Below are 57671 nucleotides of genomic sequence, written 5' to 3' on the forward strand. Positions count from 1 at the left end.
GGAATGGAATGGCTTGGCATAATAGATCGTTTCGCCTTTCACTAACGTACGGTGGACCAGCGGGTAACCATGGTGCAGCTTCACGAATACGAGATCCGCCAATTTACCTTTCTCGATGGAGCCTACTTGATCACTGATGCCCAGCTTAGCTGCCGGATTAGCGGTAACCATGGCCACTGCTTGATGGAGCGGCATATGCTCCTTCTCATGCAGCATGAATACGGCCGGGAGCATGGAAGAAGGCAAATAGTCGGAACAGATCGCATCGGAATATCCGGCTTTAATCGCATCTATGGCTTTCATGTTATTGCTATGAGAAACACCTCTTACCAAATTAGGTGACCCCACAACGACCAGGAGATTTTGCTCATGGCTGTATTCTGCAGCTGTCAGGTTTATTGGAAATTCACTGATCGTCACGCCATAGTCAATCATTTGATCTACCTTGGCGATCGTGTCATCATCGTGAGAAGCAACAACAATTTGATGTTGTATCGCATGCTGCACCATTTCGCGAATTTGCTCCCATTGGATTAATTTCGAGTTGCTTTTCAGCGTCTCAACCATCAATCTGAGCTCCTCGTCACGCACACCGTACGTTTTAAGCAAATAGTTCTCGTAGGTATCTTTTTCTGTGAATTGACCTTGACCCGGGGTATGATCCATGATCGACAATAAATCAATTTGGTGGGTGTCAATCAAGTTTTTTACAATACTCATGCCAATAAGGTTCGTTACTTCATAACGTAAATGGACACGGTGATGAATCATTGCTCTTTCTTCGCGCAGCTTAACGATATGTTCAATCACATCTACGACCATAGCGTCATCTCGGACACCAACACCATCCGCTAACGATAACGAATGATAAATCGTCGTTACGCCACAGCCTGCAAGCTTTTTCTCTAATTCAAAGAACGACATGTGCAGCGGGAAAAATGTATTCGGCCGAGGTTGAATTTCCTTCTCCAAAGCGTCACTATGCATATCGATCAAGCCTGGCATGACATAGCAGCCTTCTGCATCCATACTTTCATGGGAAGAAGCTATTTCGAGAGAGCTGCCTGGAAGGATGTCAACAATTTTACCATCTTCAATAATTAGGCTGCCTTCTTGCACTCCGGATAAAGTTACGATGCGAGCGTTATAAATGTGCAAACGATTTGAAATCATCCTGATCAACCCCTCCAATGCATGTTTTGTTCTTGTTGGATAGCCCTCTCATAGCGCAGGCGAAGCCCAGACCATTCACTTTCATATCTTTCGCGCACCTCGTGAATCAGATAACCATTAAATTCTGCGGGCAGCTCTTTAAAAATATCTCCCAGAGGAATCTCTCCATCCCCGATAGGCATATGCATGTCTCCGCGGCCAATCGGCGCCAGCTCATATTGATTTTTTTCAGAGGAAAAGCAAGCTTTGCCGTAATTATCATGCATATGCAGATGAATAACGTGAGGCATCATCCGTCTAAGCTCTGTTATCAAATCTAGCCCAAACATTTTATGTGATAAATAAAGATGTCCGATATCAAGTGTAATGCCAATAAAGGGATGATTAATGGCTTCAACTTGCTCCACCAAGGATCCGGGAATGACTGCGTAGCAATAGTATGGACAATCCAAGTAAGGGCGCATGTTCTCCAAGGCAATCCGCACATTTAATTGCTGACCTAGCTGCCCCAGTTTTCGCATAATGCTCTGCTCTTCCACTAGAAGCTCTTGCTTATTCTCTTGCGTATAATCAAGCCAGGTATGTGGATATAAGAACTCTTCTTCACCGATATATCTGCCAACATGATAAACCATCGTTTCAGCACCAACTGCTCCGCTTACCTCCAAAGAGGCAGTTAATGAAGCTTGCTCTATGCTGGTATCCCCTTGCCGAAATAAGTTGATGGAATAGGGAGCATGTGTGGTGTAGCGAAGGTTAAAGCTGCTAAGCAAGCTTCGATACTTCTCCAAACGCTGATGATCAATCACACCATTGCGGATCACATCCATGCCGTGCAGCGATAATTCTACGGCTTCAAAACCCAGCTCTTCAATTTTGATCAGCTTGTTCTTTAGCTTTTCCAAATTGCCCATGGTGTCATTAGGCGGCAAGCTAACTCCCATACCCCTTGTGTTCATATGCCTATTCACTCCTTTCTCCGAACCTGCCCCTTACACACGTTCCAAAACAAAGGCTTGAAGATCAAGAATATGATCCGCAATCCGTTCCATCACGTCCCAATCATGAAATACACCAATCATCGTCGTGCCTTGAGCTTTCATTTCACTGAGCAGCTCCAATACGCTTTGTTTCGTTTCCTTATCCAGGGAAGCCGTTGGTTCATCCAGTATGAGCAAACGCGGCCGTACGATAAAAGCACGAGCCAGATTAATGCGTTGCTGTTCTCCCCCGCTAAAGGTAGCCGGAAAAGCTTGGATCAGCTTGCGTGGAATCTGCAGCCGTTCTAACATGGCTTCCGCTTGTAGTCGTGCAGTTTGAATAGGAATACCAGAAGGCAGCAGCTTCTCTGCCACAATATCAACGGCTGATACCCGCGGGATGACCTTAAGGAATTGCGAGACATAACTAATTTCACTCTTCCGCAAATGTGCAACTTCCCGTTCAGTTGCCTTAGCTAAATCGATAGGACCATACCGCGCCGAGTCATATTTAATTTCCCCCAGGGTTGGGAGATACGTACGATAAATACATTTGAGAATCGAGGATTTCCCCATACCACTAGGTCCGGAAATTCCCATGAATTTCCCTTTGGCAATTTCAAAGGACAGGTTTTGAAACGGATTTACTTGCATATCATGGCTGAGCGACAGCTGAAACTGCTTAGAAAGTCCGGTTACTTTTAGCATAGAAATTCCTTCTTTCTGCTTTCACTTATAACAAGGAATGAACAAGAAGCTGGGTATAAGGATGCTGAGGATCCTCTAGGATCTGATCCGTTAGGCCATGCTCAACAATTTGCCCTTGCCTTAATACCATAGTGCGATCAGATAACATCCGTATCACACCCAGATCATGGGAAACTACAATCATGGCAACGCCTAATTCCCGCTGAATGCTGCGGATTAAATCCAGCACCTTGGCTTGTACAGATAAGTCCAAGCCGGTCGTTACTTCATCCAACAGCAGCAATGGCGGGTTATTCGCTAAGGCTTTGGATATTTGAACCCGCTGCTGCATGCCTCCGCTGAAATTTTTCGGCGGCTCATCCATCCGTTGCAAGGGAATTTCTACTTTTTCCAGCAGCTCTGAAGCGCGACTGCGGATGTTGCCCACATGATAATGATCGGCCGCGATTAGCTTTTCTGCAATATTGCCGGAGCTAGAGAAGCCCATACGCAGACCTAAATAAGGATTCTGATACACCATACCCATAAGGTGGTTCCGGATGTATCTCTTTTGCTGGGAGGATTCTTCAAACAGATTGGATATACCATCTTTATAGGTGGCAATCGACATATATCCAGATGTAATTTCCTCATCATAATAAAGACATTTCACCATCGTGCTTTTACCAGATCCACTCTCACCCACTACACCTAAAATTTCCCCTGGATACAGATCAAAGCTCAGATCACGGCACGCCCATACAGTTCCACAATCCGGGCATCGTCCGCCTTTCGTGGAATTTACTCCCTCTAGACATGAGGAACAGCCTTTGCCATATTTTTTAGTCAGGTTGCGGACTGTCAGTAAGGGAAGGTCTGGTTTGCTTTCATTTGTTATAACCATTAGAACATCCCCTTTTCTTGCTGCTCACATCTTCGATTGCAATAGTCGGTATCTGAGCATTGGTAAATAATTTGACCTAACTTGCTATCAATCACTTCATCTAAAAATGTTTCTCCGCTTCCACATAGACGACAGGCTGCTCCTGGAAAGGACTCCACTTCAAACGGATAATCCTCAAACTGCAGGGAGACTGCATTCGTAAAAGGCGGCACTGCATATAGCTTCTTTTCTCTCCCTGCACCCAATAAGGTCAAATGATCCGCTTGATGCAATTTGGGATTATCCCAACGCGGAATCGGGCTTGGTGCCATAATGTAACGGTTATGTACAATAACCGGATAATCCGCACCTTGCGTAACTGCCCCCCATTTAACGATGCTTTCATACAGCGTCAACCAAATGCCGCTATAGTCCATCTCACCATGCTGAATCTTCGTTACTTCCTCGCTTGGCTCCACATGCCGCAACGGCTCTGGTTCAGGGACCTGGAGGACTAGAATTTGATCAGCACGCAACCGGTCCTCCGGAATCCTGTGACGGGATTGGATAATCGTCGCTTGTGTTGTATCCTCTGTAGATGCAATGTGGCTGGTTTCTTCAATCAGCCGACGAATGCTTACCGCATTCACACTATCATCACTGCCCTGATCGATCACCTTAACGATATCGGATTGCCCAATCAGCGATAATGTTAGCTGTAATCCGCCTGTCCCCCAGCCCCTGCCAATCGGCAATTCTCTGGAGCCAAAGGGAACCTGGTAGCCTGGAATAGCGACAGCCTTCAGAGTCTTGCGGCGTATTTCCCGCTTCGAGCCTTCATCGAGAAAGGCAAAGTTATACTCTGCTGTATGGAACCTCATCTTTTCCAGCTTTTGCATGGTTGGTCTCCTCCTCTGAGGCTGACTTGTTCTTACGTACTTGCGTTTTACGTATTTGATCCAGATAGGTTTGAAAGGTCACATAATGCGGCATTTTCAAGTGGGAAACGAACCCGCCTGATTCAACACTATCAATATGGGTCAAAACGAATTCTTCATTTTGTGCGGGTGCATTTCCCTTGGTTTCCAAGCTTCGCTCAAGAATCGACATCGAAATTGCCTTTAGCTCATTCTGCCCAAAAACAAGCCCATAACCGAGTAAGAACTGCACGTTGCCTGATTCCTTATCCTGTGTAAATGAGTTGATTGATTCCACCTCAGTCATCAAAACCTCGCCAATGTATATGCCTTCTCCATCCTCATCACTATCAAACGGATGTGGGATATGGACAGGCGTATACCCGACACGCAGCTCGCCAATTGTAGGATGAACCGCACCATATCCGCGCATAGAGCTGTAAGCTAATGCTGTCATAGCCCCGGTCTCGCCTCTCGAGAGGGTCTGCAATCTGGCAGATCTGCTGCACGGAAAGGTTAGTTTTTGCCGTGTGATATCATAAGGTTCCTCATCATCCGAGCTTTCCACATCCGCCATTAAATGCTGCTCTCTCAGCAGATCAGCAATCTTTGTGAATTTCATACTGCTCTCGTCCCAGGGTGTATCGCTTAAATAAGTCTCAACAAAAGCCTGGAGATCCTCTGTTGTTTCATTTCTTAAAGAGAAGTTCAGCATACGATGCGTATAATCGTTCGTAGGACCTAGCACTTGTCCCCCCGGCATATCGCGGAATGAGGATGAAATGCGGCGAAGCACACGCATATTCGCTGGCTCGGACACAAGAGAATAGTGATTACGCGGCAGCGTAGAACGATAAGCGCGAATCAAGAAGGCCGCTTCTGCAGGATCACCTTCCGCTTGCTTCAGGGCAAGGGCTGCATACTCCGGCGCATACATCCCGCCTTCCCCCATAATACGATCCACTAGCAAGCGAAGCTGTTTTTCGATCATGGAAATGTTCAGAACCGCTTCAGAATCCTTTGAGCGATAATATTTCACAAGCTGCTCTGCTTGCTGAATGGCTTCTTGTCCCCCTGTTACGGCTACATATGCCATGCTCCAGCCACCCCTTCCACAACTGTAGTTCTTGGAATTGCGATTAATTCACCATTCTCTGTATAGAGAATGAGATCCACTCCTAACGGATATTCTTCAACCAAACGAGCCCTGCTCTCGATCCATGCAAACGAAAGCCCAGTTACATAACACATTGTCTCCGTTTGAATCCCAGGCCCTGTAAGTTTCAAAGAGCAGCCTTGATGCCCTGATAACAATTCGTTATTTACAAAATGCTTCACGCGAATGAAAACAGTTGCTGACTTTTCCGGGGAAGAAAGTGTGCCCTTTCTAAGCTGTGATTGCAATTGGTTGATAAATCTCAACTCTTCATTACCCTCTACAAATACATAATCCGCATCTGCAAAATCAACTAACTTGCAATATGTCAAACGCCGGATTGTTTCTGTCCATCCTTCCTGTCCATACATTTGGACTGCAAAAGTTACCTCTCCATCCAGCAAAGTAAACGCAATGGCGGCGGCAGCCTTAGAGGTTCCTACAGGAAGATCGACTCCATCCATGCTAACTCCCAACTCGCATATCAGACCAGGTCTCGACATCGCATGCAGCAGAACACGGTAGATCTCTTGTGTATCATGAATCCGATCAAAGCTTGGCTCTTTAAGATTAGGATTAGGATTAGGATTTGACATTTTGATCCCCCATCGTGTCGAAATTCACCTTGGACATCATAAGCCGTGAGTGCTCCAAACGTTTCTTATCATCGATTTGCAGCTCTTCCGCTATTAATAATGTTTCCCATTCTAACGTTTCTGGCAATTTGGCATTGTAGGCACAATCGACAACCGCGAGCTGATAGGCACGCTCGGGCTCTTCACCCATTATCGCCCCAAACCCATACACAGACCCCACTAACTCCACAGATTCCACAGATTCCACAGAAACCGTGCATTCCGTAATCAGAATCTCGCCCATATAAAATGGATTACCTGAAACAGAATCTCGGGCTTTATTCATAACCAGGCTTCTTTCCGGCTCTCTTACAAGGGTTACCTGGTACTTTTGCTCCACCTGTAAAGCAAGTTTTTCTAACAAATCCGGAGCACCTTCCACTAAAATATGCGTTAAGCGTGATTTTTTCATTTAACTTCTCCTTATTCGAACTGAATCGATACACGGCAGAGATCGCCGCGGTATTTGGCTGAGGTATATTCTAGTAAACGCTGGTTCTGATCTCTCATCACACTCTCAATGTGAAGCAACGTGGTGCTCGGTGATATTGTTAAAAGAGCCGCTTCTGCTGAGTTAGGGTAAATGGCTTCAAATGTAGACCAGATACGAGCCAGTTCCACTAGATAGCCCTCTCGCAACAAAGCATAAAGTGATGTAAAAGCAGTCATTTGCTCTGGAAAATGCGGGAAGTACTTTTCAGGCAGCCAAGTTTCATTCCAAGCAAGCGGAATCCCATCTGCATAACGAAGAATTTCGAGACGAATCCCCTTTTCATCAGGTGCCATTTGTAAAAGCCCAGCAATTCGCTCAGGAGGAAGCTTCACTTCACTCTTTAAAACCTTGGCACTTGGTTTGCAGCCCAACTGCGTCATCACATCCGTAAAACACATGGCTTGTGTAATCGTATATTGAATATCCATCGGCTTCTCACACACATAATGCCCTTTGCCCTGCTGCGAGCGTATAATTCCTTTTTTGTTCATAAAATCAAGCGAATGCCGAATCGTATACCGATTCACTTTAAATCTGCGGCTTAAATCCGCCTCGGACGGCAGTGGACCGCCAATCACATACTGGCCGCTTTCAATTTCCTTTTGGAGAATATCTGCAATAGCTAAGTAAGGAGAAACGGCTAGGGTTGGTTTATCGATTGAATTCAATTGGACCACCTCCACTCTTTAGCTGCATTAACTGATTTAACTGCATAACTGCCTTCTTAACTGCATCAACTGCATAACTACCTAAACTAAATTAACTACATAACTACCCTAACTAATTAACTACAATAAATATAATTAACTACATTAACTGTATTTTCGCATAAAAACTTCCATATTTTTCATATCTTCTAAGCCATCTATAATCGCTTCTCTGGGCCAATCCCACCAGGCAATCTCCTCTAACTTACGAACCAAGTCTTTTTCGAACCGATAACGGATTAGTTTGGCAGGTACTCCTGCCCATATGGAATACGCTTCTACGTCCTTGGTCACAACCGAGCCTGATCCAATCACAGCGCCATTGCCAATCGTAATACCCGGCATGATCGTAGCTCCATGTCCAATCCATACATCATTGCCAATTTGGGCTCGCTTCCATTTGCGCCAGTTGAAAATTTCCTCATCCAGCTCAGACCCCGTATCTATGTCATAAGAACCGCTTCTATAAGTAATATGATGCTGCGTAACCCGCCACATGGGGTGGTTCCCCGGATTGATGCAAGCATGGGAGGCAATTGAGCAAAACTTGCCTATCTCCGCATAATGAACATTTACCTCATCCATTAAATAGGTGTAATCACCTATAACCGAATCTACAAGCAACACTCTAGGTCCAATCTCCGTCCAAGCACCCAGGCTGCTGTTGTATATATTCGCTGTCTCATGAAGGGTAGGCTGCTCCGACAGCCTTTTGCTTTCTTGAGTGTGGTTCAAATAATACATCACCCTGCCCCTTTCTCTCTTCCGCTACTTCATATTCGAAGCTTAACTTGGCGACAACATGGCTGTATTAACTGGATGTGAATGTATTGTAAATATAAACGACTTGCGGCGTCCTTTGAGGTGCGTGTTCGTAATGTTGGTAGTTCGGGGAGGTGAGGGAATGGAATGGATGTGGGCTCCAGCTGCTGTTAAAGATTAGTTCCTTTGAATGGTATAGCTGAGGAGGCAGAACAAATCATTAAAGATAGACACTACCGCTCTTCCTCACCACAGCCATTCCCGATGAAAAACATCACTAACGTGACGGATTGATCTGAAACACTTGCTTTAACGATGAAAAACATCGTTAAGTCAAGCACATGCTCAATTCGAGGAGGCTGGCTGCTTACCAGATAATTACTTCATACTACCTACTACTTCTACTTCTTCTTACCATTTACCCCTACTTATTCCTACTTAGCCCCACTTCTTCCTATTACTCCAACCAATCCGCACTACTACTTCTTACTACCCCTAACTACTTATTACCATTAATTACTAATAATTATCACTAATTATTACTGTTGATTACTATCACTCCTACTCCCATATCCCTTCTTTCTCAGTCACGCTCAAACCGATAACGGACTGCCAGCAAAAGTTGCTTTTCTGAGGGAAAGGGATAGTGGCCATATGGAAAAACTGCGCTTCCTTTCTGACTTCCTTGGAGAATAAATGTAATTGAAAGTTGTTCGTTGGGGATTGCTTGCTTGGGGGAGAGCGCAGCTCTGACATGCTCTGGTTTGACGGTTAGCTCGTCCTCAAAACTTGCACTTTCTTATAAGCTCACAAGAAACCCGCCAGCAGGTGCTGACGGGTTTCTTTTTTGTCTTTCAGGCCGACACAAGTGGCATTAACATGTAAACGGACTGTTTTTATTATCTTATCTGTTTAATTATCAAACTCTTCATTACCCTGACTGAAGGGGATAGTGATCACAAAAAAAACTCAGAGCCGGACACACTTTGATACGATAAAGCACTTCATTAGCTATTGGGAGATGAAATGAGATGAAGCGGAGTGAGTGCTTCTAAATCGAATAAGTAAGCGGCTTCGAAAGATTTGTAGAGCTCTCCTTCCGATCAAGAATATGATCGAGAATCAGCTTCTCGAAATGGCTGAAGCCGCTGTCCTTTTCCCGTGGCCGATCGAGTGTTATCGCGATGTCGAGCGCTATTTTCCCGTTCTCGATCAGCACAACGCGGTCGGCGAGGGCAACAGCCTCACTTACGTCATGGGTGACGAGCACCGCTGTAAACCCTTGCTCCTGCCACAGCTGCTCGATTAACTGCTGCATCTCGATTCGGGTCAGGGCATCGAGCGCACCAAGCGGCTCATCGAGCAGCAGCAGCCGGGGAGCTCCGGCTAGTGCACGGGCCAAGGCAATACGCTGCCGCTGGCCTCCGGAGAGTACTCCCGGCCACTCCCCGGCGCGCAGCTCCAGACCAACCTGGCGCAGCGCCTCCAGCGCTTTGCCCTTGTCACCCGATTTCACGCCGACCTGCACATTGGCGAGTGCTTTCTTCCAGGGCAGCAGGCGTGCGTCCTGGAACAGCATCCTCGTATCTTCCCTGATGCCTTCGACGACTGTACCATCAGACAGGATGCTCCCTTCCGTCGGTGCATCCAGCCCTGCGATCAGCCGCAGCAGGGTGCTTTTGCCACAGCCGCTTCGACCGACGATGGCCAGGAATTGGCCAGCCGGAATATTCAGCTTGATGTCCTGGAGCACATCGGTTTTCTCAAATTTCTTGGCTACGCTTTTTATACTTAATTGTGCCCCTGTTCCTACTCCTACTCTCGCAGCTGATACTCCTGCACTTGCACTTGCAACTGCTCCTACTCCTATTCCTCCTCCCGCACTTGCACTTGCTCCTGCACTTGCTCCTGCACCTACACCTGCAACTATTCCCGCACCTGCCTGTCCATGCTTCATCCCTTTCATCCATCTCCCCCCTATCTTTTATAGTAACTAGGATGCCACTGCAGCAGCAGACGTTCAAGCAGCTTGGCTGCAAGATCGGACAGCTTGCCGAGCAAGGCATACACGATAATTGACAATACCACAACATCCATGCGCATAAACTCCCGGGCATTCATGGCCATATAGCCAATGCCTGAGTCAGCCGAAATCGTTTCTGATACGATCAGCGTCAGCCACATAAAACCAAGAGCATAGCGAACGCCAACCAGAATGGAGGACAAAGCTCCAGGAAGAATAACGTGCCAGTAAAGAGCTGCTCCTCTCAAACCGTATACTTTTGCCATTTCAATCAAGCCTGGATCAATGGAACGGATGCCATGCAGCGTATTCAGATAAATCGGGAAGAAAACACCAAGCACAACCAGAAAAATTTTCGCCTCTTCACCGATTCCGAACCAAAGAATAACTAACGGAATAAGCGCCAGGTGGGGAATATTCCGGATCATTTGAATCGAGCTGTCCAGCAGGCTGTCTGCAATGCGGAATACACCATTCAGGATGCCCAGCACAAATCCAATCCCCCCGCCAATCGCAAATCCGATAAACGCCCGCTGTGCACTGCTGCCAATATAGCGAAACAAATCCCCCGATTTCGTCAAGGAAATAGCTGCTTTCAATACCTGCAGGGGGGTAGGCAAAATGCGGGTTGAAAGAACCCCATACTGGCCTAGTAACTGCCAAGATACAATAAACAGCACCGGTATGATCCATGGTGTCACGCCGGACTGACTCAATTTTCTAAAAAAAACACGCATAATTGACTCCTTCCGCTTAACCGCCATTGTCCGTTTTGGTGCGCAAGCTGTAAGCGACTATTTCGCCAGATGGAGCTGCCGCTTGCTTAAAGCCTGCTGGTATCACCCGCTCCGGCAGGTGTGGAAACAGCAGCTCAGCTGCCCGGTAAACTTCCTCCAGATGCGGATAACCGGATAAAATAAACGTTTCAATTCCCAGCTCCGCGTATTCTTGCATTCGTGCTGCGACAGATTGGGGGGCCCCCACCAAAGCGGTCCCCGCCCCTCCACGCACCAGCCCGATTCCTGCCCACAGGTTCGGACTGATGATCAGAGAGGATCTATCTCCCTGATGCAGCTGGGCCATTCTTTTCTGTCCTTCGGAATCATAGCCGGCCAGTATTTGTTGAGCTGCAGCAATCGTCGCATCATCCACATAACGGATCAGGTCATCGGCGGCCTTCCAAGCCTCCTCTTCGGTTTCACGGACAATGACATGCAGCCTTATTCCGAATTTGACCGTTCTTCCCCGCTCTGCGGCGAGTTTTCTGATGCCCTCGATTTTACGGGCAACATCGCCGGGAGGCTCTCCCCAGGTTAAGTATACGTCGATATGATCGGCGGCAATTTGCTGGGCTGCCGGTGAAGAGCCTCCGAAATACAAGGGCGGGTAAGGCTTCTGCAAAGCCGGGAACAGAACCTCTCCAGCCTTCGTCTGCAAATAGCGGCCTTCATAGGTAACTTCTTCCCCGCTCATAAGCCTGCGCCATATGTGCAGAAACTCATCCGTCTGCTCATATCTCTCATCATGGGCGAGAAACATGCCGTCGCCAGCAAGCTCATGCGGATCGCCGCCTGTCACCACATTGACCAGCAGCCTGCCCTCTGACAACCGGTCGAAGGTTGAAGCCATTCTGGCTGCTGCTGTCGGCGACATAAGCCCTGGCCGGATAGCGACCAGAAACTTCAGCCTCTTCGTGGCTGGGATTAAGGAGGAAGCCGTAACCCAGGCATCCTCACAAGCTTTACCGGTAGGAACGAGCACTCCATTGTAGCCCAGTTGATCTGCGGCTTGGGCGATTTGGCGGATGTAGCTGTAATCGACGGTTCTTGCTCCTGTGGACGTTCCCAAATATCGGCCATCGCCATGTGAAGGAATAAACCAGAATAATTCCATTGTAATCTCCTCAATCCTGTTGTAGGGTATTAGGTCTATTTTTTAATAACAGCGTCACTTACCTGGATTGCGTTTGGAATCAGGCCAAGTTTCAGGAAGGCATCAGCAATTTTTTGCTGCTCGGCAATAGTGGCATCACTAATCCGTTCAATCCCAAATCCGCGGTGCGATAAGGCTTTTTCTAAAGAAGGAACATCAATTCCGAGCGCCGGGGACAGCAGCTTAGCTACTTCTGGTAAATTGTCCTTTGCCCACTTATCTGTTTCCCCTAATTGATCTAATATCCCGTCTATGGCATCAGCATGCTTTTCGGCAAAGGTGCGGGATGCCAAGTAAAATTCATAATTTTTCACCAGACCTTCACCGTCTGCCAACACGCGCGCTTTAGTAGCTGTTTGTGCTGCTGAATAGAATGGCTCCCAGATTACCCATCCATCTACATTTCCACTCTCGAACGCGGCTCTGGCATCAGCAGGTGGAAGGAAGGTTACCTTTACATCCTCATAAGCCACTCCTTCCTTCTCCAAAAGCTTCACTAACAAATAATGCACATTGGACCCTTTATTCAAGGCAATTTTCTTCCCCTTCAAATCTGCAATCTTCTGAATGGAGGAGTTTTCTGGTACAAGCAAGCTTTCAGCTTTCGGACTTTGCGGTGAGTGTCCCAAGTATACAAGTGGCGTTCCCGCAGCCTGGGCAAAAATAGGAGGCGCCTCGCCGGTATGGCCAACATCAATACTGCCCACATTCATCGCTTCCAGCAGCTGCGGCCCGCCCGGGAACTCCGTCCATTCCACACGGTAACCGATTTTCTCCAATCTTTCTTCCAGTCCACCGTGCTCTTTCATAATGTTAACCGAAGCGTATTTCTGGTATCCGATGCGTACTACCCCTTGGTCTTTTTTCCCCTTCGTATCTGCAGTCGCCGTATTCGCTGGCTTGGAATCAGAGGAGCTGCAAGCTGATAACGTCAGCATCGCCACAGCCAATAACACCAACAATGCTCCATGCAAAAAGCCCTTCTTTTTAAACGCCTCATTCCTTCTACTCATCTCTTTCACTACCCCTTCAGTATAATCAGATTTTATAAAGCCAATAATTCCTAGTTATTTACTGAGCTTTAATATTATCGAAATTATCACCTCCTCCACTTAATGTCAATCATTTGAATAAATTTGAGTGGCTATGAGCAGGAATGAGGAGTTTACCCATCTATATCCATTTTTTATTTCAATTCCTAATTGAACTCTGCAGCTATTTCGTATAAAATATGAATATATATAAATCCAATGTGATTAATCGGAATTATAACGGAACGGCAGGTGATTTTGGTGCAAAATCAGCGGTTAGATTTGTTAACCTTACAAGAAGCAATGGATATGCTGGGTGTTAGCCGGGCGACCATCGACCGTTGGCGCAAGGATAAGCAGCTGCCCTTTATTAAAATAGGAAAAGAAATTTTGCTGGAAAAACAGAAGCTGAATGCCTGGATCCAGCTCCACTCCCATGCCGGCCCACATCCCAAGCAGCCTAAGGAAATGTCCGATTCTGATCGTATTGTTTCAGTCGGGTATCAAAGCGGCGCTGCCTTACTATGGAGTCCCTTAATTATAAAAAAGCTGGGTCTTTTCGAAGAGGAATTACAACGCATGTGCCCTTCAGCCCAATACCAGGTACGCTGGGTGAATTCACCTAACGGCATTGAACTCGTGGAGGGGCTTATTGCCGGGCGTGTGCATATTGCGTCTTTAGGCGACTACCCGATGATCGCCTGCCAGACACTCAGCCAGATTTTGCCCAATTTCAAACCGACCTTTTTGGCTTTTGACGGAAAAACAAGCCATGGTGGCGGCATCTCATTAGTAGTCCCCTCAAGCAGTCCGTTTCAGCGTATAGAGGATCTGGCGGAGAGCACGATTTCCATCGTTGCAAATTCTAGTGCATCCTGCAGACTCGGTGAAATGATGAGTTCCTTCGGGCTGGATCAGGAGCCTGTCATTCATAGAAGAATGGGTGAATGTCTGAACGGTATTGTTGAGGGCAGCATCGGGGCCAGTGTTTTGTGGGAGCCGTATTTAAGCTGGGTACAATGGCTGGGCAAAGGTATTCCGATAGGCAGCGAAGCTGCGGGAGGAGATTATTTAACCGGACTTATGGCCGATGAACAATGGCTGCTAAGAAATGAAGTCGTCATGATTGCCTATATGAAGGCCCATTTGAGGGCGCATGACCTGATTCGCCGCGCTCCCCTCAGGGCTGCTGAAATGATTCACGAGGCCAGCGGCTTTCCGATGCAGGTCGTTACCTCCGTGCTGTCGCAAATTCGCTGGGATGCCTCCCTGTACAGCCGGGATTTGCAAACGCTCGCCAACATGAAATTCCAGGGGGCCGAGCGCCTTCCTGGACATCAACGCAAATATGATGGCTTCGCTGTTCAGGAGCAATATTTGCTTCATGCCGTGGAGGCACTCAAGCTCCCCGTCCTTCCCGACTCGCCGCTGCCAGGTGAGTGGTCCCCCGAAATGATTTATTGACAAAATCAAACTTTACCCGTATCTTAATACTTAATTGAATAAGAAACCCACTAGGGGAGCCTAAATAGGCTGAGACGAGGAAAGTGATCCTTGGACCCTTGAACCTGATCTGGATCATACCAGCGTAGGAAAGTGGAGACGGACTCTTTCGTATATTCGGCGTTCACCGATAGATGATAAAGCCGCTCCATTGTGGAGCGGCTTTTTTTTGCGCACACTTATTCAAACACATACAAGGAGGAATTTTGTTATGAGTTTGAGTTTGAATTCGAGCTTTAGCCGGCAGCTGCGTCAAGAGGCAGACCCTATTTTCAATGCAATATACGAACACCCGTTTGTACAAGGAATTGCCAAGGGTACTTTGGGCAGGGAGCAGCTGATTCATTATGTCAAACAAGATTTTGAATATTTGAATGCCTATATGCGGGTTTACGGCTTGGGCATTTCCAAATGTACTGACCGCCAGGATATCGCCATGTTCAACGATAAAATCGGCTTTATTTTAAACAGCGAGGTGCATCCACACCACAATTTTTGCCGGGTCGCCGGTGTCAGCTATGAAGAGCTTCAAGGCTACCCGCTCGCTCCCACAGCCCAGCATTACACCAAACATATGCTATCCGTTGCCGCACAAGGTACATTAGGAGAAATCTTCGCTGTCCTGCTGCCTTGCCCCTGGACCTACATGGAATCGGCAGCAAGAATCATCCGCGATGTGCAGCCAGGTTTAGATCATCCTTTCTATGAGTGGATCCGGTTTTATGGCGATACTTTGATTCAACCGCGGATGCAATTGCTTTGCGATCGGCTCGATGAATGGGCAGTAACGGCTTCCCCACAGGAAAAGGAGCGTATGAGGGAGCATTTTCTTATTAGCAGCCAATTGGAATATAAGTTTTTTGATATGGCCTATACGCTTCAGGACTGGCCTGTGCAAGTGCTTGGAGGGGAACCTGTTGAGCACTAAGAAAAAAGCTCTAAACCTGCGGGAAATTGTAGTAATGGCTTCCATCTCCGTTGGATTCGGTGTCTTGTACTTACTTTGGATTTTTTTCGGGCAATTTATAAAAGGAGTTTTGGGGCCGGTCGCTTGGGGCGGGATAGCAGGATTATGGGTTATGGCTCCTATCGTTTGTGCTTATATTATTCGCAAGCCTGGCGTAGCCTTGATCGCGGAATTAGTCGCAGCCGGAACAGAAATTATGGTCGGTTCGGTCAGTGCCGGAACGGTGTTGATCCTCGGCTTCACCCAGGGCCTGGGTGTTGAAATTGCATTAGCGCTTTTCCTCTGGCGCAGCTATCGTCTGCCTGTGTTGATGCTGGCGGGAATACTCGGCATGGTCGCCAACTTCCTGACGATTTATGTTTTGTATGGCTACAGCCAGTACAACCTCGCCATTACCCTGCTGATGCTGGCAGCTATGCTGGTCAGCGGTGCGCTGCTGGGCGGCTGGGGCAGCAAAAGCATCGCTGATGCGCTTGGCCGCACGGGTGTATTAAACAATTTCGCCCTGGGCAGGCTGCTTCGTGAAAAGCAGCATGGACAGTCCGTTGATCCAAGCTAGGCAGCTGACGGTACGCTACCCATTCCAGCAACGGGACTCGCTCAAGGACGTGGATCTTCATATTGCGAGCGGAGAAAGAGTGCTCATACTCGGGCCCAGCGGCGGTGGAAAAAGCACCCTGGCGCTCGCCATCAACGGTATTATTCCGCGCTCTATAGAAGCTGAAGTGTCTGGAGAAATGACAGTCGACGGAGTCCCCTCCCGGGATGCAGGTCCCGCCCAAATGTGCCGCAAGATCGGCATTTTGTTTCAGGATACAGAGACACAGTTTTGCATGACGACGGTGGAGGACGAGATTGCATTTGGGTTGGAAAATATGGCTCTGCCGGCTGCTGAAATGGAAAGCCGAATCGTGGAAAGCCTGAGGCTGACTGGTCTTGCTGACCGTCGTTATGCCCGGCAGCAGGAGCTGTCTGGAGGCCTGAAGCAAAAGCTGGGGCTCGCCTGCTTGCTCGCCATGGACCCGGAGGTGCTCATCCTGGACGAACCAACAGCCAATCTGGACCCGGCGACTACAGATGACATGTTTGCTTTGTTAGCCAGGATTGCTGAGCAGTCGGGTAAAACGCTTATTTTTATCGAGCATAAGCTGGATGATCTGCTCGTGTATATTGACCGGGTCATCGTGCTGGGCGATGCGGGCAGTGTTATCGCGGATGGGCAGACGCGGCATATTTTTCAGCATGAGATCGACAAGCTGCTGGAGCAGGGCATTTGGGTGCCGCGTTTGTGCTTGGCCGCAAATCAGTTGGAGCAGCAGGGAATGGTGTGGGAGAAGTTCCCTCTGAGCTTGGCTGAGTGGGAGGAAGGGCTGCTGCATGGATTGGAAAAACTTGGGCAGCATGCCGAAGCAGCCTCTGTTGTTATTGCAGTCCCTGCTGTTTGTGCAGCCCTTGCGGGTATCAGCAGCAGCGCTGTAAAAACAGCCGCCAGCACCAAGCCACCCTTGCTTGAAATAAGGGAAGTCAGCTTTTCCTACGGGCGGAACCATTTGAAGGACTCGGTTAACGTCCTCCATTCTACGAGCTTCAGCATCACTCAAGGCGAATTCACAGCACTGCTTGGCCCGAATGGAACAGGCAAAAGCACACTGGCTCAGCTGATGATTAAGCTGCTCTCGCCAAAAACAGGACAAATTTTACTGCACGGAACACCCATTGAGAAGCTGAAAGTGCAGCAGCTTATGCGGAAAATCGGGTTTGTTTTTCAGAATCCTGAGCATCAATTTATCCGCGATACAGTGGAAGAGGAATTGTCCTACGGGCTGCTGCTTTCCGGGTATACCAGACACAGCTTGCGCCCCCGCCTCGATGAGCTGCTGCAGCGCTTCCGGTTAACAGAGCAGAGAAAGCAAAATCCGTTCAGCCTCAGTCAAGGTCAAAAAAGGCGCTTATCGGTTGCCGCCATGCTCACCAGTGAACAGGAGCTGCTTATTTTGGATGAACCTACATTCGGCCAGGATTACGCAAATACAATCGCACTGATGGAACTGCTGCGGGATTTACATCAGGAAGGCAAATCCATTGTGATGGTCACTCATGACATGGAGCTCGTTAAGCAGTACGCTTCAAGGGTTCTGCTGCTGCACGAGGGACATCTGATTTATGATGGACTTCCGCAGTCTTTATTCAATGATGAGCACATGATGCGGCGAGCGTCCATCAAGCGTCCGCTGACGGATGAACTGGAGCAAGGATCACGGATCTTTATGGAGGCGATGCAGCATGCTCGAACATTGGCAGAAGCATGATGCTTTTCTGCAGCGAATCAACCCTACCTTAAAGCTGGCCAGCTTGCTGCTCGTGATTTTCGGAATGGTCCTCGTATTCGATCCGTGGACACCGCTGATTATCGCCGTATCGACGGTATGCGCGTTAAAGCTGCTAGGAGGCATCCCCTGGAAAACGATCGGCTTGTTGATCCTGCCATTCTCCTTCTTTGCCCTGAGCTTTGTCTGGATGAGTGTGCTGTTCCCGGGTGAACGCGGTCAAGATGTGCTGTTTCACCTGGGACCAGTTCCCGTCGCCATGGAAAATGTGATCACAGGTACAGCGCTCGGCTTACGCTCACTAGTTTTCGGTTTATGGTCGCTGCTGTTCGTGCTTACTACCGAGCCTACCAAGCTCATGCTTGGTCTCGTGCAGCACTGCAAGCTGCCTCCCCGCTTTGGCTACGGGATTATGGCCGCTTACCGGATGCTCCCGCTCTTCCGCCAGGATTTGAACCAGATCCGTGCAGCACACCGGATTCGCGGATTGGGAGAAGCCCGGGGCCTTCGCGGACGCTGGGAACAGATAAAGCGCTATGCCATTCCGCTCTTGGCCGGAGCTGTCCGTAAAGCCGAGCGGGCTGCCGTTGCTATGGAATCCAAAGGCTTCGACGGAAGCAGAGAACGCAGCTTTTACCGGACGATTGCCTGGACGCGCCAGGATATCCTATTTGGGATGGGGCTTATTATTTTAGCGGCAGGTTTATTTGGGATCAGGCAGTTGTGGGTGTAGGTGCAGCGGAGTTTAATGGAGTGTAATCAAGTGCAATGTAGTCCAATTGAGTGCAATAGAGTGCAATAGAGTTTAATGGATACAGCACAGGAAACGGCCGAAGAAGCCTGAAATGGAGGAACTGAAATTGGCGCTGAACGATGAACGGCAGGACAAACAGATGGAACGGTATTCAAGGCAGATGCTGTTTGCGCCAATTGGTGAAGCAGGACAGCGCAAGCTGATGGGCAAAGCTGTACTGATCGTAGGCATGGGGGCTTTGGGCACGGTGCTGGCCAATCACTTGGTGAGAGCCGGTGTCGGGCGGGTACGCTTCGTGGACAGGGACTATGTGGAAAAAAGTAATCTGCAGCGGCAAATGCTTTACGATGAAGAGGATGTCCGGCATGCTTATCCAAAAGTCATCGCTGCCGAAAAGAAGCTCAGCAAAATCAATTCCGGCGTCAGGCTGGAGCCGATTGTTGCCGATGTAACGGCTCATAATGTAGATGCCCTGCTGCAGGACATGGATCTTGTCTTGGACGGCACGGATAACTTCCAGACGAGATTTCTGCTGAATGATGCCTGCTGGAAGCTGGGCATTCCCTTTACCTATGGAGGAGCGGTCAGCTCCCGTGGAATGAGTGCGATCTTCGTTCCTGGTGCGACTCCTTGCCTGCGCTGCTTCATTCAAACGGCAGATGGCAGCGGGCAAACCTGTGACACGATTGGCGTAATTTCGCCTGTTGTCGATATCGTCGCCTCCTACCAAGCTGTTGAAGCGCTGAAATATTTAGTGGAAGCTCATGGGCAGCGAAGAAATAGTCTGGTCACTTTTGATCTTTGGCACAATCAATTTTTTGAGATGAAGCTGGGCGAGCCCCGCTCCGATTGCCCCTGCTGTCAGCTAAAGCAATACCCTGCACTTCAAGTAGATGAACAAGATGCTTTCCTCTCCTTGTGCGGGCGGGAAACGATACAAATAACAGGAAACAACCAGCTAGATCTGGAGCTTTGGCGCGTACGGCTGGGGCAAGCCGCCAAGGTAGACGCCAACCCTTTCTTACTTAGAGCTGAGCTGCCTGAGGGCGAACGGCTTGTGCTTTTCCCGGATGGACGTGTGCTGGTGCAGGGCACGAACGATATAGTCCGGGCTAAAACACTGTATGCACGTTATATCGGTGTATGAGTTTACAGCTGGAACTATAAGGAGGGACCTTTTTTGCAAACATTTCGGTTATATGCCATAACAGGAGAACAATTTCATCCGGGCCGGGATTTAATTGAGGTTATGGAAGAAGCGATTTTGGGCGGAGTAGATATCATACAATTGAGGGATAAATCGGGCAATAAGCAGGAAATCCTGCGCAAAGCGCATGCACTGCGGGAGCTGACGCGCAAGCACGGTGTCACCTTTATCGTCAACGATCATATCGATATTGCGCTCGAGGCAGATGCCGACGGGATTCATCTCGGGCAGGACGATTTGCCATTAGCTGAAGCCAGGAAATTAGTAGGCAATAAAATCATCGGCATTTCCACACATGCGATTCATGAAGCACTTCAGGCAGAGAAAGATGGCGCAGACTACATCGGTGTTGGCCCGGTCTATGCCACGAAAAGCAAAGTAGATGTGGTCGATCCAGTAGGCGTCGGCTATGTACGCGAGGTTGCTGCGCAGGTTCGCCTTCCCTTCGTGGCAATTGGCGGCATTAAGCTGCACAATGTGGAAGAAGTGCTTGAAGCCGGGGCCACATGGATATGCGCAATCAGCGAAATTGTGGGCAGTGATGATGTTCGGGGAACCTGTGAGACATTTATAAGCAAATTGGAGAAAAGAGGCTGATCCAGTGGAGCTTGTTATAAACGGTGAGCGTAAAGAGCTTGAAGTCTCTACGCTTCAGGATGTCATTGATCATTACGGACTACAAGGAAAACCTATTGTTGCGGAAGTAGGTGGCGTCGTGCTTGTAAACAGTCAATGGGCGAAGTGTCCCGTACTGCCGGGCATGAGAATCGAGCTGGTTCATTTTGTTGGAGGAGGCTGAATAATGCCGCAAGCGGATGAATTCGAAACAGATGGGTTCAAAATCGGTGGAAAGCTGCTGTCTTCGCGTTTTTTTATCGGCACTGGTCTTTTTCCAAATCCATTTATTCAAAAGGAAGCGATCAAAGCCTCATGTGCCGAGGTGCTTACCTTTGCAATTCGTCGGGTTAATCTGGAGTCAACGGAGGATGATTCCATTCTTCAGCATTTGCAAGACAGAGAGTATGTGTACCTTCCTAATACTTCCGGTGCGCAAACAGCGGATGAAGCTGTACGCATCGCCCGCTTGGCGCGTGCCTCCGGCCTGAGCGACTGGATTAAGGTGGAGATCAGTGCTAATGAGCGCACGCTGCTGCCAGACCCGATTGAAACTTTAAAAGCTACAGAAATTCTGGTCAAAGAAGGCTTTGTCGTCCTTCCGTATACTTCGGATGATCCGATCCTCTGCAAGCATCTCGAAGAGGCGGGCGCAGCAGCTGTCATGCCGGGTGGCGCACCCATAGGTACGGGTCTCGGTATCCTTAACCCCTATAATTTAGGGCTGATCATTGAGGAAGCCGGGGTTCCCATCATTATCGATGCCGGCCTCGGCTCTGCAGGTGATGTCGTTCAGGCAATGGAGCTTGGCGCTGCTGGCGTGCTGATGAATACACCGGTGGCTAAAGCGAAGGACCCGGTTATGATGGCTCAGGCGATGCGGCTTGCTATCGAAGCCGGACGACTTTCCTATTTGTCCGGACGTATGGCCAAGAAGCGGTATGCTTCGGCAAGCAGCGGACTTGAAGCGTACGTATCCAAACTATAGCAGCCTGGGAGAATGCGGAGTTATGTGAGGTGCGTGTTCGTGACTTGGGAGCTCTACGTAGGAAAGGGATGTGGGCTCCAGCCGCTGTTAAAGAATCTTTAAATGCGGACGCTATCACTCTTCCACCCACCTCCCTTCCTCTCTCAGCTACAGTCGTACGAACACCAAATCTCTCAAACAGACAGCCAGCAAGGGTTGTTCTCTTAAGCTGGGGATGAAGAGCTGATACTTTAACGATGTTTTTCATCGTTAAAAGCATCAGAGCGTCTCCATAACCTTACTTTAACAATGAAAAACATCGTTAAAATTTCTATTATCCACTCACAGGTGCCATCCATACTCTTTTAGCGATGAAAAACATCGTTAAGTGGCTGATTGTCCTGGAAAACCTTACTTTAACGATCAAAAACATCGTTAAGTGAAGCATAAATTCATGGTAGGCGATTCACTCAAAGTTTCCACCAAAAACTTATACTTTTTAATAAGATAGGGGAATTAGTATGGGAGAAAGCATCGTGATCATGGGAGGCGGCGTGATTGGGCTATCCTGCGCCTTTGAGCTGCAGAGCCGTGGTTCTAAAGTAACCGTTCTGGAGCCAAATAACTGCGGCGGCCAGGCGTCTGGTGCTGCAGCTGGCATGCTGGCGCCGTATTCCGAAAATGTGGAGGGACCCGATGATTTTTTCCGGCTTTGTCTGGATAGTCTGCGCCTTTATCCCAAGTGGCAGGAAACCATCAAGCAGGTGTCCGGGCAAACTTTTGAATATACGAACTCAGGCAGTCTTTACACCGCTTTCCATCAGGCAGATCTACTGGCGTTAGAAGGAAGGCTCTTGTGGCAGCGTCAGTTTGGCTCCTCTGGTAGCATCTTGTCTGGAGATGAGCTGCTGCGCCTAGAGCCCTTGCTCTCAAAAAATGTGCAGGCAGCCTTGTACACACCAGAGGAAAGCCATGTGTATGCCCCTCATTATGTCAGTGCTTTGGAGCAGGCATGCCGGGTCATTGGTGTCAATATCCAGGAAAATTTAGAGCGAGTAGAGATTGTGCAGTGGCAGCAGGAAGTGCTTGTCAGGTCGGCAGACCATCGTTTATTCAGCGGAGATAAGCTGCTGGTTTGTTCCGGAGCTTGGGCTGGAGAGCTGGCGTCCACGTTTGGCCTATACATTCCCGTCCATCCGATTCGCGGGCAAATTTGCGCTTATGAATGTGAACCAGCCGTGCATCCGGTTAACCATATGGTGTTCAGCAGCCAGGGTTATTTGGTTGCCAAAGAAAATGGCACCTTGGTTTGCGGTGCATCCGAGGATATCGCCGGCTTCGATACTTCAGTGACGGCTAAAGGCATCGAGCGTCTGCAAAGGTGGAACAAAGGCGTATTCCCTTTCCTGAACGAGCTTGTACCATTTCATCGTTGGGCTGGCTTGCGTCCCTCTACACAGGACGGACTTCCCCTCATCGGACCTGTGGGCGGATCCAATGAATCACTTGGATCAAACCGATCAAACCGATCAAGCCAATCAAGCCGCGTCATGCTCGCCGTTGGACATTATCGAAATGGCATTCTGCTCAGTCCCGTGACTGCCAAGCTTGCCGCAGATTGGGTCTACGGAAACAGCTCTATTAGCCCTACTAGCGGTATTAGCACTACTAGCAGCTCTACACGCTCATCTATACGCTCATCTACACCATCATCTACACGCTCAATTGAAGCATTTTCGCCAGAAAGGTTTGGAAGGGGTTTACGGGTATGATCACCTATAAAGCTTTAACGATTGCAGGTTCGGATTCAGGCGGCGGCGCTGGGATTCAAGCCGATATTAAAACATTCCAGGAATTAGACGTATTTGGCATGAGTGTGATTACCGTGCTCACAGCTCAAAATACACTAGGCGTGCAGGGCGTTTTCCCACAAGCCTTGGAGGCCGTGGAAGCTCAAATGGATTCCGTTTTGTCAGATATTGGGGCCGATGCGGTTAAAACCGGCATGCTGTTCACTGCCGATATTATTAGGCTCGTTGCGCGGAAGCTGCAGCAGCATAAGGCGCAGAACTTGGTCGTGGACCCCGTTATGTATGCCAAAGGCGGCGCACAGCTGCTGCAGCAAGAAGCAATGGACGCCTTGAAACAAACCCTGCTTCCGCTTGCCAAAGTAATCACGCCGAATATTCCGGAAGCCTGCGCGATTCTAGGCATTCCGGATATTCATAACGCTACAGATATGCGCGCAGTTGCTGAGAAGCTGCTTGAATTGGGCCCCCAATATGTACTGTTAAAAGGTGGTCATCTATCCGGAACCCAAGCCATTGACCTGCTGGTAGCCGCAGACGGCTCAGAAGCAGTCTCTTTTATATCGGATCGGATCGAAACTCCACACACTCATGGTACAGGTTGCACCCTTGCATCAGCCATAACCGCGGAGCTTGCCAAAGGCCGCCCTGTCAACGAAGCCGTACAAACGGCCAAACAATTTATTACTGCCGCCATCAGCCACTCCTTGAACATCGGAGGCGGCATTGGGCCTACGGACCATGGAGCCTATCGGCGGGCTCGGCTGCATGTCCTAAGTTAAGGAGCTTGCCTTGCGCGGTTCCTTTTTCTTTTGTTACACTAGCGATAGTTCGTAGGCGGATATTGTTGGTTCTGTTGGTTCTGATACTGTTGATACTGTTGATACTGTTGATTTAAAGTTTGATTGGCTGTATGGTCCGCTTCTCTGCTGCAGTTTGCATATGGACCTATATACGTCGTTGGTCTGACTGGCGCGATTGCTTGCTTCCATTGATTTTCATTGAGACAATAAGTATGTGCCATGATATTGGAAGGTGTGAATTTTAAAATGTCAGAACCTAAAATCACTTCTGGAGTTGGCGCATTAAAAATGGCCAGCAGATGGGTGTCATCAACGGTAGCTACTTCATAATGCCACCAGCCTTGCGGGATATTGGTTACTTGCCCGGGTGTAATAGCGAAGCTGAGAATTTGTTTTGTAAATGGATTCAGCATGGATACAGTAGCAGCACCAGAAATACAATAGACTAGCTCGGCTGCATTTTGGTGATAGTGGGGTTCAACGACATTACTTGCACTTAGAAAAATATCCAGCAGAGATACATTATCCAGTGTATTTAACTGTTGAATCCCTAATACGTTAATAAAATTCCGATGATCCTTCCTGAACAATGGACTTTTATTAACATCAAAAGCGTATTGAGTCGATGGAGACGTATAATCTATATACATCGTCATAAATTGCATTCACCTCTTCATAATAGTTATGAAAATTTTATCTTTATGGGCATGTTATGCATTTACAATTTGTTAGGTGCCTATATAATGACTGGGGGAAGCCTATGCATGCAGCCTACAAGCCGTTTACAGACGGGATTATTTTAATCGGGGATCTGAAAATAGACATAGAAAACTTTTTAAACTACCATCATGAGTATGAAACCTTTGAACATACAATCTCAGTTGCAAAGAAAGCCGCTCAAATAGCGCATTTATTCTGTATAGATCCCGAACTCGCTGCACAGGCAGGTTTACTCCATGATGTTAGCAACGTAATTCCGGTAAACATGATGATGAGTATTGCCAAAAATGTATCTGTCGAAATATTAGAAGAAGAGTTTAGCTTCCATCGCATCATTCATCAGAAGCTTTCAAGAAGCATGGCAAATCATGTATTTGGTTGCGCAAATATAGCCGTATTGAATGCAATCGAGTGTCACACGACCTTAAAAGCAGGAGCAAGTCAATTAGCCAAGGTACTATTTGTTGCTGACAAGATTTCTTGGGTTCTCCCAGGTGAACATCCGTATCAAGAGAAAATGAGAGAACACATTCAATTGCTAGATCTGAACGGAGCTGTACTGGTTTACTTAGATCATGTTTGGGAGCAAAGAAATCAAATGAAGTTAGTGCATCCATGGCTTATTGAAGCCAGAGAAGAATTACTTGCAGCTAAGCGTGGTAATAATAGGGGATAGGTAGAGTAAAGGAGCAAAGTAGCAAAGGGGTAAAGGGGTAAAGAACATTTAGAGGAAGGATGTCAAAAATGGATCTGCGAAAAATACATTACTTTATTGCAGTAGCGGAAGAACTTCATTTCAACCGGGCTGCGGAGAAATTGAATATGACGCAGCCTCCTCTAAGCCAGCAAATTCAAGCACTTGAAGAAGAGCTCGGCGTGAAACTGTTTGAACGCAACAAAAGAACGGTTCGTCTTACCGCTGCAGGATCGGTTTTTTGGGAGGAAGCCCAGCTTATTTTATCTCAATTGGAGCGTTCCATTAAAATAACGCAGATGGCTGGCCAAGGAATAGTCGGACATATCATCATTGGTTTTGTAGATTCGGCTGCCGATGGTATCATGGTCGACATGTTGAGCCTATTTCGTGAACGTTTCCCCAACATTCAGCTTACCTTGCGTGAGATGACGTCCGCCCAGCAATGGCAGGCCTTGCATGACGGAACCATTCATATTGGATTTCTACGTTTTATTGAGCCTGCCAAACATATCGATTTTCGTGCCTTAGCGAAAGAATCCCTTGTTGCCGTGCTGCCCAAGCATCATCCGTTAGCCGAGTTGCCTGCGTTGTCTGTCTGCTCTTTGAAAGACGAACCTTTCATCTTGTTTCCGCGTCATTTTGGCGCTCCCTTTCATGACCTCATTATCGGCTTTTGTGCACAGCACGGCTTTTATCCGAATGTCATGCAGGAAGCTGTTCAGATGTACACCATTGTCAATTTGGTCGCTGCGAATCTGGGCGTTTCGATCGTCCCCTCTTCAGTTTCCGTGTTTCAACGCAGCGGGGTCGTGTTTCGCCCCTTTGAGGAAAGTACGCCGCCAGTCCCTCTCTATGCCGCTTGGAGAACCGATTTGAATGAAAACGTCTTGTCCAAGTTTCTTGATACTGTGAACGAAGTGGCTAATTCTAAACATCATCCATCTTAATGGGCGAGCGCTGAAACGATGTTATTACTCCTTAAGATGTTGTCATCCAGATGCTGTCGTCCAGATGCTATCATCCGAATTGTCATCCGGATACTGTCGTAATGTTAACCCGTTAACCGGTTTTGCCAGGGTCGCGTTCCACAAGTCCATTTAATATATGATCTATTTGTTTCATCACTTCAGGGTCGAGACTAACCCCCGCAGCCTTAACATTTTCATGAATTTGCTCCGGTTTGGAAGCCCCGATGATCGCGGATGACACCTGTGGGTTTTGCAGCACCCATGCGATTGCAAGCTGTGGCAGCGTCAATCCGATTTCGCTTGCGAGCGGGATAAGCCTTTCAACCGCCAGCAGCACTTCACTGCGCAGCCATTGGCCAGCCAATCGTTCGAAAAATGGAGCACCCGCTGTCGTTGAAGCCCGGGAGCCCTGCGGCATTGGTTTGTCCGGCGCATATTTACCGGAAAGAATACCTTGGGCCAGCGGCGACCACACCATTTGACCTATTCCTTCCCGCTTGCAAACAGGGAGAACTTCCTGCTCCACCACACGCCACAGCATCGAATATTGAGGTTGACTCGCAATTAGAGGAACCCTCAGTTCCCGTGCCAACGCCACCCCTCTCTCAATCTGTTCGGCTGTCCACTCACTTATCCCGACATACAGCACTTTCCCTTGGCGAACAAGGTCCGAGAAAGCCAAAAATGTTTCTTCAAGCGATACCGTCGGATCAAAGCGATGGGCAAAATAAACATCGATATAATCCGTCTGCAGTCTCCGCAAGGAACGATCACATGCTTCCATTATATGTTTGCGGGAAAGACCTCTATCATTGTGCCCTGTTCCTGTCGGATGAAAAACCTTGGTGCACAACTCTATGCCTTCCCGGCGAACTTCTTTCAAAGCTTGACCTAACACCACTTCCGCCTTCGTTTCTGAATACACATCTGCTGTATCAAAAGTCGTAATTCCCACATCCAACGCAGCCTGAACACAAGCACGGGCCCTATCATTATCCACTTGAGCACCATGCGTAATCCAATTTCCCAAAGCAATCTCACTAACGGTTAAACCGCTCAAGCCTAGTTTTCGATAGTTCATTTTTTGTACCTCCCTCGTAGGTTTATTCAATTGTAACAATCATCTATATATAGTTGAAATATTCTTTTATGGTAGTTTTGATTCAAAAAAAGTATTACTGAAAATTTGCATCATTTCCATATTCCAATTCTCGTACGAAGGCGCTGGGCACGATGCACTGAATGGATCTGTTACTTTAGTGATGTTTTTCATCGCTAAATGCACCCGGTCGGCTCCACATACTTACTTTAACGATGAAAAACATCGTTTAAGTGGGACACACGCTAATACGGACTGCCAGCAAAGGTTCCTCCTGAGGGAAAGGGATAGTGGAGATAGGAATAAACGGCGCTTCCTTTCTGGTTACTTGGAGTATTAATGGTACTACCGCTTACTTTATCACTACAAAGTTACAAAGCTGCAAAGCACAATAGGATATCATTCACTCCAAGCTTCACCAAAAAACTTATAATAAAACAAAAAGGAAACCACTTAAACAAGTGATTTCCTACAGAATGTCGGAATTTTATTTGCGGTATTAATTTGGCTCAACACCACAATCAGTGCTTGACAAATTAATAGATAGCTGAAACAGGAAAAATCTGCCAAACCTGTACGATTGAAAGTCCTACCCAACAACAAAAGAGGAATAGACCGATGCAGAATCCGTATATCACAACGACGGAAGATATCTTCCTGATCCGGAAGGGACCTGTCTCTAACGGTCACCGCTGACCTTTAGAGGCTGATTTTTCCATATTCACGATGCTAATGGACATCCGCGACCATTAGCAGGCGGTTTTCCCCACAATCGCCCCCTTTTCAGCCTGTAAGGGACATCCGTGACCGTTACAATCTCTTTTCGCTGCATTTCCGCTTCTAACGGACATTTTTGCCCTGCGGTGACCATTAGCGTACGTGTTACCCTCGCCGATATGAAAATAGCTTTGACAAGTACCGGGCCGCTATAAAACTGGTATTTTCGTAGCATTTAACCGCCATCGAATGTTAGCTTGACTGTCAAGCACTGATGATTAGGTTGATCCCTTTTTTCTCTTATCTTTTTCTCTTATCTTTTTCTGGCTCAATTAGTTTTACGGCATTAAATAGTATGTTCAGAAAAACGCAGTACCAAAGGCTGCAAGGTTGAACAAGCATGAGCGATGCTAAGGGCATATTTATTTTCTTCCTTCTGCTCCCATACCCTCTCATGGATCAGAACCCACGTACCGTCATCATTTAAGCGATATACATAATTTTTCTTCCATGCAGCATCGACCATTAGTGTCACCTGCGGCATAGGGTCCAGACTCATATTAAAAATCGCAACCATCTTGTCGCCCGACTCTTTGTGCTCCTGGGCACTGACAAAAACATTCGGATGCTTGGCCGCCGCATAAACGGGCAGATTCGTTCCACCAAGCCACTCGATAATCCCTCTAAACTGCTCCTTACGTTTGTAATTATACACGGATGCGGAATCATTAACCTGCAGGTTATAGGCGTTAATCGCCACGCGGCCCCCCAGCCGGTTCGTAAAGAGAACGGTCGATGGCGCAACCACCTGATCAAATTCATCTACAAACTCGGACAATACCTGCGTCGATTCGTTCAGGCCTCCAATCTGAAATACATTGGACTCCTGATGAACCGTAACCGTTAAGTTCGTATAATACATCCTTTCCCCAGCCGTATGCTCCCTCCATGGGGTAAGCTCTGTAAGCCGCTCATAGCCAATGCTGTCGCTAAGCGTGCTTTCCAGATTCGTCACCTCGGCCCCGATCAAATCACCATATCCGTTTTTGCAAAGATAGAAGGCCGCCAGACCGTCAAGGAAGACCCCTCCTTTGAATAGCTCCATCAGTTCATCTTTGGATAGATCCAGAATTTCCTCTCCACAGACCATGACTGGCCCTGCCTCCGATTTTATCGAATAAGGAATCCCGAATCTGCCCAGAACAGACGCCCAGGCCGGCGCTACAATAAAAGGACCTTGATTGCCGGCAATCGGGCGATAAGCATGGGCAAACGGGCGGTATAAAATCCGCGGACCTGCCATTTCAAAATCGGCAACTGAACGCCTCAGCCCGGAGAAGAACGCTTTGCTTTGGCCTACCATCGTGAAGTATCCTTCTTCCTCCAGCGGGCCGTCCGTATATTGCGTCACATACGTTTGCGATCCGTCAAGGCCGTAGAACATAGCCAGGGTCATGAGGGAACGCAGCTTGGCCGCGGAGAAAAAGAAGCGGGAATGCGGGTAGGGGTCCGATTCATGGATCAGCTCCAGATCTCCACTTAACGTCTGCTTGGAATACAGGAAATGAAAGCTCAGACCGGGAAAATTATTCGCCACATCGCTATTGTAGTCACTGCCAAACAAACGAACCAGCGGTCTCGTGCTTCCAGCAAAGGCTCTGGCAACAGCTTCCGTCAACTCTCCGTCAAAATCACAGGATCCAGGCTGACATAGTGCCAGTCTTGTTTGTGGTGCAACCTCATCAACAGCTGTCCGTACTTCACTTGCAAGCTCGACCAGAGAGTCTTTCATCAACCTCGCCCAGGCTTTGCGGTAATCCACTGATAGCTCGTCGCCACGTCGAAAAATTGCTTCTAATTCTTCCCTCGACAAGTCCTTGCTCAACCCCATTTGTTGCGAAAAGCGCCCCAAGTGCAACGGACAGAAGCAGCCAAACTTCACCACATCATGATTGCTGATTTCATAATCGTCTTCAAAAAATACAAATGGAGGACGGCCCCTCTCCACGACCGTTTGCACATAGCCGCTCAATAGCTTTATATATTTCTTATCCAAAGGACAATTCGCTGTTCTGGAAGCAGCACCGTCAATGCTTATTATTTTTTGAAAAGGATGCTCCTGCTCATTCAAGGGCTGAGGTCCTACTGATAAGCTTGGCGAACACCACCATCCCACTTCAATGCCGTCTTCGGCCAGATGCTGCCGCACTTCCTGGATCAGATCACCGAATTTCTCAAAAGCATGGACGGCAGTAGGCAGCTTCGACTCCCCGTTCCACTGTGGAAATACGAGGATGAATTTTTTAATGCCTGCTTCCTGCTTTAATCTGCGAAGGGCTGCGAGCATCTCTTCTTTCTTACTGGCAACAAATAAAAAAGGAACGATTGGATCCAATTGAAATTCAGCAGTCGTCACGTCACTACCACCCTTACTTCATCTATTAGTTTAAGTTAAGCCCTATTTTACAGTCACCCTGCAAATTAATATTTAGCTTCTAAAGCGTTTTTTTTATACTTACATTTGCATTATAGACCGTTATATTTGCACAGCCTGAAAGGGTGTGTTTTCTTAGAGAAAACCTGGCCGACGTCAATGAGGCGCACCGGCCAGGCTTTTTTACAGCGCTTGCTTCAACTGCTCTTCACACGGTTCACACGAGTTCTTACGAGTTCTTACGAGTTCATACCAGTTCATCACAGTTCATCACAGTTGATTACGGTTCAAGCCGATAGAAATTAACATTGTCCAAGTAGACCTTCTGCTCATCATCGAAGTTTTCCAGGATGGCATACACAGTCACTCTGCTAGTTCCCGCCGGCAGTCCCAGCATCCAATCGATGGTCGACCAGTTCCCGGCGGTATTCATAATGCGCCTCGCTCCAGGCTTCACTGAACCCAAATTGGCGTTCTGCGCATCATAGAAATCAAATTGGAGTCGAATCGTGCCGTCCCCCGCAGAGCCCGCCGGGGAGAAATAATCTACCGACATCCCATGAACGCCGGATTGAACCGGCACATCCTGGATAATTCCGCCAAACTTGATGCCTTTCGCTACAAGACTGTAATCTCCGTTCTTGTGCTCTTCATCCGTTCTCTTCATCTCCAGACCATTGTACAGCCATAAGTTCCAAGGGTCTGCAGCCTCTGGAGTTACACCTCCGCTTTCGAAGGATGGGTTGAGATTGATTGGAGTTTTCGGACTGTCAGCGTACAGATCCGGACTCAAGCGATAAAATTTGACTTCATCCAGGTACACTTCTTGTTCATCATCCATATTTTCCAATAGAACGTTAACATTCACTGCCGTTACCCCTTCAGCAAACTCGCCAACCCAATCTATGATCGTCCAGTCTCCTGCTGTATTGCTGATAAGCTTTCCGGCAGGCGTCAAATTCCCCAAATGTATATTCTCTGCATTATACTGCTCAAACTGAAGCCGGATAGTGCCGTTGCCAGTTGATCCCCCTGGTGTATAATAAGCGACCGACATCCCATGAACACCAGCTTGAACCGGCACCATTTGATAAACACCACCGATTAGACCTATGCCTTTGGCTTCAAGGCCAAAATCTCCGCTCTTTTTCGCATCAGTGCTTCTTTGCAATGTACCATCCTCTTGATATACCCATGCGGTCCAGGAATCGGACGTCTCTGGAGTTGCCCCTGCAAATTCGAAGGATGAATTCTGGTTAATTGGTATCTTCGGGTTGTTCTCGTACTCATCAGGACTCAACCGGTTGAGGAAGAAATCATCAATGTAGACTTCCTGATTCGCATCCATATTCTCCAGTAGAGCATAGGCTTCTACCCTGACGATTCCCTCGGGCAATTCGCCTGCCCAATACATGCTTACCCATTCTCCAGCAGTATCTGCGATCCGTTTCGTTTCCAGATAAGGTCTAACTGTACCTAAGTGTTGATTGGTAGCACTCCAGAAATCAAGCTGCAATCGAATGGTTCCTTTGCCTGTTGAACCTTCTGGCGAATAGTAGGCAAAAGACAGCTCATGAATGCCAGACTGAACCGGCACCACTTGAATAAGACCGCCAAAGTTGACTCCTTTAGCCTTAATACTGTATGCTCCGTTCCTTTTCACTTCATTGCTTCTCTTCATCTCCACACCGTTGTACAGCCATAAGTTCCATGAATCAGCCAAATCCGCTGTAGCTCCAGCGAGCTCAAAGCCAGGATTCGCATTCATCAGCTTTCTCGAATTCGGATCTGCACTCCTTAGCATGATATAAGTATGTCTGCGTACAGACTCAACCGGATCATTCAAGGACAACTCCTTGAGCAGCAGATGAACGGCTCCTTCTGCATCCTCTTGCTTCAGCCAGCCTACTATGGCGTCCATTTCAGCTTTGGATATACCTGACCATATGCGTGTGTACCCTCCCAGGGTTTTGCTGTCAACAATATAGGGGCTAAAAGCTTGCTGCAAGAACGGATCGTCTTTGAAAGACACAATCAGATCCCTCCGCTTTTCCGCCAGCCTTATTTTCTCCATAACCTTCTGTACAAGTGTGATCGCTGCCGTCTCATCCGCTGGCTGTGGTACAGCTGTTTTCTCCACCGTGTGGCTTAAGAAAGATGCTTCGTAGTATTCAAAGGAACGCAGCAGTGCCTCAGCACGCTTCTTCTGCTTCACAGTTACAGCTTTGGCAACAGCCGATTCCAGCAGGCTGCGGCTTAATGCTATATCCTGAGGCGTGACCGCCTCCAGATAGCTGTCATCCAGGAAGTTCATATAGTTCATGCGCGGTTCGGATTGTGCCCAGTCAGAATAAAACTTCGTATCGAACATCCGATTTTCCCAGAAATCTCTCCAGATCTCATAGTAAGCTGCCAAATCTTCAGCCGCTGTTTCCCCAACAGCACGCTCATACCATTCGTCGATCAGAGCTTCTGTATCCTGATCAGGATTCCACTGCAGCCGGGTCGAAAGCCAAGGCTTTGGTCCTTCTCCGAAATTCGGCACCATCTCCGCATACTGGGCAGTTACACCAACGTTTTTAGCGTACTTATAATTGTCATCCATGATATTAAAATAAGTTCTTGGAACCATATAGGGGGTTCCCCATAAATATTCGTAATAAGACAGTCCCGGGGCTGCTTCCACCCAGTTTTCTGTTACCTCATGTCCTGCGGTCTTCAAATTGGGGTCTCCCCAGGATAGACGATCATCCGTAATATAAACAATGACCCGCGGATCAAGCGTGATATTCGCCGGCGGATCATATACCTCCACATACGCGAGAAGTCCCAAATATTTATCCGGGTTCACAGCAAACACGCCTTTGGATACTTCATTTACCCAGTTATAGTATATATCAGACATATCGGTAAAGCCGACTGAATTGACTTTATCCGGGTAATCAGGATGGCTCGGATTATCCTCACAATAACCGCTTCCGTTAGCCATACCATCATTTACACCCAGTGAATACGAGGTAGCCTCTGGATTAGCGGCGAAATAGGCGTTAATATTCTTAATCGCTTCATCCACAATACCCTCTGCTGTAAAACACGGCTGCCAGCCGCCATGCGTGTCCAGATAAGCTCCTGCCGGGTAAAATTCCGGATTGGAAGTCTTGTATTTCTCAGGCGGGAACAAACTAAATAAATTATGCTTGAATTCAACGCGTCCATGCATCCGGTTGCTTCGAGCCCAGTCTGCACGCTCTGGCGTGTTGGTAGCATGCGTATCAAATTCACGGGAGAAGAACGCTGGCTCCTGGCGAATCAAATCGTTTGCAGGTACCGCTATATCTGTATGCTGCGGCACGTCTTCCCAATCTTCCCCTGGTGCCAGCCAGCGTACACCTACATAGCGCTCCAGAAACTCATCAACGCCAAACTCCGTTCCCCATGAGGTCGGACCCGCTATCGTAATACGCGCTTCATTCTGCTGAATAACGAAGCCGTCTCCATCCATCCCGGCAAGCGGATTCACCTGGCCTTCACCTGTCGGCAGCCCCTGGGCACCTACATAGATTTCGACCTCGATACCGGCAGGCAGGCTTTCCACTGAAGCAGGATCATCAATCAGAATCGGAAGCTCCGCTCCCGTAGACTTCTTCATATACGCTGCCAGCTTGGCCGCCGCATCCTGTGTCTGATCATCTGCATTCAACGCTACCCTTATTACAGCTGCTGGTTGACCATTGTCCACAATTTGCAGCGGCGGACTTGTCGGCCCCCCCGGGTCCGGTGTCGGGCTTGGCGACGGGGTGGTTTCTCCCCCCGTAGATGAGCCTGAAGCCTTCACCTGTTTACGCTTATCCTCTGTAACTAATTGCGAAGCGATTGTAGCCGACACTCCACTTGCAAAGCTCACTTCATCCGGCCATTGCTCCAGCGTTACACCGCTTACATGAAGCTTGGCTAATTTAATCAATCCTTTTCCTTTAAAATGCGCCGCTGCCTCAAATAACAAAGTGCCGATGACTGCGTTCAATCCTAAATCATAGTTTGCACCGTTCGCAGTATTTAGCACCTGGCGGAAAGTTCCTAGCAGTTTGACATCTTTAGGTTCCACAGTGTCAGCGATGTTCACCTCAACATTTACGAAACCGCTCTCATTATTAGCAGGATCAACTTCCTCCAGGATTCCTCCGGATCGCATGATCGTTTGCGCTATTTCGGTTGTTCCTGAAGCAACAATTCTCACTTGTCCGTTCCATTTATATACGATGAGTGTCCCTTGCAGTGACGAGTTTCGAACGATGATACTGTTCTTGCCGCCTCCCATTGCATAGGTTTTACCTTTAACCGTAACTCCTTCTAAAGTGAGTTCTCCTTCCCCTACACCTTGAGTGATATACAAATCGCCAGAAACAACGAGATCTTTCAACGTTACGCCGTCCGTGTTTACGACCAGGTTTCCAGTGATATCTTGGTTGATAGTACCCTTTTCGTTAACTAACGTGCCCATCACATTATCGATAAGTTGAATAATTTCGGCTCTTGTGATGTTCCCTTTAGGAACAAATTGCTGATCTGCTCTTCCCTGCACATACCCTTGTGCATGAAGTGCGTTAACCGCTTTAACCGCATAAGAGGATATAGAGCTTTCATCTGTAAAGCCCGCTGTGCCTTGTTCGCTGATAGCGATTTCAAAAGCTCTCGAGACGATCACAGCCGCATCTTCACGGGAAATATAGGAGTTGGGATCGAATCTGCCATCGCCTACACCTTCAATAATTCCAGCAGCAAATACTTTGGAAGTTGCCTCTGCAAACCAGTCATCGCCTTTTACATCGGAGAAGGGATGCTCCGAGCTTTCGGCAAATTTGAAAATTTGATTGATCAAAGCAACGAATTCTGCTCTAGTTGCTGCCTGCTCCGGATGATACCGGTTATCGCCATATCCTTGCAGCAGCCCTTGACCGATCCATTTGCTCATGACAGGCTCTGCCCAATGCCCCGTCAGATCGGATAGCTGAAGCTCATCACTCACTTCGCTTGTATCACTTGCTGCAAAAGCTGCGGAACTAAAGGGCAGCACAGCCGTGATCATGATACAAAATGACATTAGCAACGATAGTACACGTCTCAATCTCATGCTCATTAGAATTATCATCTCCTATTATCATAGTGGTAAACACCTGAACCAAACGTCTGAATAGTCGATTGTTGACAAAGACTCTCCATTGATGATTATTTTACATGATTCGTTCCATTTAATATTTAGCTTCTTAATCGTTTTTTTTGCATTTCCACTTGCATTATAGAACGATATTTTTGTACTATGAAGGGGAGAAGGAAAGAATGAGGGAGGTGCATGATGAACTATAAACGTTATAAACTCAGAGAAGAAATCATGATCCGCAGTCTTGTTACTTGTTATTACTACGAGCTTTCCAAGACATTCAAATATTCGGGCGAGAAACATAATTTTTGGGAATTGCTTTATGTGGATAAAGGGGAGATTGAAGTCGAGACGGATTCGGGATATTACGCGATCAAACAAGGAGATTTACTATTTCACGAACCGAACGAATTTCACCGATTAAAAAGCAATGGCAAAATCGCCCCCAATATTTTTGTTGTTTCTTTTGTATGTAATTCCAACCCGATGGCTTATTTTGCTAACAACAAATTATTTCATCTTGGTGATTACGAGCGCTCCATTCTTGCCCAGCTTATGAAAGAAGGACTGGATGCCTTCGGCCCCAACCCCACCGACAGTTCTCCAAAAGTACTTTCATTCAAAAAAGAAGCTTCCTTTGCCAGTGAACAGCTTTTTAAAATATCGCTCGAAGCCATACTGATCCAACTAATACGCAAAGAACAAAAAACAAAGCATGAAAAAGCTTTGTCCACTTCAACCAGAGAAAACCAGGCGATCCATTTTTCTGAAAAAATTATTAAATACTTAGAAGAAAATTTGCATAAAAAAATTACACTGGATCACTTATGCGCGGAATTTGGAATAGGGCGTACGCAGATTAACATTATTTTCAAAAAAACAACAGGGATCGGTCTGATTGAATATGTCAACCAGCTGAAAATTGATCATGCCAAAATCTACATTCGCGAAGAAGCCTACAATATCACTGAAATAGCTGAACTTCTTGGATACAGCAGTGTCCATTACTTCTCCCGCCACTTCAAAAAAGCTACCGACATGACCCCATCTGAATATTCTAAAACGTTGAAGGCTCATACTTTTGTTTAAGGTTCGGCATCATGCAAATTGTGTAGAGCAAAAATGACTAAAAGAAGCCCTGTAACAAACCCATGGGCTTCTTTTTCGTTAGTTCTATGCTTGACACGATTGAAGGGATCAGCCCGAAATCGTCTGCTGCAAGCAAAACAGCCTGCTGAGGTTGCTCAACAGGCTGGCCCGCTGTTAACTGGAGCTATAAGTTACGTAATTTACTTTTGCAGCAAATTTGTCAGTAACACTGCCGCCTCCGCTCGGGATGCTGTTTCGTTGGCAGCAAAGCGGTTGCCGTCACGGCCATGGACAATATCATGCTTCACTGCTGTCACTACAAATGCTTTCGCCCAAGCTGGAATCCTGCCGTCATCACTGAATGATGTTGCTGTGTCAGTAACAAGCGGTAAGCCTGAGGCTCGAACGATCATCGCAACGATTTCTGCCCGGGTAATTTGTGCGTTGGGCCGGAAGCTTCCGTCTTCATAGCCAGTAATGAAACCGGCTTGTACTGCCAAGGCTACACTCTCCTGAGCCCAATCAGGAATCTCAGCTTGATCTGCAAATGCAACGCTGCTGCTGACATCCTTATCCGAAAGCTTCAAAGCCTTGGCAAGCAGCTTTGTAAACTCAGCTCTTGTTACCGGCTTTTCAGGCTTGAATGTCCCGTCGGAGTAACCATTTATTACTCCCTCCGATATAAGCTGAAGAATCGCTGCTTCCGCAAAGTGACCCGCTATATCAGCTGGCTGAACGAATGGAGCTTGGGCCTTGGGTTCCGCCCAAATGGCAAACTTGGCGAATTGAGTAGTTTCCCCACTGACCAATCCGGATTTTTGATCCACTTGAATGTGATTCAAAGGTACCCATTTTCCAGTTGACTCGTTGAGCCCCGCGAGTACAAGGTCATAATGCTCTAAATCGATATGCCCGAGTGTGTAAGGCAAATAAATGCTAACCGTTTTTTTGAATTCGCCAGCCACCTCTTTCGTAAATACAACCACATCACTAACCAGAATCCTGTTTTCATTTTTGGGAAGCGAAGCCGTGTTGTTCCATTTTTCTATTGTTACCTTCGTGTTCTGTGTGAGAGCATTCGCCGGAATTTCAACCTTCGCTTTATTCAGCGATACCGTTCCCCCTTTATTCCAAATTACCACCTTTGAAGTAAGGTTAGGATTAGGAGCAGGGTTATCCGGCTGAGTAACATGGTCTCCCGGCGATGGACTGGTCTGCGGTGTAGGCTGCGGTGAAACCGGCGTTTGTGGCTCCGCACGAATCACCTGCACCGTGTAGCTTTTATGCTGCACATTATCTTCTGCCGTTACGTCTAGGGTCACTGTATTCGTTCCGACAACCAGATCCACTGTTTGGCTGGCCTCTGCAACTGTTTTTTCGCCGCTGTTGATCGCTATCTTCGCTTTACCATGCTTCGTAACCGCTGAGATATCCAGAGATGTGACTGCGTTCTCTACTTGCAGGGTGTACTTATTATCACTCGCGTTTGGAAAAACAGGCGTCAACACATAGGCTTGGCTGCCATGACTCAAGGATAATACTTTCAGATCAGCATTGTTCGAAGCGACATGGGGCGATTCGAGTAAGGCCACATCGTCTACCCATAGGGTTCCGGTGCTATCAGCAGCCGTTCTCACAAGGATTCGCAGAGCCGCTGTGTTCTCATGGAACTGATCCAAATTATTCACGCTAAACTTCGTCCAATCATTAGTTCCCCCTGTACCCGAAACAATGCCTGTGTTAAGCAATCCTAAATCATGCCCCAATTCATCCACCTGTATGATATCCACCTTAACCCCCTCCGTCTGGGAGAGGCCCGCAGTCTTAAGCCACAACGACAACGTGTATGATTTCTCTGCATCAATCACCGCTTTATCACTGCCAATAAAGGCTTCCTCGGTGCCTGCTGTCAATCTCGCGCTGTAATCGCCGCTGTGCTTAACCGCAGAATCTGCAGCGGCGCCTTGCTGCTTTGGCCAAAGCCCAAGCTCGAACCCGCTGTTTTGCAACAGATTTACTGATTGCGGAGGCTGTACATCACCATATCCGGCTTCAATCTTTATTTCACCCAGCTGCGGCGACCAGTGCGTCTCGTTATCTCCTCTAATCACAATTTTCAAATAATGAATTCCCCATGGCAGATTGTCTGCTGATTTGGTCGCCCTGTACCAGCCCCAATCTGTATCTTCTTTAACACTGTCATATTCCGTTAACGGCTCCCAATGCTGATTGTCATGGGAGGTATAGAAATCCACATTATCTGTAGAGTCCGAGTAAAACTGAGCCTTAAAGCTGCGCATATTAAATCCATAATAGACCACATACTGATCCGTATTTTGTGTTCTCGAAAGTCTGCCTGCATCTCCGCCTGCCACAATCGGATTCGCGGATTCAATTCCCAGACTCTCGGATTTACTGAATACGTGCTCCAGACTATCAAGCGTATCCGTAAAGCTGGCAGCGAATTCACTATCAGCGATGACGACATCGTCTACCCACACAGTTCCGCTAGCTCCCGCTGCCGTCCGCACGATTACCCGCAGGCTGGCGGCTAAAGAAGCAATATTGTCGATTCTGTACTCCGTCCAATTTTGGGTTCCCCCGGTCTGCAGCCTGCTGCCTGCCGCTTCATACAAACCGATATCATTCCCCTTAGTGTCCAGCTGCATCAGCTCCACTTGCACGCCGTCCACTGTGGAAATATGATCGGTTTTCAGCCACAGCGATAAGGAATGCTTTTTATTCCTTCCAATTGGAGCGATCGGGCTGGCGATAAAACGGGGACCGCCGTCCGCAACCATTTTAGCGCTTTGCGCGCCCATATGTTTGATAGCTGTATCCAATTCAGCTCCTTGCCCTGTTTCCCATAATCCAGATTCGAACCCGCTGTTCGGGACAAGACTATCCGGTTCAGAAGCTTCGAAACCGTAAGCTATGCTAATATCGCCAAGCTGCGGAGACCAATGATTAGCGTTGCTTGCTTTAAACACAATTTTTAAGTATTGGGTGCCTTGCGGAATATCGGCGGCCGATTTGGTTACTTTGAACCATCCCCAATCCGTGTCTGTACGTACGCTGCTTGTGACAGGTAGCGGTGTCCACGTCAAGTTATCCGGTGAAACAAGAAAGTCGAGCAAATCTGTAGAGTCTGAGTATATATTCGCACTGAAGCTTCTGATGTTAGGTTTGTTATAAACAATGTATGATTCCGTATTGTCGCCTCTCATCAGCCTGCTTCCATCCCCGCCTGTTGTGTTAGGATTTGTTGTGGCGAGCAAGAAATTGCCGGAATGCTCAGCGATCGAATCGAAATCGTCCAAAGTATCGATAAATGTTTCAAGCAAAGTCTGGTCCAGCAGCACAACATCGTCTACCCACACGGTGCCGGTCACGCCTGGCTTCGTCGTTACAATAACCTGCAGAGCAGCAGCCGATGTACGGATATTGTCAATTGTATATTCGGTCCAATCCTGCGTGCCTCCGGTAATCAATGGTCTTCCTGCCTCATTGTACAGCCCAAGCTCGTTTCCTTGGGCATCCAACTGCATCAGCTGCACATTCACCCCATCCGGAGTGGAGATTTGATCCGTTTTCAGCCATATGGAGAAAGAATGCTTCTTCTTCTTATCGATGGCTGCAGGTTCGCTTACCAGAGCATGCTCCCCACTGCCCTCACTGCCTGCCGTGATTTTCGCGCTTTGTTTGCCCATATGCTTCACCGAGGTATCGATCTCAGCCCCCTTGCTGATCGGCCAAAGTCCAGCCTCGAATCCGTTATTGTCAATCAGGCTTTCCGGCTCGCTTACTTCATAGCCATAAGTGATTGCAAGCTCACCCAGCTGAGGCGACCAGCTGTTGGCGTTGCTGCCCTTGATCACAACCTTCAAATAATAGGTGCCCCATGGTATTTTACCGGAAGTCACAGTGATACCGTGCCAGCCCCAATCCGTCTCTACCTGTTCGCCTATCCTGATAGGAATCGGCGTCCACTTTTTATTGTCTGCCGAAGCATAGAACTCTATTTCATCCGTAGAATCCGAATACAGTTTAGCAGCAAACTTTCTGATGTTGGGACGATAGTAGACGAGAGATTGATCTGTGTTTTCTTTGCGCACGATCCGGTGGAGATCGCCGCCCGATGTATTCGGATTCGCTGTTTCAAGGGCCCATTGCTCCGTTTGGCTGTAAATTCCGTCGAAGCTGCTGGCATCATCGGTATCGGTCACGTTCACAGCCTGGTTCGTCAACAGATCGAGTATGGCCTTTCTTGCCAGCAAAATCGAGTTCGCGTCCACATTATAGCTGGAGCCGCTGTTCACTAGCGAATCGGCGATTTGCTTAGCCGCGTCCGGTTTAACAACAGCTAGCATTTGCAGCAACTCATGGTCCTGTATGCCTTCGAGTTGGATTTCGCTTCTGATGGAGCTGAACAGATCCAGATTGCTTTTATCAGGATACACAAGCCAGCTGTCTCCCGGATAAGGCGTATCTGCTGTATGCAGCACATCCGGCGCATTCCAATAATTGAAGCCCCAGTGCAAATAACCGGTTAACCCGTTCTTAAACGTGTAAATGTGCGGCAATATCAAATCTGCCAGCGGGGCGTCGATATTCCGCACCAGATAGTTGCCCGTGGGCAGATTGCAAATGTAGAGCCACACTTCATCCCCCAGGCTTTGCCTTGTTTTGTAATAGCTTTTATTCGCGTCGAACACATCCTGCTTCACCACATAAGTATCCAATTTGCCATCAAAGGCCGATGAAAAAATATGGTTCGCCTCAATCGTTCTGATTCCCGGTGCAAGCGCATGCACTTTGTCGTATAACCAGTTGTCGTCAGCGCGGTCCGTATCGTTGCCCGGCTCATCCCCGCCGCTTTGATAGAATAGGTCCAGCCAGCCTTTGGCAGCCAAATGATCCTTGAGGGCAGGCAGATACACATCCAGCCAGGCCTCAGCCTCCGGCGATTGTGCTGGTGCATGCGCCAGCTTGGTCACCCCATTGTCCTTCGTCAGCATTTGCGTTTGGAACCTGCCATTAGATTTGGCGTTGAAAATACTTACTCCATGCAAACGACTCATTGCTTCGGCATCAATAAACATTTGCACAAATCTGTCGAACTTGGTCCAATCAAATGAATAAGTGCCGCTATCATCTATTTGAGTATCTGGTTCCAGAAAGGCAATTGGGTCTACCCATATCGTATTGTTGCGGTGCTGCTTCATATATAGAGCAAAGTTGTTCATGAGCGTCCACCAGCCGTCCGACCATCTGGTGACGCCATACTCATGCTCTAAGGCCATCCAGGTGCTCGGATCCCAGCCAGCCGAAGAAAACCAATTATCCACTTTATAAGCCGATTTGTTCGGATCGGTCAATACCACATCATATACAGTGAGCTGCACATCAACTAAAGCATCGCCTTCATTCGAATGTACCGCCACCGTTCCGGTATAGGTGCCTGGGCCGGCCGTCTTGGGTACATACACACTGTACCAAATCGGCTGTGTTGTATTCGCTGCCACATTCAGTGAAGCTTCGTTCCCGATGCGATCCGGATAATACATGCTTCCGTCGGGAGCGTTCACCTGTTTCTCTGGAGGCAGCTGGTCGGTATGTGAGGGCAGCTCAATATAGTCCACAAACATGGCGCTAATATTCGAGGCGTCAATGATGCTCCCGCCTGGCCCCATTAAGGGCCCTGCTGTGACCGATACATCCGTCAGCTCTGCAGAGGATCTGATCGCTATTTGGGCAGCTCGGACCTCATTCCGGGCTGTTAATAAGTGAATGTTTGTAGAGGGATGCTCCGGAGGCACAGTCCCCCGAAAAATCTTCGTCAAACTGTCTACCGTCCATATCATGGCAGCTGACGCATGAGCCGAAGGAAGACCCATTCCCCCAAACAGCGAAATAACCAGTGAAAATACGACTAATAATGTAACCGGCCTACTTGTTATCCTCTTAGACATCATATCCATCCCTCTCCTTCAACTTTTTACAGCGCCCGCTGTTAATCCAGAAACAATATATTTTTGCAAAAACAAGTAAGCAATAATGACTGGAACCGACACTACAACCAAATCCGCAAATACTAAATTCCAATCACTCGAATGTTCGCCGAAAAAGAAAAATACAGTTAAACCAAGCGTGTATTTACTTGCGGAATTCAGGAAATAAACAGCAATTCCAAAATCATTCCAGACCGTAATGAAGGTGAGAATAACAGCCGTTGCGTTCATGGGCTGCAGCAGCGGGAAAATGACCCTGAAAAACAAACCGAAGCCGCTAGTTCCATCAATGATCGCCGCCTCATCAATATCGCGAGAAATACTGTTATAAAATCCTATATACAGAAAAGTAACGATCGGGTACATCGTTGCTGTATACAATAAAATAATCCCGAGAAACGAGCTTGTCAAATGTAATTTGTAGAGAAACACATACGTGGTAATGATCGATAAGGGCAGTACAATGCCTGAAAGCAATAAAGCTTGAACGGCCTTGGTAAACCCGTCATTTCTTCTTTGAATGATGAAGGCCGATGTAGAGCAGAGCAATAGAACCAAAGCTACACTGCTTCCCGTAATGATCAATGAATTCCAGAACGCTGTTGAGGCCTGGGCGATTTCAAACACCTTGGCGTAGTTATCGAATATATGCCACTTAGTTGGCAGTGAAAACGCCAGATTGGCAGCTTCCGTAGAATTCTTAAACGAATTCAAAATAATCAGCAGAGTGGGAATGATGATCAAGGCACTAAAGAGAATACCTACGATTTCAAAAGATAGTCTTTTTAATACAGGACTCACCTCGCTATACCTCCACTTCTTTTTTACTCAGAATTTTATTCAATATGAGCACGACCACAAGAATCAGGATGAAAAGCAGCAGATTTGCCGCTGTCCCTTCACCATAACGTTGAGCCGCAAAGCTTTTGAAAATAATCGTATTGATCACATTGGAAGCTCCTCCAGGCCCCCCGTTAGTCAAGGCGATGACAATATCAAACACCTTCAGCCCGCTTATTAAGGAAATTAAAATATTAGCTTTAATAATGGGTATCATCAAGGGGATCGTGATATAACGGAATTTCTCCAAGGCATTCGCACCATCAATGGTCGCAGCTTCATAAGGCTCATTGGATATCGATTGCAATCCGGCTAATAAAAGCATCATATGAAGTCCTGCATATTTCCAGATTTCAACCATGCTCACGGAATAGATAACAATGTGGGGATTCGTAATCCAGGATTGCGTCCAGCTATCCAAATGCAGCAGCCTTAAACATTCATTTAAAAGGCCATGAGAGGGGTGAAAAATCGCTGAAAAGGCGAGCGCAACCGCAACGGTGCTTAAAATAACAGGAAAGAAAAAAACAGTTCTTAAATACATCGTGCTGCGTAATTTCATATTCAGTAAAATAGCCAGCAGCAGCCCTAAGGTAATTTTGAAAAAGGTGGTGATGACGGTAAAAATAAGGGTATTTTTAAAAGCCAAAAAATTGTCGCCGCCATCGAATAAATTCAGAAAATTTTCCCAGCCGACAAACCGGGTGACACGCAGTCCGTTCCAGTCTGTAAACGCATAGTAAAAGCTGCCCAGCGATGGAATAATGAATAAACCAATAAAAAGCAGCAGCCCTGGCAGCAGCAGCCAGTGGGTATAATAGTGTTTCATCAGTTTGTTCATCACAGCACCTCGTATGATCTCGGGAACCGCCAGAGAGCGGTCCCCCTTTCGTTGCATTCTTATTTGAAGTTCGGATCGTTATTAGCTTTTGCATTTTTCAAAAATTCTTTATCGAATCCGCTAAGTGCCTGCTCGGGTGTTTTCGTACCGACAAGCACATCCTGCAGAGCACTTCCTAAATCGCCATAGGAATAATTGAAGCTAGTCTCCCAGTTGGCAATCCCTCTGCCCTCATCAATGACTTTCTTGCCTTCAAGCTCTGCTGGAGTCAGCTTGGTTTTGGTTACCCCCTTGATCAGCGGAATACCGCCCTCGCTGCTGAAATACAAGTTTTGCGTGTCAATCGATTCAAAATAATTCACAAACCTTTGTGCTGCCTCCTGATTCGGCCCCTTCACCACATACATGCCCTGCGGAGCAAATACAGGAGCAATGTCCTTGTCATTTCCGTCTAATGGCATGATGAAAAACCCAATATCCTCCACATGTTCAGGGAATTTCTTTACAATATCATCCATCATCCAGGTTGACATATGATACATCCCTGCTGTACCTGTAGCTACTGCCTGCTCCGCGTTGTCGTACGTATCGGATAAATAATCCTTGTTGATGTAGCCCTTATTTTTCAAATCAAGCAAGGTTAGCATCCCATTCTTCATATTGTCATACTGGGTGAATTTGGCTTTGTTCGTGTTGATATCTGCAGCCAAATCCGTATATCCTTTCTTGGAGGCGTAGGTAAATGGCAGCAGCTGCAGTGTCCATGCGTCCTTGCCTGAATAAAACACAGGTGTTTTCCCACCGTTTTTAAGAGCTTCGCAGACAGCCAGAAATTCTTCATACGTTTTGGGGATTTCCAGGTTCAGACTTGCAAATACCTTTTTATTGTAAAGCACGCCTGCAACGCTGGAGCCCCAATAAGGTGCTGCGTAGAAATTACCATTCGCTTCATCCAGAGCTCCCTTCCATGAATCCTTAGGGAAATTTGCCATCCATGGCTGGTTTTCCTGATTGACCACCACATCGTCAGGGTTGCCAAAATCTTTAGTAATGGCACGCGGTCTATACAGCAAAATATCTGGAAGATCCTTGGTGGCAAATCTGGTTTTGATCAGATCATTTCCTGCTTCCGTATCCGGCACCTTTTCGACAATAAGCTCAAAGCCGTGCTCCTCCGCATCTTTGAGAATGGCTTCCCAGCCGCTTTTAAACCAGCTTGCATGACCGATCACCTTTAACTTCACCTTTGCTGCGGGCTGACTCGTTGCTGTACCTGCTGCAGTTCCTTTTGCAGTCTCTTCGGGAGTCGCAGTCGCAGTTGCAGCCCCTGTCTCTTCTGTTTTCTTGCCGGCGCATGCAGACATGACCAACACGATCAGGATGGACATCAACAGAACCAGAGCTTTCTTTGAACCTAACTTTAAACCTAATTTCACCATTTTCTATAACCCTCCTGTTTTTGTGTAACTGCTTACAAGATGAACTACACTGATTTTAAACCCTGTTAAATAATTGTTAAATAGAGAATCTTTCAGCCCCAGGTGGATAATATTACATGGATGATTCAATACCTGAGCATGGGTAGTTTTTTCCCCCGCTTTGTGTTAATCTCGACATATTGAGGTGAACATCATGTTCTCATTTAAAACATTTCAGACCAAATTATTTGTGACCTACTCGATTTTCCTGATTATTTTCACCCTCATTATTAGCATTCCCATGTATTATTACCTGAAAAATACGACCAAGAAAAATATCCTTGCAGGTATTCAGCAATCGGTCGCCGGGATCAGTGAAAGCCTGGACATTTACGCCAATCAGTATGAGAACATTACAACCCAGCTTTATTTGAAACGTGATGGAAGCGGTTCCCAAGTAAGCGTGGTGCAGGCGCTGCAAAATTTAATGCTCATGGAAAATGACGCAGAAGTATTAAATGCTTACACTCTGATAGATAACAATATAACATTATTATCGGAAATCAATAAAAATATTTACCGGATTAATATTTTCAACGAGCATGGGCTTTTCTTTTCGAATCAACCGTATGACAAATCTGTTTTGGACAGCTTGAGCGAGGACGCGGATTGGTTGCAGGAGCCGCAGCTTGCTGATGGCGCTATGGTAATGGAATATGCAAGCCAGGATCATTGGCGTGCAGATGGTGATCCGGTTCCCGTCTTTTCCTTTCTGCGGAGAATGAAATGGAACGGTGTAAATATCGGCTATTTGGAGGTTCAGATTCGGGCGGACGATTTAATCAAGCCGGTAAAGCTCACCAGTATTCCAAGCGCTTCTCTCACTCTGTTTAACCAAACTGATGTGTTGTACTCCAATGATGCCAATTTTAAAGACAACAACATCAGCAGATTAATGGAATTTAATGCTATCATCCCCTCTGCTATGAATAATGGACAACAATCGATTCGTCATCATGGAAATACAGAGAGCCTTATTTTTCAACGATCCCAGAAAACAGATTATACGATTGCTTACGCAGTCTCAGAAAACAAATTGTTTGCGTCCCTGCTTATTTTTCGCAATGTCACTTTTGCAGCCGTTTTCCTGCTTATTTCATTATCAATTCTCGTCTTCTATATTCTTTCCAAAACGTTAACCTATCCGATTACAAAGCTTAGAAAGGTCATTGATTCCGTAGACTTGGATGATAAGAAAATAAAAATAAACAATGAATTTAAGATGGACGAAATAGAGCTGTTGAATCGTTCCTTCCGCACGATGAACGAACGGCTGCAAAATTCCTTAGAAGAAATCGTTCAATTTCGGACGATGGAGCTGCAGTCACAATTTGAAGTGCTTCAGGCCCAGATCAATCCTCACTTTTTATTTAATATGCTGGGTGTAATTGCTATTTTCTCGGAGGAGGAGGGCGGGACCAAGGCAGCAGATGTGTGTCATAAACTAGCAAGCTTCTTAAGATACACGGTCATTCAAACGAATCCTATCACCACACTCGAACAGGAAATGAGCTTTGCGCGCGACTATTTGGAGCTCATGCAAACCCGCTACAGGCACCGGCTTCAGTTTGAACTGGTACTGCCGGAAGAAATGAAGCGCATCTCCATTCCCAAGCTGACCTTGCAGCCATTGGTGGAAAATTCAATCAATCACGGATTTCAGCATATGGATCGGGGACTCGTCATAACGATTCGCGGAATTGTAGAGGGTGACCGTTGGTACATAACGATTCTGGATAATGGCAGTGGAATTGACCCGGAACAGCTAAAGAGCCTGCACGAGAAGATGGAAATGTATGAGAGGCCTATTCATGTCTTTCCCAAAAAAGAGCAGCTTACCCTGGGAGGAATGGGAATTATCAGTACCTATGCCAGGCTTAAGCTGTATTTCAAAAACCGCATAGCGTTCAGAATTGGCAACAATGCAGATTATGGCACATGTATTTCTATATCAGGATGGATTCCAGATGAATCAGATGAACACAGCCAAGAGGAGAGCCCATGAATATTTTATTAGTTGATGACGAGCCGATTTTTATCGATAAGCTTAGACGCATTATTGAAGATTACAACCGGGAGCATACCGCCGGGGCCCATATTATCGGTGAGGCTTATAGCGGCCAGGAAGCGCTGCGGTTCATTTCGGACACTCCGCCTGATCTTATTTTCACAGATATCAAAATGTCCAATATGAATGGAATTGAGCTTTCCAAATGCTTGCAACAGGATCACCCGGACATAGCGATCGTATTCATCAGCGGGTACCCCTCATTTGATTATGCGAGAGAAGCGATCCGTGCGAATGTGGCGGATTATTTGCTCAAGCCTATTGAGCCGAAGCTCGTTAAGGAGCTGCTTCATCGTATGCTGCCGCAAATTGCCCATCATAAATACAGGCAAAGCAAGGAGGTTATTCAGAGCCTCATAGAGTCCAATTTGCCGCTAAACAGTAATAGCGTTCCGGATGCAAGTGCAAAGATGATAAGCAGTAACCATATCACGGAAGCTAAAACGAAGACGATATGTGAGTACGCAGCCTATTACGTGCTTGCCGTACAGAAGCTTGAAGCTGTCAACCACAAGGATCGTCTTTTTATCCAACAAAGCGAAAATATGCATGAAACCTATATCCATAACCTGCAAAAAATAGTGGGATCGCTAAGCTCTATCTGGATTTTCAATTCGCAGGATCGGCGTTCATTGATCATTGTTGTTGGCCTTCACGAAGCTGACGAGCAGCAACTACATTTTATTGCACAAGCGACCCAGACCTATTTTTCATTTGGCGGAGTCCCGGTTTCTGTGACATACAGCCAGCAGTTAGACAGCCTTGCCAATCTCAGAGAAGAAATACACCAGCTCTTGAATGTGCTCTATAACCGTCTGGTTATTGGAAGCGCCCAAATGATCAGCTCTCAGGAAGGAACGAAGCAGCCCCAGAAAATCTTCACCCAACTGACCAATCAGATGGAAACAAAAATACTTTCCCTGATTTCGAAAAAAAATGAGGCGGCATTAAGCAAGGAATTTCACCAGCTATTTAAAATCTGGCAATCCGAGCAATGCCCAAGTATTTATATTGAAAAAAGCATGAAGAGGCTGATTCGCCTTATGGAACGGCATTTGCAAGCCTCCGATGCCATCGTCAGCAAAGCCTTGGAGAATCGCATCGAGGAGATTTTATACACAGCTGCTTCCTTTGAGGAGGCGGCCCAATTTTGCTGGGACATGATCACGGAGCTGCTGCAGCTTCAATCCGGCAAGCCCAGCCCTACTAACACCAAAGCGCTCTTTGAAAGCATTCAGCATTATTTGCAATCGCACCTTAACGAGCCCATCGGCCTGACCCAGCTTAACGAAATCTTTAAAGTATCGAACACCTACTTGTGCAATCTGTTCCGAAATTATGCGGATGCCTCTTTTGTCGAATACTTCACGGCGCTGCGGATGGAAAAAGCAAAGGAACTGATCCGCGATCATCCGGATATGATGCTGAAGGATATTGCCGAGCTCGTTGGCTACAGAGACCATCACTATTTCAGCAGGGTTTTTAAAATGATCACCGGGCAGACGCCAAGCGATTTTAAAAACAACTGATGGGTGAGATTCCCAAACGACTAACAGAGATTCACTAACAAAAAAACGACAGTAGAGTACTCGTTTTGAAGTAGGTAAAAACGTCCCCAACGTTGACACCTACTCCTTTTTCAATCAAGCAGAATTTATGCTGCCTGGCCATGGATAAATTCAGTTAAACGGTCAGGATAGTTCCATATAAGGTTGTGCGAAAGTCTCTTAGAGTAATCGAATCCTAAATACACTTTGACTAATAGCCTATTCGTCAGGTCCAATATCGTTGTATACATATATACAAAGAAAAAGTGCTTAAATAATAGCACTCTTGTCTTTACAATATTAGTAATCCCTTCTAGCTGCCCAAAGGACTCCCCTTCTGAGAAGTGTCCGCGCCTCTGGAGCCGCATATGCTTCTGCGCTATGGCCGAGCAGCGATTGAAACACCCGGGCAGACTTATAGGTATGCAGCCAAACTAATGGCTCTTCCTGCCCCGTCACCTTGGAATGGGCGCTGCAAAGTACCTCAACTGGAGCATCCCCCTCCTGATTAAAATACAATTCATCCTTAATCGTAAATGGGGGTATGCCCGCAACGATTGGATGATTCGTGTCCAGCGGCTGCACATCCATGAAATCGTAATGATCATGACCGCTCGAACCTTGATGATTCCACACCCGGGGAACAATAGATCTAAACTCCGGCCAGTCAGATGCCCCGGCATCCGGAAGGGAGAAATGAAAGCTGCCGTTCGAGAAATGCAGCACGGCCAGTCCACCGCTGTTGTCTAAATAGCGGAGCAAATTGGACTTGGACTTCTCCAGTAAGCCTTGCGGATCGTGCCAATTGCAGTAATTCAGCACAATAGCATCATACCGGGCTAAATCCAGCTCCGCCAGCTCATTTGCCTGCAGGATCACATCAACCTTTACACGTGGATCCTCCTCAAGCGCTTCAATGATAGCGGGCATCGTCTCCTCCCAATGATGCCATTTATGATGCTCATTTCCAGATAACAGCAGTACCCGAATTTGTTCTGACACAACATGGGAACGCTCCAGCCCACTTACCCCAATAAGTGCTTGGTTCAATTCCTCATCAGAGTAAAATCTGGAACGAACGCCTCCTGCCGGAACCTCCAGCCCAACTGTCCACACAATCGCATTCAAGGTTAGCCGGCGATAATTCTCATCCTTCCACAAACGATAAGCATGTCCTATTGTCGTACCGAACCCTCTTCCGCCATCTTCGCGTTCAACGGCCCAGGCAATCACGTTAGCTAACGGATTCTGCTCATCTGCAAATTCTGGCACGCAGCCAATCGGAATTAGCCGCTCATCCCCGGTTCCGAAGCGAAGCTGGAAATACACCTCATCATTTAAATACAAATCAGGCGAAACTCCCTCTGTGATCGGGTGAACCTCTTGACTTAGCTGAAACCTTTGACCAGTGTCAATCCTTGAATACCAGTTCCGCTCACCCTGTTCATCCTCCCACTCGAAATAACCGCCTGCCCAATTCATAATGCGCTGCCCCTCTTCACGGGTAAAAAAAGTCGAAAAATGAATCAGCATCAAGCCACAGCCGCGCTTCATCCAACGCTCCATCTTTTGCATACGCCCATCTAAAACGAAAGGAACATCCTTGGACAAATCGCCATCCCGGCCATCCGTATACGCTACAATAAGATCCGTTGTCTCAAAAGTAGTTTCATCATCAGGCCAACCTTTTGCGTAATATTCCACCTTAACCTGTCCACCAACATTGGAATGCTCGAGGGCAACCTTAAACAATTGCGCCGTTTTCTCATATTCATGAAAATCAGCAGGATGACTTGGATCACAAGCTAAAATCACAATTTTCTTCGCCTTCATTCTTCCTGTCCCCTTTTTATCCAAATGTTTGTCTGCTACTATTAAGTTAACTCGATTCATGACAGAAGTGAATGTCCCCAGTTCTTTTTTTCATATCTATAAGTCCAGAAGTCCAGAAAAAGAAGAAACTACAATTCCATAAAAGAACATTACAGGCTGCATAAATGGTGGAAAACGATGGAGGAAAAAAAGGAGGAAACTATGGAGAAATTCAGGCTTAGAGCAGGAGCATTGATTATCGAAAACGGTGCTATTCTGCTGATAGAGTTCAAAAATGATGACGATGATGGCGTGCATTACAATCTTCCTGCAGGTGGAGTAGAGTCTGGCGAAACATTAGTTGAAGCTGTTAAGCGCGAAGCAAAAGAAGAAGCCTCCGTTGATATTGAGGTTGGTTCCGTCGCATTTGTATATGAATACCAGCCTGCCAAAAACAACAATCTTTACGGCGATGTCCATTCTGTAGGGATTACATTTGAATGCAGCCTGATAGAGAACTCAGTTGCAAAGCTTCCAGCCTCCCCAGACCCTCATCAAATTGGTGTAAAGTGGATCCCCCTGGCTGAATTACATTCAGTTCAAATTTATCCTGAAATAGCAGCTGATATTATTAATTTTTACAATGGAAAAGGCTATCGAAATTATGTAGAGGAACATGAAATACAAGCAGAGAAATGAGACTTCATCTTTACTCACTTTATTTCCTATATAGGACATTAAATGAGGCTTAGCTTATGGACATACGTTCCGTTATTTTCCTTAAATTCGTGAATTTGAAGCAGTTTCAGCATCAATAACGGCTTTCATGTCCGCAAGCGCCGTAAAAATGAGGGAATGGCTGTGGGCTTCAGCCGCTGTTAAAGATTTGTTCCCTTGAACGGAAAGGATGAAGAGGTAGGAACAAATCTTTAAAGGCGGACGCTTTCGCTCTTCCACCCACACCACTTACCTCTCTTTGGCTACAATCGCACGAATCACACGAACACCAAGCTCAAACGGACAGCCAGCAAGGCTTTTTCTTTTGATTAGTAGAGATTTCCTAGCGGGCGCGGGCGCTGGGGAAGAAGAGCACGCGCAGGTGAGAAGGATCTGCTACTTTAACGATGTTTTTCATCGTTAAAGTAGCAGATCCTCACACCCACAACCCTGCTTTAACGATGAAAATCATCGTTAAAATCCCTTTTAACCACCCTGAGAGGCCATCCTGCCTCTTTTAACGATGAAAAACATCGTCTTAAGTGGAGTACACGCTCATTTCAGCGAGGGTGGGCTGCTACTGCTACTGCTACTACCACTCTTCCTCCCCTGATCCCTTCCCTCTCAACTAAAAAGTGCCGAACCTGCCACGATCAAACGGATAACGGACTGTCAGTAGAAGTTACTTTCCTGAGGGAGAGGGATAGTGGCGATAGGATAATCTAAGCTTCCTTTCTGACTCCCTCGCAGGATGAAGAGTCACACCGTCCACTTTCCCACTGTAAAGCTACACTGTGTATTCGGGAATTTTTCATTCCAGGCATCACCCAAAAAACTTATACTTTCTGGCGTGTAACGCCAGAATAAGTTCACAAAATAAACCCCCACCATCCAAAAATGGTAAGGGTTCCTGCTTTCCTCAATAATAAAGTTTATTGTACTCCCCCAGTACCCGCCATCCGAGTCAGGTTTTATTAATCAGGTCGTCTTAAACAGGTTGTCTTAATCTCAAAATTAAAACATAAGCTGCAACCATAAAGAAAACAGAACTTATAAACACCCCTTGATACCCGCTCATCGGTAATCCAAATGCCGTTAGGCTGCCCGCATGCTGTACGGTAAAGCCACTTATATAGGACCCTACAGACAGCGAAACTGCTCTTGTACATTCAATCAAAGCCAAGTAGACCGTTTTATTTGATTCAGGCGTATACTCTAAAAACAGATTAAACATCACTGTCCCTGCCGCTGTCAGCAAAAGACCATAGCTGCAGGTGACGCCAAGGGCAAACAAGAGATAAGAAAAAAATACAGGTAAGTACGGGATCAGCAGCAGCAGCATCGGGATGATCCACAGCAGCGAGCTGAATCCTCTGAGTACCGCCAGATTCCCCTTCCGCCCATCCAGCCTTGTCAGCATCAGGAGAGCGATAACACTGGTGATCATCATCAGCGTTTGATAGATGGAAATATGCGTACTGCTTATGCCGATCTCCGTTATCAGATAAGGAAATACTAAGGGCGTGAACAACCCGATTCCAAAGGACAGCAGAATATTATAGATTAACAAGCCTAAATATCCCCTGCTGCCGCTTATTTGCTTAATAATGCTCCAAACATAAAGCATATTCAGCTTAGGCTCTTTGGACTTTGCACATTTCGAAGGCTCTAAACGTTTCGAGAGCTCTGCACGCTTCGGAGGCTCCACAGGTGCCGGGGACCCCGGCGGATGTTCAGGAATATATCTGGAAAACAAAACAGAGGCAGCTCCAGCCAGCATAGCCAGCACAAAAAAGCCTGTAGATACATACAGCTTCGGATTATCCAGCACCCACCCGAAACCGAGTGTGCATACCATGGAAATGCCAAAAATAATGCCCTGACGAATGGAAAAAAAGCGCACCCAGCCGCTCGCACCCACAATATGATACAGCCAAGGAAACAGCACGATGCGCCCGATACCTACCACAATATTCGATCCGCCCAGAGATAGAATCGAAACCCAGATGAGTGCTCCCGGCCCAATCCCGGGTACATAAGGAGCAGCGGTAAAAACAGCCGCCAGTACTAACGACAGCGCCGTAAAGAGGTTGAAAAACAGCCTTTTGCGGACAATGGTGTTGACATAAAAAGAAATCGGAAAAGCAATAACACCAGGCAAATAAAACAATGCGTACAGTACTCCAAAGTGATATTCGGTAAAGCCAATTTTCAGTAAATAGTCATTCAAGAAAACACCGGTAGTTAACGTCGTAAATATACTGTACAGCAAAATTTGCACATGTGAATATCGCACAGAGGGGTTAAGCCGCAACATGTTCCTGCCCGCCCCTTATCAAGGAACAAGCCTCAGAGAATTACCGGCATAGATTTTGTCCAGTACATCCTGCGGCAGCTCCAATGCATTCAGAAATTCCTGTAAGTGATTATCATACTGATCCCTACCATAAAGAATACGATCCTGGAACTCCAGCAAAAATTCCTTAGTAAACTCTACATCCCGCTTTAACGCATTTAAGCCTGAGAAGGCCGATAAGTCGCAATATAAATTAGGATATTCGCGCATCATTTGCACGACCTTGCCGCCAGGAGCAACCTCTCCCCGGGGATAATCTGACGATTTGTAGCCTTCGTCCGCGGAAATATGCGACCAGAATCCGGGTCCATGCCCCAGGAAATTGGTTTCCGGACATTCCCTGATCGCCCGCTCATAGGCTTCTATTCCGCCGCCATACCAATAGCCGGGCCGATTTGGAAATCTGCCGTCACTCCCCGCTCCATAGTTGACTTCCACGATGACGGGCAGCCCCTTTTTCCCGCAAAACTGAAACAGCCGGACGGCGTCCCAATTGTCATACATCATACGCAGCATGATTTCTCCGCATACCCGGACATTATATAATTCAATAGCCGCTTCCAGCTTATCAATCGCATGTGGATGTCTCGGGTCAGGCGCGTAACCCAGTACAAATTTATCCGGAGCCTGCTGAAAGCTTGCCAAACAGCTCGTAAAAGGAATCGGACCGTCCTCATTCCCTCTCGTAATCCGGTAATACGCAGGCGAATATTCATGGTCCGGTGTTTCCAAGGTCAATAACCAGGTTCTGTCTATGTTGTTTTGGGCCATATCGGCTAAAATTTTATCCGTCGTATATCCGAGATAATTAGGATGATTGTGACTGTCAATAATCATGTTAGATAACCTCCATTGCTGAGCGACTAATGGGCTGCGGGCATTTTATCCGGCCAATTGGCGACACAAATATATTCTAAATCTTCCTTGGAAACACAAACCGCTTCATGAAGCGTATTACGCGGAATGTAGACGATATCGCCCGCTTCCATAATATGCTCGGTGTCATTCAGCTTAATTTTGGCCTTTCCTTTTAGCACAATATAAATCTCTTCCTCATCATCATGAATGGAACCCGAAGGCGTTGTTTCTCCCTCTTTAATTCTGACGAAGTTGCTGGAAATAGTTTCAGCCTCATCTACGGACAGGAAGGTAGCATTCCCATCGGCGTAACCGGAACATTCGCTGAGCTTTTTGACAAACGGCTTGATCATTTGTATGGCCTCCTAGAGTTATGGTTGTTGATTCATTTTCATTGTACTCACCGGACACCGGTTATTAAATGTGCAAAAAAGACATCATTCCGCTATATATGTCCGAAATTTCTGGATACAGCAGGAGATAGGAGTATACGTCTTGAACTTGTAAAAAGGACGCCTAATGCGTAAGTTTGGAGGGATCTCAGTTGCCAATTACCGGCCCGCATCTTAACACGGATTCTCTGGAGCATTTAAATATTAAAGTAAATATCGGCTCTCTTCAGTTCGATATGATGCTTCAAACCGATGTTATCTCTGCCGCCCGTTTACAGAAACATAATCACTACGCCTTTGAAGTGCATTATTTCATTTCGGGAGCCGGCACCCTGCATATTGGTTCGAGGGAAGAGCCCCTACAGCCAGGATCAACGCTTCTCATCGGCCCTGGCGTCTACCATTCCATCAACATGCAGCCTGGTAATCCACTCCATAGACACTTTATCCAGTTTACATTTGTAGAAACCAGCCATGAGTCAAATTCATTCCAAAAGCAGGAAAGCCTTGAACTTCTCAACTTTTTCACTGACATCCAGTATCATTTATTTTTAGATGAGGGTATGGAGCAAACGATCTGCTTAATTGAAGACATTTATCAAGAGATGCAGTTGCATCTTGTAGGCTTCTACAGTCAAATCCAGATTTTGTTTACCCAACTGATCATCCGTTTGATCCGTTCTCTATCTGCTGCCCCATCCCGTTTCATGATCCCGCAAAAAATGAACGATGATAGGAGAACCCTCATTATCGACGATTTTTTCGACCGCTACCGTGAAGATTTGACGATTGATGATTTGGCAGCCCAACTGCATTTAAGCACCAAACAAACGAATCGTATTTTAGAAAAATACTACCACACCTCCTTCAAGCAAAAGCAGCTCACCACCCGTGTCCAGGTAGCTATGGATTTGCTGCGGACGAGTAGCATGACGATAGAAGCTATTTCAGAGCATGTCGGATACACATCAAGCTACAACTTTTGCAAATTATTCAAACAAAAAACAGGCTTAACCCCAACGGAATACCGGGATCAGCCTGCTTTGAAATGATAGGTTTGTTACAGCTGTAAAGCGGCAAAGCGATATCTGTCAAGTTAGGGATATCGCCTGCTTGATGCGATCGATCTGACCCAAATGACCGTGAGCATGCTTGATGAACGCTTGAATCGCACCGGCCAGACTAACCGTCTCTCCTTTGAAATTCACCCCTGTTTTGCTCCAATCCCCGGAAGACAGACGTTTAAATAGCTGGCTGTTATAAATAAGCAGCGCATGGAATATAGCCAGATTCTCGTTTGCATCACCGTGCCTTGCCTGCGACCCGTCTACCCAAAGATCTTGATTGAAGGCTGGAAGCCTCACTTCAGAGCCTGCGAGAATTTCCCTGATCCGAAAAGAAACTACAATGTTGTGATCTACCAAATGGGACAGCACTTCCGTAACGCTCCACTTGTCTGCAGCCGCCTTCCATTTCAGCTGCTCTTCACTTAACCCCTCTATAGCCTTGTTCAGCAGTTGGTATGTGTCAATATAAGAT

Annotated in this window: 45 protein-coding genes and 1 riboswitch (2 of these 46 running past the window's edge); of the genes, 18 read left to right on the top strand and 27 right to left on the bottom strand. The window is 47.0% G+C overall.

Features of this window, described 5'->3' with window-relative positions:
* From J2Z66_RS18140 to J2Z66_RS18205, 14 genes are all read right to left on the bottom strand, one after another.
* On the bottom strand, positions 1 to 1173 hold the 5' portion of the coding sequence (locus tag J2Z66_RS18140; RefSeq protein WP_209972863.1) for an alpha-D-ribose 1-methylphosphonate 5-triphosphate diphosphatase. It extends 27 nt beyond the left edge of the window; the window shows 1173 of its 1200 coding nt (coding positions 1-1173); the start codon lies at positions 1171 to 1173; the stop codon falls past the left edge of the window.
* Between the two features lie 5 nt (positions 1174 to 1178).
* The gene (locus tag J2Z66_RS18145) at positions 1179 to 2132 is read right to left on the bottom strand and encodes a sugar phosphate isomerase/epimerase family protein (protein WP_209972866.1); all 954 of its coding nucleotides are present in this window, start codon (positions 2130 to 2132) and stop codon (positions 1179 to 1181) included.
* Between the two features lie 33 nt (positions 2133 to 2165).
* Positions 2166 to 2861 carry a phosphonate C-P lyase system protein PhnL gene (gene phnL / locus J2Z66_RS18150; protein WP_209972868.1) on the bottom strand — a complete coding sequence of 232 codons (696 nt, stop codon included), beginning with the start codon at positions 2859 to 2861 and terminating at the stop codon, positions 2166 to 2168.
* Positions 2862 to 2886: 25 nt separating this feature from the next.
* Positions 2887 to 3744 (bottom strand): ATP-binding cassette domain-containing protein, encoded by an 858-nt coding sequence (locus J2Z66_RS18155; protein ID WP_209972870.1) that lies wholly within the window; start codon positions 3742 to 3744, stop codon positions 2887 to 2889.
* The gene (locus J2Z66_RS18160) at positions 3744 to 4622 is read right to left on the bottom strand and encodes an alpha-D-ribose 1-methylphosphonate 5-phosphate C-P-lyase PhnJ (protein ID WP_245375646.1); all 879 of its coding nucleotides are present in this window, start codon (positions 4620 to 4622) and stop codon (positions 3744 to 3746) included. Before J2Z66_RS18160 ends, J2Z66_RS18155 begins: the two co-directional genes overlap by 1 nt.
* Positions 4579 to 5736, bottom strand: coding sequence for a carbon-phosphorus lyase complex subunit PhnI (locus J2Z66_RS18165; RefSeq protein WP_209972872.1), 1158 nt, complete (start codon positions 5734 to 5736; stop codon positions 4579 to 4581). Before J2Z66_RS18165 ends, J2Z66_RS18160 begins: the two co-directional genes overlap by 44 nt.
* Positions 5724 to 6392 (bottom strand): phosphonate C-P lyase system protein PhnH, encoded by a 669-nt coding sequence (gene phnH / locus J2Z66_RS18170; RefSeq protein WP_209972874.1) that lies wholly within the window; start codon positions 6390 to 6392, stop codon positions 5724 to 5726. Before phnH ends, J2Z66_RS18165 begins: the two co-directional genes overlap by 13 nt.
* Positions 6379 to 6843: a phosphonate C-P lyase system protein PhnG gene (phnG, locus tag J2Z66_RS18175; RefSeq protein ID WP_209972876.1), complete on the bottom strand. Its 465-nt coding sequence runs from the start codon at positions 6841 to 6843 to the stop codon at positions 6379 to 6381. The genes phnH and phnG overlap by 14 nt, the downstream gene beginning before the upstream one ends.
* Before the next feature lie 11 nt (positions 6844 to 6854).
* Positions 6855 to 7592: a GntR family transcriptional regulator gene (locus tag J2Z66_RS18180; RefSeq protein WP_209972878.1), complete on the bottom strand. Its 738-nt coding sequence runs from the start codon at positions 7590 to 7592 to the stop codon at positions 6855 to 6857.
* Between the two features lie 144 nt (positions 7593 to 7736).
* Positions 7737 to 8375: a DapH/DapD/GlmU-related protein gene (locus J2Z66_RS18185; RefSeq protein ID WP_209972879.1), complete on the bottom strand. Its 639-nt coding sequence runs from the start codon at positions 8373 to 8375 to the stop codon at positions 7737 to 7739.
* Between the two features lie 1069 nt (positions 8376 to 9444).
* On the bottom strand, positions 9445 to 10359 hold the full coding sequence (locus tag J2Z66_RS18190; RefSeq protein WP_245375647.1) for an ATP-binding cassette domain-containing protein: 915 nt from the start codon (positions 10357 to 10359) through the stop codon (positions 9445 to 9447).
* Positions 10360 to 10370: 11 nt separating this feature from the next.
* Positions 10371 to 11153, bottom strand: a complete 783-nt coding sequence (gene ssuC, locus J2Z66_RS18195) for an aliphatic sulfonate ABC transporter permease SsuC (RefSeq protein ID WP_209972881.1) — start codon at positions 11151 to 11153, stop codon at positions 10371 to 10373.
* Between the two features lie 16 nt (positions 11154 to 11169).
* On the bottom strand, positions 11170 to 12309 hold the full coding sequence (gene ssuD, locus J2Z66_RS18200) for an FMNH2-dependent alkanesulfonate monooxygenase (RefSeq protein ID WP_209972883.1): 1140 nt from the start codon (positions 12307 to 12309) through the stop codon (positions 11170 to 11172).
* A 35-nt stretch (positions 12310 to 12344) separates the two neighbouring features.
* Positions 12345 to 13361, bottom strand: a complete 1017-nt coding sequence (locus tag J2Z66_RS18205) for a sulfonate ABC transporter substrate-binding protein (protein WP_245375648.1) — start codon at positions 13359 to 13361, stop codon at positions 12345 to 12347.
* A gap of 279 nt (positions 13362 to 13640) precedes the next feature.
* On the opposite strand from J2Z66_RS18205, the gene J2Z66_RS18210 reads away from it, so the two are divergent.
* The 11 genes from J2Z66_RS18210 to thiD all read left to right on the top strand — a co-directional run bounded on the left by J2Z66_RS18210 (position 13641) and on the right by thiD (position 24309).
* Positions 13641 to 14843, top strand: a complete 1203-nt coding sequence (locus tag J2Z66_RS18210; protein WP_209972885.1) for a helix-turn-helix domain-containing protein — start codon at positions 13641 to 13643, stop codon at positions 14841 to 14843.
* 42 nt (positions 14844 to 14885) lie between these two features.
* A riboswitch (TPP riboswitch) is annotated at positions 14886 to 14991 on the top strand.
* A gap of 102 nt (positions 14992 to 15093) precedes the next feature.
* A complete protein-coding gene (gene tenA, locus J2Z66_RS18215) occupies positions 15094 to 15810 on the top strand; it encodes a thiaminase II (protein WP_209972888.1) in 717 nt (238 codons plus the stop codon).
* Positions 15800 to 16408, top strand: coding sequence for an ECF transporter S component (locus tag J2Z66_RS18220; protein WP_209972891.1), 609 nt, complete (start codon positions 15800 to 15802; stop codon positions 16406 to 16408). Before tenA ends, J2Z66_RS18220 begins: the two co-directional genes overlap by 11 nt.
* Positions 16371 to 18158 (top strand): ABC transporter ATP-binding protein, encoded by a 1788-nt coding sequence (locus J2Z66_RS18225; RefSeq protein ID WP_209972895.1) that lies wholly within the window; start codon positions 16371 to 16373, stop codon positions 18156 to 18158. Before J2Z66_RS18220 ends, J2Z66_RS18225 begins: the two co-directional genes overlap by 38 nt.
* Complete coding sequence (locus tag J2Z66_RS18230) at positions 18133 to 18909, top strand: energy-coupling factor transporter transmembrane component T family protein (protein ID WP_209972897.1); 777 nt, start codon at positions 18133 to 18135, stop codon at positions 18907 to 18909. The genes J2Z66_RS18225 and J2Z66_RS18230 overlap by 26 nt, the downstream gene beginning before the upstream one ends.
* A 112-nt stretch (positions 18910 to 19021) precedes the next feature.
* Positions 19022 to 20077 carry a ThiF family adenylyltransferase gene (locus J2Z66_RS18235; RefSeq protein WP_209972899.1) on the top strand — a complete coding sequence of 352 codons (1056 nt, stop codon included), beginning with the start codon at positions 19022 to 19024 and terminating at the stop codon, positions 20075 to 20077.
* A 33-nt stretch (positions 20078 to 20110) separates the two neighbouring features.
* Positions 20111 to 20734, top strand: coding sequence for a thiamine phosphate synthase (gene thiE / locus J2Z66_RS18240; RefSeq protein ID WP_209972900.1), 624 nt, complete (start codon positions 20111 to 20113; stop codon positions 20732 to 20734).
* A 4-nt stretch (positions 20735 to 20738) separates the two neighbouring features.
* Positions 20739 to 20936: a sulfur carrier protein ThiS gene (gene thiS / locus J2Z66_RS18245; protein WP_209972902.1), complete on the top strand. Its 198-nt coding sequence runs from the start codon at positions 20739 to 20741 to the stop codon at positions 20934 to 20936.
* A gap of 3 nt (positions 20937 to 20939) precedes the next feature.
* A complete protein-coding gene (locus J2Z66_RS18250) occupies positions 20940 to 21740 on the top strand; it encodes a thiazole synthase (protein ID WP_209972904.1) in 801 nt (266 codons plus the stop codon).
* Between the two features lie 500 nt (positions 21741 to 22240).
* Positions 22241 to 23491, top strand: coding sequence for a glycine oxidase ThiO (gene thiO / locus J2Z66_RS18255; RefSeq protein ID WP_209972906.1), 1251 nt, complete (start codon positions 22241 to 22243; stop codon positions 23489 to 23491).
* Positions 23491 to 24309, top strand: coding sequence for a bifunctional hydroxymethylpyrimidine kinase/phosphomethylpyrimidine kinase (thiD, locus tag J2Z66_RS18260; protein ID WP_209973126.1), 819 nt, complete (start codon positions 23491 to 23493; stop codon positions 24307 to 24309). Before thiO ends, thiD begins: the two co-directional genes overlap by 1 nt.
* 38 nt (positions 24310 to 24347) lie before the next feature.
* Here the strand turns inward: thiD and J2Z66_RS18265 are convergent, their stop codons facing one another.
* Positions 24348 to 24986, bottom strand: a complete 639-nt coding sequence (locus J2Z66_RS18265; protein ID WP_209972907.1) for a cupin domain-containing protein — start codon at positions 24984 to 24986, stop codon at positions 24348 to 24350.
* A 104-nt stretch (positions 24987 to 25090) separates the two neighbouring features.
* Between J2Z66_RS18265 and yqeK the strand changes: the two genes are divergently transcribed.
* The gene (yqeK, locus tag J2Z66_RS18270; RefSeq protein ID WP_209972908.1) at positions 25091 to 25726 is read left to right on the top strand and encodes a bis(5'-nucleosyl)-tetraphosphatase (symmetrical) YqeK; all 636 of its coding nucleotides are present in this window, start codon (positions 25091 to 25093) and stop codon (positions 25724 to 25726) included.
* 68 nt (positions 25727 to 25794) lie between these two features.
* Positions 25795 to 26694 (top strand): LysR substrate-binding domain-containing protein, encoded by a 900-nt coding sequence (locus J2Z66_RS18275; RefSeq protein ID WP_209972910.1) that lies wholly within the window; start codon positions 25795 to 25797, stop codon positions 26692 to 26694.
* Positions 26695 to 26806: 112 nt separating this feature from the next.
* On the opposite strand, the gene J2Z66_RS18280 is transcribed toward J2Z66_RS18275, so the two are convergent.
* From J2Z66_RS18280 to J2Z66_RS18290, 3 genes are all read right to left on the bottom strand, one after another.
* Positions 26807 to 27796, bottom strand: a complete 990-nt coding sequence (locus J2Z66_RS18280; protein WP_209972912.1) for an aldo/keto reductase family protein — start codon at positions 27794 to 27796, stop codon at positions 26807 to 26809.
* A gap of 1081 nt (positions 27797 to 28877) precedes the next feature.
* Positions 28878 to 30947, bottom strand: coding sequence for a hypothetical protein (locus tag J2Z66_RS18285; RefSeq protein WP_209972913.1), 2070 nt, complete (start codon positions 30945 to 30947; stop codon positions 28878 to 28880).
* Between the two features lie 298 nt (positions 30948 to 31245).
* Positions 31246 to 36102 carry a DUF4838 domain-containing protein gene (locus J2Z66_RS18290; RefSeq protein WP_209972916.1) on the bottom strand — a complete coding sequence of 1619 codons (4857 nt, stop codon included), beginning with the start codon at positions 36100 to 36102 and terminating at the stop codon, positions 31246 to 31248.
* A 213-nt stretch (positions 36103 to 36315) separates the two neighbouring features.
* Between J2Z66_RS18290 and J2Z66_RS18295 the strand changes: the two genes are divergently transcribed.
* On the top strand, positions 36316 to 37212 hold the full coding sequence (locus tag J2Z66_RS18295) for an AraC family transcriptional regulator (RefSeq protein ID WP_209972918.1): 897 nt from the start codon (positions 36316 to 36318) through the stop codon (positions 37210 to 37212).
* Positions 37213 to 37412: 200 nt separating this feature from the next.
* Here the strand turns inward: J2Z66_RS18295 and J2Z66_RS18300 are convergent, their stop codons facing one another.
* From J2Z66_RS18300 to J2Z66_RS18315, 4 genes are read right to left on the bottom strand one after another with little or no spacing between them, the layout of a single operon-like run.
* A complete protein-coding gene (locus J2Z66_RS18300; protein WP_209972920.1) occupies positions 37413 to 43187 on the bottom strand; it encodes a glycoside hydrolase domain-containing protein in 5775 nt (1924 codons plus the stop codon).
* Between the two features lie 15 nt (positions 43188 to 43202).
* Positions 43203 to 44024 (bottom strand): carbohydrate ABC transporter permease, encoded by an 822-nt coding sequence (locus tag J2Z66_RS42755; protein ID WP_209972922.1) that lies wholly within the window; start codon positions 44022 to 44024, stop codon positions 43203 to 43205.
* 4 nt (positions 44025 to 44028) lie between these two features.
* The gene (locus tag J2Z66_RS18310) at positions 44029 to 44904 is read right to left on the bottom strand and encodes a carbohydrate ABC transporter permease (RefSeq protein WP_209972924.1); all 876 of its coding nucleotides are present in this window, start codon (positions 44902 to 44904) and stop codon (positions 44029 to 44031) included.
* A gap of 59 nt (positions 44905 to 44963) precedes the next feature.
* Positions 44964 to 46343 carry an ABC transporter substrate-binding protein gene (locus J2Z66_RS18315; protein ID WP_209972926.1) on the bottom strand — a complete coding sequence of 460 codons (1380 nt, stop codon included), beginning with the start codon at positions 46341 to 46343 and terminating at the stop codon, positions 44964 to 44966.
* 193 nt (positions 46344 to 46536) lie between these two features.
* Here J2Z66_RS18315 and J2Z66_RS18320 point away from each other — a divergent pair, with 193 nt between their 5' ends.
* Together J2Z66_RS18320 and J2Z66_RS18325 are read left to right on the top strand one after the other, a co-directional pair.
* Positions 46537 to 48387, top strand: coding sequence for a sensor histidine kinase (locus J2Z66_RS18320; RefSeq protein ID WP_209972929.1), 1851 nt, complete (start codon positions 46537 to 46539; stop codon positions 48385 to 48387).
* A complete protein-coding gene (locus J2Z66_RS18325; RefSeq protein ID WP_209972931.1) occupies positions 48384 to 49979 on the top strand; it encodes a response regulator in 1596 nt (531 codons plus the stop codon). Before J2Z66_RS18320 ends, J2Z66_RS18325 begins: the two co-directional genes overlap by 4 nt.
* A gap of 318 nt (positions 49980 to 50297) precedes the next feature.
* Here the strand turns inward: J2Z66_RS18325 and J2Z66_RS18330 are convergent, their stop codons facing one another.
* On the bottom strand, positions 50298 to 51830 hold the full coding sequence (locus J2Z66_RS18330) for a ThuA domain-containing protein (RefSeq protein WP_209972933.1): 1533 nt from the start codon (positions 51828 to 51830) through the stop codon (positions 50298 to 50300).
* Between the two features lie 177 nt (positions 51831 to 52007).
* Here J2Z66_RS18330 and J2Z66_RS18335 point away from each other — a divergent pair, with 177 nt between their 5' ends.
* Positions 52008 to 52508, top strand: a complete 501-nt coding sequence (locus J2Z66_RS18335) for an NUDIX domain-containing protein (RefSeq protein ID WP_245375650.1) — start codon at positions 52008 to 52010, stop codon at positions 52506 to 52508.
* A gap of 1006 nt (positions 52509 to 53514) precedes the next feature.
* Here the strand turns inward: J2Z66_RS18335 and J2Z66_RS18340 are convergent.
* Genes J2Z66_RS18340 through J2Z66_RS18350 form a run of 3 tightly spaced genes read right to left on the bottom strand, consistent with a single transcriptional unit; the run spans position 53515 to position 56093 of the window.
* A complete protein-coding gene (locus tag J2Z66_RS18340; RefSeq protein ID WP_209972935.1) occupies positions 53515 to 54843 on the bottom strand; it encodes an MFS transporter in 1329 nt (442 codons plus the stop codon).
* An 18-nt stretch (positions 54844 to 54861) separates the two neighbouring features.
* Positions 54862 to 55719 (bottom strand): amidohydrolase family protein, encoded by an 858-nt coding sequence (locus J2Z66_RS18345; RefSeq protein ID WP_209972937.1) that lies wholly within the window; start codon positions 55717 to 55719, stop codon positions 54862 to 54864.
* 26 nt (positions 55720 to 55745) lie between these two features.
* Positions 55746 to 56093, bottom strand: a complete 348-nt coding sequence (locus J2Z66_RS18350; protein WP_209972939.1) for a cupin domain-containing protein — start codon at positions 56091 to 56093, stop codon at positions 55746 to 55748.
* Positions 56094 to 56284: 191 nt separating this feature from the next.
* Here J2Z66_RS18350 and J2Z66_RS18355 point away from each other — a divergent pair, with 191 nt between their 5' ends.
* Complete coding sequence (locus tag J2Z66_RS18355) at positions 56285 to 57184, top strand: AraC family transcriptional regulator (protein ID WP_209972940.1); 900 nt, start codon at positions 56285 to 56287, stop codon at positions 57182 to 57184.
* Positions 57185 to 57223: 39 nt separating this feature from the next.
* Here the strand turns inward: J2Z66_RS18355 and J2Z66_RS18360 are convergent, their stop codons facing one another.
* Positions 57224 to 57671: the 3' portion of a DinB family protein gene (locus tag J2Z66_RS18360; protein ID WP_209972942.1), read on the bottom strand. 26 nt of this gene lie beyond the right edge of the window; the window shows 448 of its 474 coding nt (coding positions 27-474); its start codon lies beyond the right edge, outside the window; its stop codon occupies positions 57224 to 57226.

The sequence above is a fragment of the Paenibacillus eucommiae genome, from assembly GCF_017874215.1.
Classification (GTDB): Bacteria; Bacillota; Bacilli; order Paenibacillales; family NBRC-103111; genus Paenibacillus_AI; species Paenibacillus_AI eucommiae.

Coding starts and splice junctions, on each gene's coding strand:
- J2Z66_RS18145 (WP_209972866.1), bottom strand. CDS start 2,132: ATGAACACAAGGGGTATGGGAGTTAGCTTGCCGCCTAATGACACCATG.
- phnL (WP_209972868.1), bottom strand. CDS start 2,861: ATGCTAAAAGTAACCGGACTTTCTAAGCAGTTTCAGCTGTCGCTCAGC.
- J2Z66_RS18155 (WP_209972870.1), bottom strand. CDS start 3,744: ATGGTTATAACAAATGAAAGCAAACCAGACCTTCCCTTACTGACAGTC.
- J2Z66_RS18160 (WP_245375646.1), bottom strand. CDS start 4,622: ATGCAAAAGCTGGAAAAGATGAGGTTCCATACAGCAGAGTATAACTTT.
- J2Z66_RS18165 (WP_209972872.1), bottom strand. CDS start 5,736: ATGGCATATGTAGCCGTAACAGGGGGACAAGAAGCCATTCAGCAAGCA.
- phnH (WP_209972874.1), bottom strand. CDS start 6,392: ATGTCAAATCCTAATCCTAATCCTAATCTTAAAGAGCCAAGCTTTGAT.
- phnG (WP_209972876.1), bottom strand. CDS start 6,843: ATGAAAAAATCACGCTTAACGCATATTTTAGTGGAAGGTGCTCCGGAT.
- J2Z66_RS18185 (WP_209972879.1), bottom strand. CDS start 8,375: ATGTATTATTTGAACCACACTCAAGAAAGCAAAAGGCTGTCGGAGCAG.
- J2Z66_RS18190 (WP_245375647.1), bottom strand. CDS start 10,359: ATGAAAGGGATGAAGCATGGACAGGCAGGTGCGGGAATAGTTGCAGGT.
- ssuC (WP_209972881.1), bottom strand. CDS start 11,153: ATGCGTGTTTTTTTTAGAAAATTGAGTCAGTCCGGCGTGACACCATGG.
- ssuD (WP_209972883.1), bottom strand. CDS start 12,309: ATGGAATTATTCTGGTTTATTCCTTCACATGGCGATGGCCGATATTTG.
- J2Z66_RS18205 (WP_245375648.1), bottom strand. CDS start 13,361: ATGAGTAGAAGGAATGAGGCGTTTAAAAAGAAGGGCTTTTTGCATGGA.
- tenA (WP_209972888.1), top strand. CDS start 15,094: ATGAGTTTGAGTTTGAATTCGAGCTTTAGCCGGCAGCTGCGTCAAGAG.
- J2Z66_RS18230 (WP_209972897.1), top strand. CDS start 18,133: ATGCTCGAACATTGGCAGAAGCATGATGCTTTTCTGCAGCGAATCAAC.
- J2Z66_RS18235 (WP_209972899.1), top strand. CDS start 19,022: ATGGAGGAACTGAAATTGGCGCTGAACGATGAACGGCAGGACAAACAG.
- J2Z66_RS18250 (WP_209972904.1), top strand. CDS start 20,940: ATGCCGCAAGCGGATGAATTCGAAACAGATGGGTTCAAAATCGGTGGA.
- thiO (WP_209972906.1), top strand. CDS start 22,241: ATGGGAGAAAGCATCGTGATCATGGGAGGCGGCGTGATTGGGCTATCC.
- J2Z66_RS18265 (WP_209972907.1), bottom strand. CDS start 24,986: ATGACGATGTATATAGATTATACGTCTCCATCGACTCAATACGCTTTT.
- yqeK (WP_209972908.1), top strand. CDS start 25,091: ATGCATGCAGCCTACAAGCCGTTTACAGACGGGATTATTTTAATCGGG.
- J2Z66_RS18275 (WP_209972910.1), top strand. CDS start 25,795: ATGGATCTGCGAAAAATACATTACTTTATTGCAGTAGCGGAAGAACTT.
- J2Z66_RS18280 (WP_209972912.1), bottom strand. CDS start 27,796: ATGAACTATCGAAAACTAGGCTTGAGCGGTTTAACCGTTAGTGAGATT.
- J2Z66_RS18290 (WP_209972916.1), bottom strand. CDS start 36,102: ATGAGCATGAGATTGAGACGTGTACTATCGTTGCTAATGTCATTTTGT.
- J2Z66_RS18295 (WP_209972918.1), top strand. CDS start 36,316: ATGATGAACTATAAACGTTATAAACTCAGAGAAGAAATCATGATCCGC.
- J2Z66_RS18300 (WP_209972920.1), bottom strand. CDS start 43,187: ATGATGTCTAAGAGGATAACAAGTAGGCCGGTTACATTATTAGTCGTA.
- J2Z66_RS18310 (WP_209972924.1), bottom strand. CDS start 44,904: ATGAACAAACTGATGAAACACTATTATACCCACTGGCTGCTGCTGCCA.
- J2Z66_RS18315 (WP_209972926.1), bottom strand. CDS start 46,343: ATGGTGAAATTAGGTTTAAAGTTAGGTTCAAAGAAAGCTCTGGTTCTG.
- J2Z66_RS18320 (WP_209972929.1), top strand. CDS start 46,537: ATGTTCTCATTTAAAACATTTCAGACCAAATTATTTGTGACCTACTCG.
- J2Z66_RS18325 (WP_209972931.1), top strand. CDS start 48,384: ATGAATATTTTATTAGTTGATGACGAGCCGATTTTTATCGATAAGCTT.
- J2Z66_RS18330 (WP_209972933.1), bottom strand. CDS start 51,830: ATGAAGGCGAAGAAAATTGTGATTTTAGCTTGTGATCCAAGTCATCCT.
- J2Z66_RS18335 (WP_245375650.1), top strand. CDS start 52,008: ATGGAGGAAAAAAAGGAGGAAACTATGGAGAAATTCAGGCTTAGAGCA.
- J2Z66_RS18340 (WP_209972935.1), bottom strand. CDS start 54,843: ATGTTGCGGCTTAACCCCTCTGTGCGATATTCACATGTGCAAATTTTG.
- J2Z66_RS18345 (WP_209972937.1), bottom strand. CDS start 55,719: ATGATTATTGACAGTCACAATCATCCTAATTATCTCGGATATACGACG.
- J2Z66_RS18350 (WP_209972939.1), bottom strand. CDS start 56,093: ATGATCAAGCCGTTTGTCAAAAAGCTCAGCGAATGTTCCGGTTACGCC.